Source organism: Pseudoalteromonas sp. D15MCD-2, assembly GCF_038562745.1.
Lineage (GTDB): Bacteria > Pseudomonadota > Gammaproteobacteria > Enterobacterales > Alteromonadaceae > Pseudoalteromonas.
This window is the reverse complement of the sequence record NZ_JBCFQE010000002.1, coordinates 748,378-806,048: the sequence shown is the minus strand read 5'-3', so window position 1 is coordinate 806,048 and position 57,671 is coordinate 748,378. Positions and strand designations below refer to the sequence as shown.

Annotated in this window: 54 protein-coding genes (1 of these 54 running past the window's edge); 45 read left to right on the top strand and 9 right to left on the bottom strand. The window is 41.2% G+C overall.

The window, feature by feature from the left end; genetic code table 11:
- The first annotated feature begins 188 nt into the window (after positions 1–188).
- The 11 genes from AADY36_RS20365 to AADY36_RS20315 all read left to right on the top strand — a co-directional run bounded on the left by AADY36_RS20365 (position 189) and on the right by AADY36_RS20315 (position 11,885).
- Positions 189–671, top strand: coding sequence for a hypothetical protein (locus AADY36_RS20365; RefSeq protein WP_055198792.1), 483 nt, complete (start codon positions 189–191; stop codon positions 669–671).
- Between the two features lie 505 nt (positions 672–1,176).
- Entirely contained in the window at positions 1,177–1,464 is a 288-nt protein-coding gene (locus AADY36_RS20360) for a hypothetical protein (RefSeq protein ID WP_150114719.1), read from the top strand.
- Between the two features lie 447 nt (positions 1,465–1,911).
- Positions 1,912–2,415: a hypothetical protein gene (locus AADY36_RS20355; RefSeq protein ID WP_342409603.1), complete on the top strand. Its 504-nt coding sequence runs from the start codon at positions 1,912–1,914 to the stop codon at positions 2,413–2,415.
- Positions 2,416–2,520: 105 nt separating this feature from the next.
- On the top strand, positions 2,521–2,685 hold the full coding sequence (locus AADY36_RS20350) for a hypothetical protein (RefSeq protein WP_160316767.1): 165 nt from the start codon (positions 2,521–2,523) through the stop codon (positions 2,683–2,685).
- Positions 2,686–2,768: 83 nt separating this feature from the next.
- Complete coding sequence (locus AADY36_RS20345) at positions 2,769–3,689, top strand: hypothetical protein (protein ID WP_342409602.1); 921 nt, start codon at positions 2,769–2,771, stop codon at positions 3,687–3,689.
- A 357-nt stretch (positions 3,690–4,046) separates the two neighbouring features.
- Positions 4,047–4,550, top strand: coding sequence for a hypothetical protein (locus tag AADY36_RS20340; protein WP_342409601.1), 504 nt, complete (start codon positions 4,047–4,049; stop codon positions 4,548–4,550).
- 873 nt (positions 4,551–5,423) lie between these two features.
- On the top strand, positions 5,424–5,618 hold the full coding sequence (locus AADY36_RS20335; RefSeq protein ID WP_105181791.1) for a (2Fe-2S)-binding protein: 195 nt from the start codon (positions 5,424–5,426) through the stop codon (positions 5,616–5,618).
- Between the two features lie 158 nt (positions 5,619–5,776).
- Positions 5,777–7,309, top strand: a complete 1,533-nt coding sequence (locus AADY36_RS20330; protein ID WP_342409600.1) for a phospholipase D family protein — start codon at positions 5,777–5,779, stop codon at positions 7,307–7,309.
- A gap of 253 nt (positions 7,310–7,562) precedes the next feature.
- Entirely contained in the window at positions 7,563–9,818 is a 2,256-nt protein-coding gene (locus AADY36_RS20325; protein WP_286260664.1) for an acyl-CoA dehydrogenase, read from the top strand.
- A gap of 145 nt (positions 9,819–9,963) precedes the next feature.
- The gene (locus AADY36_RS20320; RefSeq protein WP_342409599.1) at positions 9,964–10,911 is read left to right on the top strand and encodes a phosphotransferase; all 948 of its coding nucleotides are present in this window, start codon (positions 9,964–9,966) and stop codon (positions 10,909–10,911) included.
- Positions 10,912–10,913: 2 nt separating this feature from the next.
- Positions 10,914–11,885 carry a Gfo/Idh/MocA family protein gene (locus AADY36_RS20315; RefSeq protein ID WP_342409598.1) on the top strand — a complete coding sequence of 324 codons (972 nt, stop codon included), beginning with the start codon at positions 10,914–10,916 and terminating at the stop codon, positions 11,883–11,885.
- Here AADY36_RS20315 and AADY36_RS20310 read toward each other — a convergent pair.
- Positions 11,882–12,700, bottom strand: coding sequence for a hypothetical protein (locus tag AADY36_RS20310; protein ID WP_342409597.1), 819 nt, complete (start codon positions 12,698–12,700; stop codon positions 11,882–11,884). The two genes, AADY36_RS20315 and AADY36_RS20310, sit on opposite strands and share 4 nt — an antisense overlap.
- Positions 12,701–12,892: 192 nt before the next feature.
- On the opposite strand from AADY36_RS20310, the gene upp reads away from it, so the two are divergent.
- From upp to AADY36_RS20270, 8 genes are all read left to right on the top strand, one after another.
- Positions 12,893–13,522: a uracil phosphoribosyltransferase gene (gene upp / locus AADY36_RS20305; protein WP_054562437.1), complete on the top strand. Its 630-nt coding sequence runs from the start codon at positions 12,893–12,895 to the stop codon at positions 13,520–13,522.
- Positions 13,523–13,531: 9 nt separating this feature from the next.
- Positions 13,532–14,770: a uracil-xanthine permease family protein gene (locus tag AADY36_RS20300; RefSeq protein WP_285220961.1), complete on the top strand. Its 1,239-nt coding sequence runs from the start codon at positions 13,532–13,534 to the stop codon at positions 14,768–14,770.
- Between the two features lie 138 nt (positions 14,771–14,908).
- The gene (locus AADY36_RS20295) at positions 14,909–16,651 is read left to right on the top strand and encodes an HAD-IIB family hydrolase (RefSeq protein WP_342409596.1); all 1,743 of its coding nucleotides are present in this window, start codon (positions 14,909–14,911) and stop codon (positions 16,649–16,651) included.
- Positions 16,644–17,864 (top strand): hypothetical protein, encoded by a 1,221-nt coding sequence (locus AADY36_RS20290; protein WP_054562434.1) that lies wholly within the window; start codon positions 16,644–16,646, stop codon positions 17,862–17,864. Before AADY36_RS20295 ends, AADY36_RS20290 begins: the two co-directional genes overlap by 8 nt.
- A gap of 12 nt (positions 17,865–17,876) precedes the next feature.
- On the top strand, positions 17,877–19,646 hold the full coding sequence (locus AADY36_RS20285) for a sugar phosphorylase (RefSeq protein ID WP_054562433.1): 1,770 nt from the start codon (positions 17,877–17,879) through the stop codon (positions 19,644–19,646).
- A 269-nt stretch (positions 19,647–19,915) separates the two neighbouring features.
- Complete coding sequence (locus tag AADY36_RS20280; protein WP_342409595.1) at positions 19,916–21,319, top strand: hypothetical protein; 1,404 nt, start codon at positions 19,916–19,918, stop codon at positions 21,317–21,319.
- Positions 21,320–21,331: 12 nt separating this feature from the next.
- Complete coding sequence (locus AADY36_RS20275; RefSeq protein WP_054562431.1) at positions 21,332–22,483, top strand: imelysin family protein; 1,152 nt, start codon at positions 21,332–21,334, stop codon at positions 22,481–22,483.
- Positions 22,484–22,526: 43 nt separating this feature from the next.
- On the top strand, positions 22,527–24,149 hold the full coding sequence (locus AADY36_RS20270; RefSeq protein WP_239963754.1) for a di-heme oxidoredictase family protein: 1,623 nt from the start codon (positions 22,527–22,529) through the stop codon (positions 24,147–24,149).
- 36 nt (positions 24,150–24,185) lie between these two features.
- Here the strand turns inward: AADY36_RS20270 and AADY36_RS20265 are convergent, their stop codons facing one another.
- Both AADY36_RS20265 and AADY36_RS20260 read right to left on the bottom strand, forming a co-directional pair.
- A complete protein-coding gene (locus AADY36_RS20265) occupies positions 24,186–25,229 on the bottom strand; it encodes an ABC transporter substrate-binding protein (protein WP_239963753.1) in 1,044 nt (347 codons plus the stop codon).
- Between the two features lie 146 nt (positions 25,230–25,375).
- Positions 25,376–28,222, bottom strand: a complete 2,847-nt coding sequence (locus AADY36_RS20260; RefSeq protein WP_342409594.1) for a TonB-dependent receptor domain-containing protein — start codon at positions 28,220–28,222, stop codon at positions 25,376–25,378.
- 345 nt (positions 28,223–28,567) lie between these two features.
- Here AADY36_RS20260 and AADY36_RS20255 point away from each other — a divergent pair, with 345 nt between their 5' ends.
- Positions 28,568–28,954, top strand: coding sequence for a cytochrome b562 (locus AADY36_RS20255; RefSeq protein ID WP_054562427.1), 387 nt, complete (start codon positions 28,568–28,570; stop codon positions 28,952–28,954).
- 51 nt (positions 28,955–29,005) lie between these two features.
- Here AADY36_RS20255 and ykgO read toward each other — a convergent pair whose 3' ends face one another.
- Together ykgO and AADY36_RS20245 are read right to left on the bottom strand one after the other, a co-directional pair.
- Entirely contained in the window at positions 29,006–29,143 is a 138-nt protein-coding gene (ykgO, locus tag AADY36_RS20250; RefSeq protein WP_054554561.1) for a type B 50S ribosomal protein L36, read from the bottom strand.
- Positions 29,144–29,161: 18 nt separating this feature from the next.
- Positions 29,162–29,413, bottom strand: coding sequence for a type B 50S ribosomal protein L31 (locus tag AADY36_RS20245; RefSeq protein ID WP_054562425.1), 252 nt, complete (start codon positions 29,411–29,413; stop codon positions 29,162–29,164).
- A 249-nt stretch (positions 29,414–29,662) separates the two neighbouring features.
- On the opposite strand from AADY36_RS20245, the gene AADY36_RS20240 reads away from it, so the two are divergent.
- Positions 29,663–29,890 carry a hypothetical protein gene (locus AADY36_RS20240; RefSeq protein WP_408002938.1) on the top strand — a complete coding sequence of 76 codons (228 nt, stop codon included), beginning with the start codon at positions 29,663–29,665 and terminating at the stop codon, positions 29,888–29,890.
- Between the two features lie 69 nt (positions 29,891–29,959).
- Here the strand turns inward: AADY36_RS20240 and AADY36_RS20235 are convergent, their stop codons facing one another.
- Both AADY36_RS20235 and AADY36_RS20230 read right to left on the bottom strand, forming a co-directional pair.
- The gene (locus tag AADY36_RS20235; protein ID WP_342409593.1) at positions 29,960–33,736 is read right to left on the bottom strand and encodes a S8 family serine peptidase; all 3,777 of its coding nucleotides are present in this window, start codon (positions 33,734–33,736) and stop codon (positions 29,960–29,962) included.
- A 236-nt stretch (positions 33,737–33,972) separates the two neighbouring features.
- On the bottom strand, positions 33,973–34,626 hold the full coding sequence (locus AADY36_RS20230) for a DUF6058 family natural product biosynthesis protein (protein WP_054562423.1): 654 nt from the start codon (positions 34,624–34,626) through the stop codon (positions 33,973–33,975).
- Between the two features lie 160 nt (positions 34,627–34,786).
- Here AADY36_RS20230 and dapA point away from each other — a divergent pair, with 160 nt between their 5' ends.
- The 24 genes from dapA (at position 34,787) to AADY36_RS20110 (ending at position 56,906) form a co-directional block, all read left to right on the top strand.
- Positions 34,787–35,701: a 4-hydroxy-tetrahydrodipicolinate synthase gene (gene dapA, locus AADY36_RS20225; RefSeq protein WP_342409592.1), complete on the top strand. Its 915-nt coding sequence runs from the start codon at positions 34,787–34,789 to the stop codon at positions 35,699–35,701.
- 106 nt (positions 35,702–35,807) lie between these two features.
- Positions 35,808–36,518, top strand: a complete 711-nt coding sequence (locus AADY36_RS20220; RefSeq protein WP_342409591.1) for a beta-ketoacyl synthase chain length factor — start codon at positions 35,808–35,810, stop codon at positions 36,516–36,518.
- Positions 36,508–37,293 (top strand): lysophospholipid acyltransferase family protein, encoded by a 786-nt coding sequence (locus AADY36_RS20215; protein WP_054562421.1) that lies wholly within the window; start codon positions 36,508–36,510, stop codon positions 37,291–37,293. Before AADY36_RS20220 ends, AADY36_RS20215 begins: the two co-directional genes overlap by 11 nt.
- Positions 37,290–37,547, top strand: a complete 258-nt coding sequence (locus AADY36_RS20210; RefSeq protein ID WP_054554555.1) for a phosphopantetheine-binding protein — start codon at positions 37,290–37,292, stop codon at positions 37,545–37,547. The genes AADY36_RS20215 and AADY36_RS20210 overlap by 4 nt, the downstream gene beginning before the upstream one ends.
- Before the next feature lie 25 nt (positions 37,548–37,572).
- Complete coding sequence (locus AADY36_RS20205) at positions 37,573–37,818, top strand: acyl carrier protein (RefSeq protein ID WP_054554554.1); 246 nt, start codon at positions 37,573–37,575, stop codon at positions 37,816–37,818.
- An 8-nt stretch (positions 37,819–37,826) separates the two neighbouring features.
- Positions 37,827–38,393, top strand: coding sequence for a COG4648 family protein (locus AADY36_RS20200; RefSeq protein WP_054562420.1), 567 nt, complete (start codon positions 37,827–37,829; stop codon positions 38,391–38,393).
- Positions 38,380–39,738: an AMP-binding protein gene (locus tag AADY36_RS20195; protein WP_054562419.1), complete on the top strand. Its 1,359-nt coding sequence runs from the start codon at positions 38,380–38,382 to the stop codon at positions 39,736–39,738. Before AADY36_RS20200 ends, AADY36_RS20195 begins: the two co-directional genes overlap by 14 nt.
- A complete protein-coding gene (locus AADY36_RS20190) occupies positions 39,722–40,075 on the top strand; it encodes an ApeI family dehydratase (protein WP_054562418.1) in 354 nt (117 codons plus the stop codon). The genes AADY36_RS20195 and AADY36_RS20190 overlap by 17 nt, the downstream gene beginning before the upstream one ends.
- A 3-nt stretch (positions 40,076–40,078) precedes the next feature.
- Positions 40,079–40,816: a glycosyltransferase family 2 protein gene (locus AADY36_RS20185; RefSeq protein WP_285220954.1), complete on the top strand. Its 738-nt coding sequence runs from the start codon at positions 40,079–40,081 to the stop codon at positions 40,814–40,816.
- On the top strand, positions 40,816–41,784 hold the full coding sequence (locus tag AADY36_RS20180) for an LpxL/LpxP family acyltransferase (RefSeq protein ID WP_285220953.1): 969 nt from the start codon (positions 40,816–40,818) through the stop codon (positions 41,782–41,784). Before AADY36_RS20185 ends, AADY36_RS20180 begins: the two co-directional genes overlap by 1 nt.
- Position 41,785: 1 nt before the next feature.
- On the top strand, positions 41,786–43,330 hold the full coding sequence (locus AADY36_RS20175) for an HAL/PAL/TAL family ammonia-lyase (protein WP_285220952.1): 1,545 nt from the start codon (positions 41,786–41,788) through the stop codon (positions 43,328–43,330).
- Positions 43,323–43,748 carry an acyl-CoA thioesterase gene (locus AADY36_RS20170; protein ID WP_054554548.1) on the top strand — a complete coding sequence of 142 codons (426 nt, stop codon included), beginning with the start codon at positions 43,323–43,325 and terminating at the stop codon, positions 43,746–43,748. The genes AADY36_RS20175 and AADY36_RS20170 overlap by 8 nt, the downstream gene beginning before the upstream one ends.
- Positions 43,748–44,266, top strand: coding sequence for an outer membrane lipoprotein carrier protein LolA (locus AADY36_RS20165; RefSeq protein ID WP_342409590.1), 519 nt, complete (start codon positions 43,748–43,750; stop codon positions 44,264–44,266). Before AADY36_RS20170 ends, AADY36_RS20165 begins: the two co-directional genes overlap by 1 nt.
- A complete protein-coding gene (locus AADY36_RS20160; RefSeq protein ID WP_342409589.1) occupies positions 44,263–46,482 on the top strand; it encodes a transporter in 2,220 nt (739 codons plus the stop codon). The genes AADY36_RS20165 and AADY36_RS20160 overlap by 4 nt, the downstream gene beginning before the upstream one ends.
- Positions 46,483–46,485: 3 nt before the next feature.
- Complete coding sequence (locus AADY36_RS20155; protein ID WP_342409588.1) at positions 46,486–47,727, top strand: NAD(P)/FAD-dependent oxidoreductase; 1,242 nt, start codon at positions 46,486–46,488, stop codon at positions 47,725–47,727.
- Positions 47,715–48,266, top strand: a complete 552-nt coding sequence (locus AADY36_RS20150) for a DUF3261 domain-containing protein (RefSeq protein WP_285220947.1) — start codon at positions 47,715–47,717, stop codon at positions 48,264–48,266. The genes AADY36_RS20155 and AADY36_RS20150 overlap by 13 nt, the downstream gene beginning before the upstream one ends.
- A gap of 2 nt (positions 48,267–48,268) precedes the next feature.
- Positions 48,269–49,432 carry a beta-ketoacyl-ACP synthase gene (locus AADY36_RS20145; protein ID WP_342409587.1) on the top strand — a complete coding sequence of 388 codons (1,164 nt, stop codon included), beginning with the start codon at positions 48,269–48,271 and terminating at the stop codon, positions 49,430–49,432.
- On the top strand, positions 49,419–49,874 hold the full coding sequence (locus AADY36_RS20140; protein ID WP_054554542.1) for an ApeP family dehydratase: 456 nt from the start codon (positions 49,419–49,421) through the stop codon (positions 49,872–49,874). Before AADY36_RS20145 ends, AADY36_RS20140 begins: the two co-directional genes overlap by 14 nt.
- Positions 49,871–50,596, top strand: a complete 726-nt coding sequence (gene fabG, locus AADY36_RS20135) for a 3-oxoacyl-ACP reductase FabG (protein WP_054562409.1) — start codon at positions 49,871–49,873, stop codon at positions 50,594–50,596. The genes AADY36_RS20140 and fabG overlap by 4 nt, the downstream gene beginning before the upstream one ends.
- Positions 50,596–51,822, top strand: a complete 1,227-nt coding sequence (locus AADY36_RS20130) for a beta-ketoacyl-ACP synthase (protein ID WP_054562408.1) — start codon at positions 50,596–50,598, stop codon at positions 51,820–51,822. The genes fabG and AADY36_RS20130 overlap by 1 nt, the downstream gene beginning before the upstream one ends.
- On the top strand, positions 51,810–52,649 hold the full coding sequence (locus AADY36_RS20125) for a MipA/OmpV family protein (protein ID WP_342409586.1): 840 nt from the start codon (positions 51,810–51,812) through the stop codon (positions 52,647–52,649). The genes AADY36_RS20130 and AADY36_RS20125 overlap by 13 nt, the downstream gene beginning before the upstream one ends.
- Complete coding sequence (locus AADY36_RS20120; RefSeq protein ID WP_054562406.1) at positions 52,650–53,081, top strand: hypothetical protein; 432 nt, start codon at positions 52,650–52,652, stop codon at positions 53,079–53,081.
- 67 nt (positions 53,082–53,148) lie between these two features.
- Positions 53,149–54,450, top strand: a complete 1,302-nt coding sequence (locus AADY36_RS20115) for a DEAD/DEAH box helicase (protein WP_054562405.1) — start codon at positions 53,149–53,151, stop codon at positions 54,448–54,450.
- Positions 54,451–54,659: 209 nt separating this feature from the next.
- Positions 54,660–56,906 carry a carbohydrate binding family 9 domain-containing protein gene (locus AADY36_RS20110; RefSeq protein ID WP_054562404.1) on the top strand — a complete coding sequence of 749 codons (2,247 nt, stop codon included), beginning with the start codon at positions 54,660–54,662 and terminating at the stop codon, positions 56,904–56,906.
- A gap of 31 nt (positions 56,907–56,937) precedes the next feature.
- Here the strand turns inward: AADY36_RS20110 and AADY36_RS20105 are convergent, their stop codons facing one another.
- Together AADY36_RS20105 and AADY36_RS20100 are read right to left on the bottom strand one after the other, a co-directional pair.
- Complete coding sequence (locus AADY36_RS20105; RefSeq protein WP_054562402.1) at positions 56,938–57,456, bottom strand: protein tyrosine phosphatase family protein; 519 nt, start codon at positions 57,454–57,456, stop codon at positions 56,938–56,940.
- A 19-nt stretch (positions 57,457–57,475) separates the two neighbouring features.
- Positions 57,476–57,671 carry the 3' end of an amidohydrolase gene (locus tag AADY36_RS20100; protein ID WP_054562401.1) on the bottom strand. It continues 1,541 nt past the right edge of the window, so 196 of the gene's 1,737 nt are visible here — the last part of the coding sequence; its start codon lies beyond the right edge, outside the window — the gene reads right to left on this strand; it ends in the stop codon at positions 57,476–57,478.

Sequence of the window (57,671 nt, the reverse complement as noted above, 5' to 3'; positions counted from 1 at the left end):
ATCAAAAGAGGTCGAGCTACATTTTCCTTCTAAATTATAATACCCACTTCAGTTCAGTCTTTAATTTAGGTAAAAAAAGAAAGACCTGAACCCATTTTGTGTTCGTTCGATATCGGCTCGGGGAAAAGAAACGAGCATGGTTCATACGGCAATTTCGGCCCATAGATTAGCCATAGGAGATTTAGTTAATGTATGAACTTTATTTTCAGTCCGATTTTATGGGAACCAAAATTGGTTTTTACTTAACACTTGTTTGTTCTGTTCTACTAATATTGTGCTGCCCGAAGATAAAATACTGGTACGAAAATAAACTACAGTTTGAAAAGAAAGTTAACTTCTGGTTTGGCTTCTTATTTGTATTTGGCTTTTTTGTAATGCAGTCACTGTCATTTTATGGCCTAGTATTAAAATCTAATGGCATAGATTCTGGAAATTATTCTACAGTTGAAGGAGCTATTGAAGATATTCAAATTGTTGAAAGAAATAGTAGAGAAGAGGCTTTTACTGTTGATGGAGTACGCTTTAAGTACAATGATTACGGAACAGAAAACACCTTTTTTGCGAATAGAAAGCATGATTCAGATACAATCCAAGAGGGGCGAGTTGTAAAAATTGCTTACCTTAGAGAAGGAAATGAAAACCTGATTTTTGAGTTGAGCGTAAGAAAGTAAATGTTAGCAAGGATGTGCTCTTTTTAACTCAAGAAAACAACTGCTGGAGGCGTTCTATCAGATCTCCAAGGGGGCAAATTTGAACATAGTTTTATCACTGCTGCTATTAGAAAGGTATTGTGAAAATTCAAACCAATGCAACGTATGGGCGTGTAATAATCCAAGCAATTGCTGGGGGACTGTGGATGTGACCACAACAAACCAAACTCAATATAGTGAAGATTTGTATTAGTATGAGTTTGAGGTTTTTTAAAGATGGAACCTTAATCAACGATAATTTAATTGATTATTCTACTGAAATTAACTACGAGTCACAAACAGTGATTGGTAGCAAGTCCCACTTTCGGGTATTGAGTGGTTTTGGGAATAAAGGGGTCATATGCGAAGTATAATTTTTTTGGTATCGATAATCCTAAATTTTGTATTAATTTATATAGCTTATGGTTATAACCATGATGAGAATGGGGTTTTTATTCTAGCTAATCCTTATGAAAGAAAGTGTCTAATGGACTGGAAATCTAAAGACCCAAACGTTTCTTATATCAAAGAACATAAAGTGAGCGGTCCTGAGCCTTTTAAGGAAAGTGTCATATTGGAGTTTGGAGGCTACCCTTCAAATGTATCTTTCGAATATGAGTTTTCCTCTTGTTTTAGTGATAGTTTTACTTGGGTAAAATCACTAGAAGAGTTAGATGTTACGGTGGAAATCTTCAAGTCTCAGTCAAAAAGTGTTGGATTCTATAAACCTATGGATTCAGATAGAATACTTGTTTATGGAGATCATGATCACTAAGGGGCCTCAATAGACTTTTAATCTAGAAAAATAGTTGCAATGGGTTAATTTAGCACTTTCTGATTTTGTGTAACTTCCTTTGCTGAAATGAACAGTCTAAACAAATTTGAAGGTTATTTTAAAACCAATAGGGTCAGGTCTTTCTTTTTGCCTTTTAGCTAGTCGAATGTCATATATAAGCAATGTTTAATAGAAGTTCTCAACGTGTAGGGCATTTTGTGATGGGAAAGCACAAACTCCAAAATGGATTTAAATCGACAAAATGTTACTCCAATTTGGCAAATCTAAAGCAACATCAAGGCGTAAGTTAGCGGTAATTGTCGAGCAAAGAAAAGAGTTGGGTGATTATTTTCAATTACGCTATTCGCGTGTAAGTAAGATGGTGGCAAAAAGCAAGACCTGTCCCCATGGTTGAGCGAAATACTTACACTGGACGAGGGAAGACATATGAAATTCCATTACGCTAAAAAAACGTTAACATTATGCCTAGTGTTGCTATCGTTTGCTTCCTTTGCAAATCCTTTAACGACGAACCTCACATGTACTCCAAAAGAAAGCAAGGTTCCATTGATTGTTAAGTTGGATAAATCATTAACAGCAAAATCAAAAGAGTATGTTTTCCACTATCAGAATAACTTTTCTGGTTGGGTATTTGAATCATATCTGTTCATTGGAGAGGTTAATGGTGACTACGTTATTGTCAGTGCAGGAAGTGAACTAGCGGAAAAGGCGACCTCTATTGCAAAGGCTGAATACGCTCGGTTACGGAATAATGTGATAAAAAGTACAAGCCATAAAATTAGTAGTCCGATTACAGAGAACCAAGAATTCTGCCAGTATTTCGATATCGATGGTAAAAAAAGAGTTGTCTTAGATGAAGAGAATTCAGACCCTATGTTGAGGAAGCTAAGAAAAGAGCTTGATGCACTTATCATTTATCGTAAAGAATGAGAAAAAATAGGGCCGCGTCTTGCCTTTTTCCTATTTATTGCGGAACAAAAAGCTTTTAGTTCGCAGCCAATCCCAGTAGAACTGCGCACTTGCTAGCAGCAGGTCGTGCAATTTATGTCGGTGCTGCTAATGGGGAAAGCACAAGCTCAAGAATGGCTTTATATCGATAAAATGTTACTCCTATTTGGAAAATCTAAAGCAACATCAAACCTTAAGTTTGCGCTATTTGTCGAGCAAGGAAAAGAGTTAGGTGAAGCTATTCGCGTGTAAGTAAGATAGTGGTAAAAAGCAAGACCTGACCCCTAGATGCTTGCTGACACTGCTACAATCTCAATGACTCCAGCAGGTAAATAATGGACAAAATATTAGAAAAATTTTTACGAAAGCGTAAGCTGGCGATAAAAAATCCTGAAAAGTATAGAAAGGTTTATATAAATAATACAAAAGAGCTTAATTTTTATATTGAGCAAGGAGAAACGAAAAGAGGTATACCTAGCAATGATAAATTGCCTTTCTTTAACTGGGAGATATTAAATACAGAGTTGTCAATTCCATGTGATTATTATGAGATGGATGCACAAGCTAGTTTTGTAGATGATAACTTACTTGATTTAGGTAAGTTAAGCATATGCTTAACTTATGGATATCACCTGCTTATGATAGAAAACTATAACCTAAAACACTTCACACATCGCTTTAGTCGTGAACCTTTAAGTTTGGTATCACCAACATCTGTATTTCAGCTAAGTATTGCAGTGATATTGCATAATAATGAATATGCTCGCCAAATTTATACGTTATTTCAAGCAGGTTACATGAAGCACTGGGTGAATAGATCAAAAAGTCACATTGGTGATTTTATTATCTTGCTGTTTGATAAGGTAAAAGATGGCAATACCCTAAAACCGATCGTAGATGACTTTGCTTACCAAGCTATTTTAGATAACTGGGATAGCACTGACTTAACAAAAGTAACCGCTTATCTAAATCAGTTATGTGATGATCAAGTCGCTCAGGTTGCATCACCACCGAGTAAGATGTTTTTTGAGTTCGATAATATGAACTGGCAATTTACACCTTATGCTGCACTTATGCTGCTAACGCTAAGAGCACAACATGGCCTTGAGAATCCTGATTTTGAGCACCCTGGTTTTGGGAATGTGACTTCTTTACTACTAACACAGCCTGTAGCCCCTGAAAAAGATGACGTGCTTGAACAGCTTGTAGTCAAATTACATGAGCAGGGCTTTGATGAAAAAGCGTTACTAGCGTAGCATCTAAAAACTGTCACTAAAATGGTCAGGTCTTTCTTTTTGCCTATTAGCTAGTCCAATATTGTATATAAGCATTAGTTTAATAGAAGTTCTCAACGTGTAGGGCATTTTACGATGGGCAAGCACAAGTTCCAAAATGGATTTAAATCGATAAAATGTTACTTCAATTTGACAAATCTAAAGTGCGCGCTATTTGTCGAGCAAGAAAAAAGTTGGGTGATTATTTTCAATTACACTATTCAAAATTGAGTCGGGTAGTGGCAAAAAGCAAGACCTGATCCCTATGGTTCTTATATGAATTTTATAAAGTTAGTATTCTATATCATAATGTCAAAGCGAGCCTTTATAGTTATAGGTATGACTATTGGGACTATTATTTATTTTTTTACAGGAAGTTATGTATATTCAATAAGTGGTGGTCTTTTGTTGTACATATTTTTTTATTGGAATTTTTTTGGTCCTGTAAGCCTTGCTGTTAAAAGAAGTATTGTAAGGTTAAAGAAAAGGGATCTTGCTATTGATACCTATAGTATATTTTTTTCGAATGAAGTGAAAGACTTTGGTATTTTGAAAGAAAATTGGTTTCATGGTTATGGTTATATTGACCATTTTACACGTCTTTATAAGACTCAAGTGGTAGAAAAAGGTATTGCATTTTACCCGATGACTATTCCTTATTTCTATGTATATATTATACCTTGGAGCACTATTAAAACCGTTGGTCAAAACAGGGATTTCTGTGTAGAGAGTAAAGTAAACCCTGAAGAAACTCTTGAAATCAGATTTAAAGGTAATGAAAGAATTTTTTTACCAATAAGTTCAGATATGCTTAAGGTGATAAATGAAAGTTTAAGTAAATAAACAGTATTGGCGCCTCGGCCTTCTTTCTCAATAAAAAGCTATCAAATGCGCTGTTAATCCCAGTAGAACTGCACATTTGCTAACAGCAGACTGTGCAATTTATGTCGGTGCTACTACCTAGTGCCGCTGGCTCAAATAGCTAGCTCTGCTGTTTTTAAGTGACACAGTTTACTTGATTTGTATGAACACGGTACTTGTTTCAGTTGCCCTTAATGAAGTGTATTTACGTGGCGGGTGTTTGTTATTAATTAAATGAATCGAGACAGAATTTGTTGTTTGAGTGTTTTTAAGCTCGTTGGTAGAGTCGGTTGAAATAAAAGGTTTATGAGCTCACGATTTCTGAATGACAAATGAAGTTATAAAAACGATTCATCCCATCAAAAGAATTAGCTACCAGCCCAATTTTAATTGCTTGATCACATAGCTCTTTATACAAACCAAGCGTTGGCTGTAGGGGTAAACAGTTGCCAGATATTAATCTCATAGGGAGGCTAAAGTCCGTTAAAAGACTATAGGATCAGGTCTCTCTTTTTGTCTTTTGCTTAAAAAAGTTAAAACCAGATATGTTCCTGACGATTACGAGTTTTTAAAGTGTTGGCTTCTTTGTTTTTACATCGCCTAATGCTCTGTATTTGAGCCATCCTCTCTTTTTCTTTCAACTGCAACACTAACTACCCCTCAAAAAAGTTAAAAATTTTTTCTTTAGCCGCCTTTAACTAACTGCCCAAATCATAAGGGAAAATTTTTAGCTGTGTGCCATTTAGGAAGTTTTGGTATAAAAGTTATGCAAATATTGCCTATAACACTATTGCGAACTATTACCGTTTAGATTAATATGCTGACCATCAAGAGAAATGAGAGTGGTTTGCATTCATGTATATCTGTTTATGTCATGGTGTGACTGATAAAAAAATCGAACAAACAATTGATGATGGCGCTATGACGATGCGTGAGTTATCAAAAGAACTGCAAGTGGGTAGCCAGTGCGGCAAGTGTTGTGGTTGTTGTAAAAAAATTCTAAATCGCAAGCTGATCGAAATTGCAGATATCACTGAGCAAGTAGCTTAATTACTTGCTCTTAAGCATGTTTGCTTAACTATTTTTCATTCGTTTAATTCTTCTAATTAATCCCCATACTTACGAGTTTTTATTTGCTTTTAACCCCTTCATTTATTAGGGTTATAACAAAGCAGATACGTGTATCACACGGTCATTGGTAGGAAGCCATGATAATAGACTCTTTAAAATCACCTTTTTGTGCAGTACTCATTTTAATCACCGCGGGTTGTGCGCAGTTACCTTCACGAGAGTCAATTCAACCAAGCTATGCCATTGCAGCGGATACACCCAGTACCATAGGAGATGCAGTGGGTAATAATCATCCTGGGTTATCAGGGTTTTATCCTTTAGCAGATGGGGTCGATGCCTTTGTAGCTAGGTTAGCACTCATTGATTCTGCAGAGCACACCATTGATGTGCAGTACTATTTATACCATAGACAGCAAACCACCATTTTATTTACGGCCTTTTTATTAAAAGCCGCAGATAGGGGAGTAAGAGTTCGCTTGTTGCTTGATGACTTATCGCAAGCCGACAGTGAACTTGATTTAGCCTCTCTGTCTGTTCACCCTAATATTGAAGTCCGATTATTTAATCCATTTCCTAACCGTCGTTTTAGAGCGCTTGGTTTTGTTACCAACTTTAGCCAGCTTTCAAGACGTATGCATAACAAGAGTTTTATTGTTGATAATCGGATTTTTATCACCGGTGGGCGCAACATAGGTAATGCGTATTTCTCGGCTGAAGATCATTCTGAATTTATTGATTTAGATGTTATGAGTGTTGGTGAAATTGTTCCAAATGCATCAAAAGCATTTGATTTATATTGGAATCATCAGCTGTCTTACCCTGTTGAAGACTTGCACGGTGAACGTGATGAGCAATCACTTATTGATATCACTAACACCTTATCGACCTATGTTGAGCAAAATCAGCAGAGTAATTACGTTGAGCAGTTACGCGAAAGCGCCTTTGTAAAACGCTTGTTGCACGATGAAATAGAATTCGATTGGCAAAAGTCTGTGTTGTTTTATGATCACCCCGATAAGGTGATGAACGACGTCAGTGAAAAATCGGCCAATATGTCGCCAATGTTGTTTAAAGAAATGGGCGAGCCGAAACAAAAAGCAATTATTGTGTCGCCGTATTTTATTCCTCGTGAGCAGGGCGTTAAATTACTAACCAATTGGGCAAAGCAGGGCGTTGATGTCACTGTACTGACTAATTCTTTAGCTGCTACCGATGTATCTGCGGTGCATGCTGGTTATAAAAAGTACCGAGAAGATCTTATAAAGGGTGGGGTTAAGCTATGGGAGTTAAAACCCAGTGACTTAATGGCCATTAAGCGCAAAGCAGGGCGTAAAGTAACCGGGTCATCACAAGCAAGTTTACACGCAAAAACCATGACCTTTGATGATGAAAAGATTTTTGTGGGCACCATGAACCTCGACCCTCGCTCGCTTGATTTAAATACCGAGATGGGCGTATTAATCGAAAGCGAAAAGCTTAGCCGCTTTTTGGCCCATTGGGTTGATACGCAAATGCCTGAATATGCCTGGAAAGTTGAGCTCAAAGATAATGACTTAGTTTGGCTCGATACCGTGAGTAATGAGCAGTTTGATGAAGAACCACAAACGTCTTCGTGGCGACGCTTTCAAGTGTGGTTTATTTCGTTATTCCCTATCGAAGATGAGCTATAAGCCATTCCTTCAGTATTTATACCTAAGCCCAACTTTTTAGTTGGGCTTTTTGTTTTCAGCCTTTAGTTGTTAACCATTTCGGGATAAAAAATGGCGTTTGAGCGTACACGTGTAAACCCATTGTATTCAAGTGCTTAGCGTGCAAAGAAAAAATAAATATAAAAAAATGTTAAAAAAACTGGTTGGACCAATTGATCTATTGCTCGTTTTATGACGTAATGTAGGTATCACTATCTGGTCGGATGAGTTTATTATGAGCTTACGTACAAAATTAAAAAAAGTATTACCTAGTATTTCAATTACAGAACAAGAAGCGTTAGATGCGGGTGATGTTTGGTTAGAAGGTTCAATCTACCAAGGTAAACCTGATTTCGATGCACTTCGTGACGTGCCAGCAGCTAAGCTGAGCGCTGAAGAGCAAGCATTCTTAGATGGCCCAGTGAAAGAATTATTATCAATGATTGATGATTCTGAAATTCAAAACGGTGTTCATCTTCCTGACTACATTCTTGATTTCTTGAAAAAAGAGCGTTTTTTCTCGCTTATCATTCCTAAATCATTCGGCGGTTTAGAATTCAGCCCTTATGCAAACTCAACAATTGTTGCAACTATCGCGACTAAGAGTTCTGCGGTTGCGGTAACCGTGATGGTTCCTAACTCATTAGGCCCAGGTGAGCTATTACTTCACTTTGGTACTAAAGAGCAACAAGATCACTACTTACCACGCCTTGCAAATGGTCGTGATATTCCATGTTTCGCACTAACTAGCCCAGAAGCGGGTTCAGATGCGGGTGGTATTCCAGATATTGGTGTTGTTAAACGTGGTCAGTTCAATGGCGAAGAAGTGTTAGGTTTAGAAATTACCTGGGACAAACGCTACATTACACTTGCGCCAATTGCGACAGTATTAGGTTTAGCATTTAAAGTAGTTGACCCTGACGGTTTACTAGGTGGCAAAGAAAACCTAGGTATTACCTGTGCGCTTATTCCTAAAGATCACCCAGGTGTTGAACTTGGTAATCGTCATGATCCTATGGGCATCCGTTTTTACAACGGTACGACTCGCGGCGAAAAAGTATTTGTACCAATGGACTTCATCATTGGTGGTCAAAAGAACATCGGCCGTGGCTGGCAAATGCTGGTTAGCTGTTTAGGTGCAGGCCGTGGTATTTCGTTACCGGCACTAGGTGTTAGCTCATCACAAGTGGCATTCAAAGGTGCTTCTGAGTACGCAGCAGTACGTGAGCAGTTTGGTCTGGCGATTGGTCAATTCGAAGGTATCCAAGAGAAGCTTGCTGATATCGCAGGTAAAACTTACCTTCAAGAAGCAATGCGTGTATTAACAACAGAAGGTTTAGGCATGGGCTTAAAACCATCTGTAGTTACTGCGATTGCTAAATACCACATGACAGAAATTGGTCGTAACGTGCTTGATTCAGCAATGGATATTCAAGCAGGTAAAGCAATTCAAAATGGTCCGCAAAATACATTAGCAAGTGGTTATGTTGCACAACCAATCGCAATCACGGTTGAAGGTGCAAACATTCTTACTCGTAACCTAATGATTTTTGGTCAAGGTGTAATGCGTTGTCACCCTTACCTGCAATCTATGGTTGAGTCTATCCACAGCGAAGACAAAAATGCAGATAAAGAATTCAACAGCATCTTACGTAAAACAGTGGGTTACAGCGTAGCTAATAGCTTACGAGCTTTCCGTTTAGGCGTATTACCGTTTACTGCGGGTGCTAAATCGTCACTACCAGAAGTACGTGAATACGAAAAAGCAGCACACAAACTATCTGCAAAACTTGCAGTTTACGCTGACTTCTCGTTATTGGTACTGGGCGGCAAACTTAAACAAGCAGAAATGTTATCTGCACGTTTAGGTGACGTAATGAGCTTCTTATACGCTGCTATGGCATCAATTAAATACTACGAGCAAAAAGTAGCAAGCAGTGAACGTGAGCAAGCTGCGCCTTACTTCCACTATGCGACTCGCTTTGCACTACAAAGCGCTGAAGAAGCATTGCATAAGTTCTTAGATAACTTCCCTGCAAGTGGTACTCGTAAGTTTATGCGTTTCATTACGATGAACTATTCAATGAAAATGCCTAAGATTAGCGATGATTTAATCCGTGAACTTGCGACTCAAGCGCAAATGGATACCGCATTTAAAGCACAAATCACTCACTTGGTTAACCCAATTGAAGGTGATGGTCATTACATCAATGAGCAAGCGTACAAAGCGAAAATGGCGTGCCTTGATTTACTTAAGAAAGTTAAAAAAGCACTACGTGCTAAAACTATTAAGCCGGGCGTTCGTTTTGCAGAAACGCTTGATAATGCACTTGTTGCAAGTGTTATCAACGAAGAAGAGTATGCAAAACTGATTGATTACAACAAGAAACGTGAAAAAGCGATTCGTGTTGATGAGTTCGACTTTGATATGAACTTACTGGATGACAATGCAAAGCCAGTAAACCCACTTAAAAGTGTGGTAAACGAGTAATTCAACAATGCAAGTCCTGAGCAGTTTTAGGACTTTATCTTCGAAAACCCGTGCTTAGCACGGGTTTTTTATTGCCTATAGGCCGTTGTGCCAATAGCCAATATCACCTACCATTGCCATCGGTTTAGATAAATTACAGAGCGTTATGGATCTTAGGCAATTTGTTACTTGTCACTTTTCAAATATTACAGAGCTACAGCAAGCAGCATCAGTATGGAGTGGATGCGGTGAGATTATTCGTTGTCAAATGAATGGTGCTGCTGCGGTAATTAAAGCGATTGAAGTGCCTAGTCAGATCAATCATAGTCGTATAAAACAAAGTGATTTTGCGCTTGCCAGAAAGCGGCAATCTTACTTAGTCGAATTTAATTGGTATCGGCACTACGCTAAGCATTTACCCCATGAAGCTGCGGCTATCCACTGTATTGAGGCAATACAAGAGGGCAGTAAGCAAGCGCTGTTATTTAGTGATTTCAGTGCGCTTGGCTACCAGCAAGCAAGTGCTACACACATCGATATACAAGCAATTATAGACTGGCTTGCACACTTTCATGCTTTTCATTTAGCAAGTTCTGCCGATGGCCTTTGGCCGCGAGGTAGTTATTGGCATTTAGCAACGCGGCCTGATGAGCTACAACGCATGAGCGATTTAAGCTTAAAAGCGCAGGCACACGCTATTGATACTGCGCTGAGTGAGTCACCTTACCAAACGTTAATTCATGGTGATGCTAAGCTTGCCAATTTTGCGATTGCGCCACAAAATCAACATGTTCTTGGCTATGACTTTCAATATGTTGGCAAGGGAGTTGGGGTGATTGATGTGATGTATTTTTTAGGTAGTTGCTTAGATGATATGGCATTAAAATCAGTTGCCGATGACTATTTAAATCGCTATTTTGACACCCTCACACAGGCACTAAAACGTTATCAACCGAATGTAAACCCAGCGCATGTTGTTAGCAGTTGGCGAGCGCTTTGGTGTTACGCATGGAGCGATTTTTATCGTTTTTTAGCAGGTTGGTGCCCTGAACATGCAAAAATAAACGGCTACATGCAGCAGCAATTTGTAACGTACTTAAAAATAAAGGATTAGCAATGAATAAGCCAATGCGATTTGCCATTATTGGCTGTGGTGCTGTAACCGAAGTGAAAAGCGGCCCTGCTTATCAGCAAGCAGAAGGTATTGCGCTTATTGGAGTTACACGCCGCGACCTAGAAAAAGCCCATGATTACGCTAAACGTCATAATGTCGCAAAGGTGTTCGCATCACCAAGCGAACTAATTAACGATAACAGTGTTGATGCAGTGTATATTGCCACGCCGCCAGATAGCCATAAAGCGTTTGCTCTTGAAGTTGCTGCGGCAGGTAAACCATGTTGTATTGAAAAGCCGTTGGCGCCAAGTTATCAAGACAGCCTTGACATTGTCGCAGCGTTTAAAGAGGCTAAACAGCCGCTATTTGTGGCTTATTATCGCCGTTCACTACCACGCTTTAATCACGTTAAACAGTTACTAGAACAAGGCGCCATTGGTAAGCCTCGTCATGTTAGTTGGCATTTAAGTAAAGCTCCTAACGCCCTTGATTTATCAGGTGAATACAACTGGCGTACAGATCAAAACGTGGCGCGAGGCGGTTACTTTGACGATTTAGCCAGCCATGGTCTTGATTTACTTGCTTACCTTCTTGGTGATTTTAATAAGGTGCATGGTTTATGTGCTAATCAACAAGGCTTATATTCAGCATTCGATGCTATTACTGGGCACTGGCAGCATCAATCTGGTGTTACAGGCACCGGGAGCTGGAACTTTGCTTCAGCAAACCGTTTTGATGATGTGATGATTTACGGCAGTGAAGGCGAGCTTAGCTTTAGTGTGTTTGACGAAAAGCCGATTGTGCTTAACAACGCACAGGGCAAACAACAGCTCGTAATTGATAACCCTGCGCATATTCAACAATATCATGTTGAAAATATGGCGAACTATTTTCATGCTCAGCAACCACACCCATCAACCGGTGAGAGCGCACTACACACAAGTTGGGTTATGGAGCAGATTTTATCAGCTTAGTGCTCAAACGCTGCATTGAAGGCATTTACAATTTGTGTGTTTTCACCTTCATGAAATAGCGCCATTAGGCGCTCACTAACTAAAGTGCGTACCTTTTCTGTTTTAAGCGCTTTGTCGAACAGCGCGATTGCTTGTTTGCCAACCTCTGTTGGTGAGCAAGCAATATAACCAAACATCGCGGCTTTTTCTGGTTTAAGGCTGATATAACGAATACTTCTCAGTCCCGGAGCTCGTTTATAACGGTTGCTAAATATCGTTTGGTATTCTAAAACGGCATCAATTTTATTTTGGAATAGCATTTGCCCGAGTCTTGGTGCATTTGTAGCTCCATCGAGTATAAAAAAGTGCTCATCATTTAAACGTATAAACTTATCAATCTCTTCTGAGTATGAGCGACCTTTAGTGACGCCTATTGTTAAGTCGTAGTAATAGATAGCTTGTAGTAGGGTAATAGCGTCTGGAATGGTGGGCTTATTAAATACCACCAGTTTATTTGAAGGAAATGCCATCAGAGGGTACTGGCTAAACACAGCATGAGCTTCACGCTCTGGGGTTTTTAATTTATTGTACAAGCAAACATTGTTCATTTTTCTTAATTGCTGCCACTCTCTTAAGCGGCTTGCAGGTATAAAATGTAGGCTGATTTCATCACCTAATTCAGCTGCTGCAGCCAGTAAAAACGTGGTGGCCTCATTTTCAGGGTTACCGCCATCTTGGGGGACAAAGTCTGCCATAACTTGAATATCGAGAGTTTCACTGTGGGCCGGTTGGCAAATACACAAAAGTAGTATCGAGGTGAAGATAAACGTTTTCATTACTGCAGGCCCAAAATAAATAAAATGTTAAATATTGCCGGTGCGTGTTGTTGCAAAAAAATTAATATTTGCAACTGTTAGTATGATTTTAGACCAATTCAAAGAATTAATGCGGTGAACATGCATTTTTTGCAGTCGAGAAGACTATTTTGCGCTAAAATAGGCGTAATTTATCTCATTTAGGTTCTACTTATGTCTATCCATGTAATTACTCATCCGTTAGTTCAACACAAACTTGGCCTTATGCGCGCAGAAGGTATTAGTACTAAGAGTTTTCGTGAGCTGTCGTCTGAAGTAGGTACTTTGCTTACTTACGAAGCAACAAAAAACCTCCCATTAGAAAGTGTTCAAATCACAGGGTGGGATGGTTCAACATTAGATGTAGAACATATCAAAGGTAAAAAAATTACTGTTGTGCCTATTCTTCGTGCCGGCCTTGGTATGATGGATGGCGTAATGCAGTTATTACCTGCTGCAAAAGTAAGTGTTGTTGGTCTTCAGCGTAACGAAGAAACATTGGAGCCAGTGCCTTATTTTGAAAAACTGGTTGGTAAAATTGATGAGCGCTTAAGCCTTGTTATTGACCCAATGCTTGCAACCGGTGGTTCAATGATTGCAACTATCGACATGCTTAAAAAAGCAGGTTGTAAAGATATTAAAGTGATTGTATTAGTGGCAGCACCAGAGGGCGTAGAAAAAACCCTTGCAGCCCACCCAGATGTTGAAATTTTCACAGCATCTTTAGACAGTCACTTAAACGAAAAAGGATATATCATTCCAGGCTTAGGAGATGCCGGTGACAAGATTTTTGGCACAGTGTAAGGCGCTCACGTGGAAAATCATCAAACATTTTCGTTAAAAACCATTCTAACTGGCGCGCAAATGCTGTTTGTAGCATTTGGTGCACTAGTACTTGTGCCGTTACTAACAGGCCTTGATCCCAATGTGGCTTTATTTACTGCAGGTTTAGGAACTTTACTGTTTCATGTGGTTACTAAAGGCCAAGTTCCTATCTTTTTAGCATCGTCTTTTGCTTTCATCGCACCTATTATCGCCTCAGTGCAAATGTGGGGTATTCCCGCAACTATGGGCGGTTTAATGGTGGCAGGCTTTTGCTATTTTGCGCTTAGCTTGATAGTAAAATTTAAAGGCGTGAATGCGCTGCATAAAGTGTTACCGCCTGTGGTTGTTGGCCCAGTGATTATGGTAATAGGTTTAGCCTTAGCACCTGTCGCTGTGAATATGGCTATGGGTAAAGCAGGGGATGGCAGTGCACAATTAGTTCCTTATGAGCAAGCCATTTGGGTGTCTGGTTTATCATTACTGGTTACGCTGATTTTTGCGGTATGGGGTAAAGGTGTATTTAAACTTATTCCTATTCTTGCTGGTGTGGTAGCAGGTTACCTTGCTTCGTTATTTATAGGTATTGTTGAATTTAATGCGGTCACCGAAGCAAACTGGTTTGCGGTACCTGCATTTACTTATCCTGAGTTTAAATGGCAGGCTATTTTATTTATGGTGCCTGTGGCCATTGCGCCAGCAATTGAACATATTGGCGACATGATGGCTATTAGCCAAGTAACAGGTAAAGACTATTTAAAGAAACCGGGTTTACACCGCACTTTACTGGGAGATGGCTTAGCAACCTCTGCGGCATCGGTTTTTGGTGGTCCACCTAATACAACGTACTCTGAAGTAACGGGGGCGGTAATGCTTACGCGTAACTTCAACCCTCGCGTGATGCTTTGGACCGCTATCATCGCTATTGTGCTGGCGTTTGTGGCAAAAATGGGCGCGGGTTTACAAACGATTCCGGTTCCTGTGATGGGCGGCATCATGATTTTACTGTTTGGTTCTATCGCCGTTGTTGGTTTAAATACCTTAGTTAAATCAGGTGAAGATCTTACCGCGCCTCGCAACTTGGCTATCATCGCACTGATTTTAGTGTTTGGTATTGGTGGCATGCATATCGGTGGTGATGAGTTTAGTTTGCAAGGTGTGAGCTTATGCGCAATTTTGGGGATTATCTTAAATGCTGTTCTCCCCAAAGCAGTGCAACAAGCTGATTAGAACTTAAAAACTGCTTGAATATTGCACCAAAAAAGCGCATTAAATATGCGCTTTTTTTGTAACCATTTAAAAAATAAGGAATTATAAAACTGGTCTACTAACTGCATTTATCTCTATGTCATACTGGTAGGAGCGATTATGCAAGAGGCAAATGTTGTGGATATTACCCCGTTTTTAGCGAAGCATCAGTTACCACTCAAGTATCAATACTTAAGTGAGCAGTTTTTTATACCCCTCGCGCACGATATCTTAAGCGCAAAAATGACCGGCCAACCTATGCTGGTGGCGATTAACGGCTGCCAAGGCTCAGGTAAAACGACCCTCGCTGATTTCTTAGTGACCTGGGTTAATAGCAATACCGAATTTAATAGCGTGTCATTATCAATCGATGACTTTTATTTAAGTCGTGATGCACGCAATGAGCTTGCTAAAGATGTTCATCCTTTGTTTGCGAGTCGTGGTGTACCGGGTACGCATGATACGCAATTAATGGAACAAACCTTATCAGCTTTGTTGGCAGGTAAAGTAGATGTGCCATTACCTCAATTTGATAAACTAACTGATGATCCGGTGCCAAAAGACCAGTGGTCTAGTAATCAAAAGCCGATTGATATCGTGTTTTTTGAAGGCTGGTGTGTAGCCAGTACTCCTCAGCAGCCTTATCAACTGCAAACTCCGGTAAATGAATTAGAGCAACTAGAAGATGCCGACGGCATTTGGCGTCGCTGCGTAAATAGTTGCTTAGCGAATGAATATCAAAATGTATTCGCAATGGCCGATTACACCATTATGTTAAAAGCGCCTTCATTTGAAGATGTGTATACGTGGCGCTTAGAGCAAGAGCGTAAACTAATTGCCAAAAAAGGCCAGGGGCAGGGCACGTTTGATGAAGTGAGTTTAAAGCGTTTTATCTCTCATTTTGAACGTATTACGCGGGAAAATTTAGCCACTCTTGCGCACAGCGTGGATGCGTTATTATTGCTCGATACTGAGCGTGATATCACCAAGATGGAACTTCTCGCTGACCAGATTGCTCAGCCACTTATTTTTACTGACTTAGACGGCACATTGCTCGATCACGATAGTTACGAATGTGAGGTGATCAAACCATTTTTGGCAAAGTTGAATGATACCGGTGTCAATGTGATTTTTAACACCAGCAAAACCTTTGCTGAAGTCACTGATATTCAAAAAGGTTTGGATCATCACCAGCCCTTTATTGTGGAAAATGGTGCTGCTGTTTATATCCCGAAAGACTATTTCAAAGTAAAGCCGATTGGCTGTGATGAATATAAAGGTTATTGGCGCTTTGCCATGACGCAAAGTACCGATAAATTGCATGAAGATCTTAAACAATATGCGAGCCAATTTAGTCATTGTGTACGCTTATTTAGCCAATTTAGTGCACAAGAAATAGCCGAGTTAACAGGACTCCCCGTCGATAAAAGTGAATTGGCGCTACAAAGACAGTACTCAGATCCGGTTTGTTTTTCGGGCAGTGATGAAGAAAAGCAGGGCTTGATAGATGCAATGAGCCAAGCAGGCTACGAAGTGCTTGTTGGCGGGCGTTTTATCCATTTAACCAAAGGTAACAATAAAGGACTTGCACAAAAGTGGCTGTTAAATCAGTTCAAAAAAGCCTATCGCAATCCATTTACTGTGATAGCGCTTGGCGACAGTCAAAACGATGTCGCCATGCTAAAAGCGGCCGACACCGCTATTTTAATCAATAACCCTGGCAGCCAAGTACAATCACAAATATTACAAAAAGCATGGCAGCTCAGCGAAAAACCAGCCCCAGCAGGTTGGGTTCAAGAAGTTTCTGCGTTAACTATCATCAAAGCGCGTTTTGCAGCAAAACAGGAGCAATCTCATGGCTGATTTTTATCAAAATGGCATTATCACGACCTTACACAATATTGCTGACCGCCCAGTAGAAGAACTAGAAAAAGAGTTGTTGGGCTTTTCAAAACAACGCCCAATGGGCCTGATTTTGCCTTCGCTTTACAGTGAGTTAGAAGGACCCGCTCTGCAAAATATTATTGCTGAGCTGAAACATGTGCCTTATTTATCGCAAATTACCATAGGCCTTGATCGCGCTGATGAAAGCCAATATCGCCATGCACTGCAGTTTTTTGCGGAGCTTGATCAGCCTCATAAGGTACTTTGGAATGATGGCCCGCGTTTACAAGCTCTTGATAAAGAACTACAAAAATTGGGCGTTGCGCCACGAGAGCTAGGTAAAGGTCGCAATGTTTGGTATTGCATGGGCTATAAGTTGGCAACCTCAAAAGTAGAGTCAATTGCACTGCATGACTGTGATATTTTGACTTACGACAGAGCGCTATTAGCACGTTTAATTTACCCTGTTGCTCATCCTCGTTTTAACTATGAATTTTGTAAAGGGTTTTACCCGCGAACCGCTGAGGGCAAAATTAATGGTCGCGTGTCACGTTTGCTAGTAACGCCGTTATTGCGTTCATTCAAAACAATATTAGGCAGCAACGATTATTTAGAATATATGGATTCGTTTCGTTACCCGCTAGCGGGTGAGTTTTCATTCCGTCGCGATGTACTTAATGATATTCGTATTCCAAGTGACTGGGGCTTAGAAATTGGCGTGCTATCAGAGATGTATCGTAATTACTCGCATAACCGTTTATGTCAGGTAGATATTGCTGATAACTATGATCACAAACACCAAGACTTATCGCTAGAAAACCAAGCGGCGGGCTTGTCGAAAATGTCGATTGATATCACCAAAGCTTTATTTAGGAAGCTGGCTACCCAAGGGGTGACTTTTACGACAGAAACGATTCGCTCATTAAAGGCAACCTATTACCGTATTGCACTCGATTTTATTGAAACTTATCACAACGATGCGTTAATGAATGGCTTAACACTTGATATTCATCATGAAGAAAAAGCCGTTGAAATGTTTGCTCAAAATATTATGAATGCAGGTCAGCACTTTTTAGAAAATCCAATGGAAGCACCCTTTGTGCCGAGTTGGAACCGAGTAGCTTCGGCAATGCCAGAGGTGTTTGCTCGCTTAGAAGAAGCCGTAGAGCTTGATAACAAAGAATATATTTAACGGGGAAGGCACGTGACTTTAGAGCTTTTGCAACAAAGGGTTATTCAGCATTTAAGCTGCATCTACGGCGAGGTTGAGCTATCAACAACGCTTGAACAACTCGCAGATAGATTAATCGATACCATGTTAGGTGATGATCCTGTTCGAGACCCAACGCCGCATAAAAACCGTTGGGATGAGCAAGACATGATTTTAATTGCCTATGGTGATTCGATTATTCGTCATGCTAATACGGATGAAGCCGTTGCTAAGCCTGAAGAGCCGCCTTTGCAAACGTTACATCGCTTTGTAAAAAACCAATGCTTACCTGAACTTAATGCACTGCACATCTTGCCGTTTTACCCATATAGCTCAGATGAAGGCTTCGCGGTAATGAATTATGTGCAAGTGAATGAAGCGTTAGGTAGTTGGCAACATATCCGTGATATTTCAGCGGATGTTAGGTTGATGGCAGATTTGGTGATCAACCATTGCTCTAGCCGCAGCGTTTGGTTTGAAAACTTTATTCAGGGCAAAGAGCCGGGAAAAGGGTATTTTAAAACGGCAAGCCAAAGTGATGACCTTGTGCAAGTTGTTCGCCCGAGAACATCACCCCTTTTACAGGCGGTTGAAACTAAAGACGGTTTGCAACATGTGTGGTGTACCTTTAGTCATGACCAAGTCGACTTTGATTTTGCTAACCCAGATGTACTCAATGAATTTGTCAGCATTATTCGTCATTATTTAGATAACGGTGTGCGTATATTTCGCCTTGATGCGGTGGCTTTTTTATGGAAAAAACTCAATACCCGCTGCATTAACCTGCCTGAGACGCACGAAGTGATCAGGCTGCTTCGCACCCTTATTGAGCATTTTGAGCCTAATGTGATTATTATCACAGAAACAAATATCCCGAACCGCGAAAACCTATCGTACTTTGGTAATGCCAACGAAGCGCATTGTATTTACAACTTTTCATTACCACCGCTGTTATTACATACCTTACTCAGTGGCGACAGTACCGCATTAAAACATTGGATGATGAGTATGCCACCTCCTCAAGAAGGGACGGCATACTTTAACTTTATAGCTTCACATGATGGTATTGGCTTGCGCCCCGTTGAAGGCTTGTTGGAGCAAAGTGAAATTGCCGAAATGGTCAATACTACGGCTAAATATGGTGGTAAAGTCTCATTACGTACCGCCCCAGATGGCACCAATACACCTTATGAGTTAAACATTGCCTTATTTGATGCGTTGCAAGGTACCCATAAAGGCCCAGATAAATGGGGTGTTGCACGCTTTTTATGTGCGCATGCCATTATGTTTGCGCTTGAAGGTATTCCAGGTTTGTATATTCATAGCTTACTCGGTACCACCAATGATTATGAACGCTTTGAAAACAGCCAACATAACCGAGCGATTAACCGACACCGCTGGCAAGAGTCAGATTTACTAGCAAAGCTGAGTAATGAAAATGCCCATCATCGTACTGTGTTTAAAGCGATGAAAAACCTAATGGCTATTCGTAAGGCGCAAAGTGCATTTCACCCTAATGCGACGCAATATACGTTACATTTAAGCGAAGGGCTCTTTGGTTTTTGGCGACAAAGTATCAACCGTTCGCAAAGTATGTTTTGTGTTTATAATATTAGTGACGAGCCGCAAACGCTTACGCTTGCCGACTTAAATTTGATTGGTACCGAGCAATGGCGAGATTTGATCAGCGGTGAGCAAATTACTGAGCAAACACAAACAATGTCGCTAACCCCATACCAAGCTGTATGGCTCAGTAATAAATAAACCTATTATTTAGATAGTGCAAATCCTGTCGTTAACAAGTAAGCACATCAGTTTGGCTTACTTGTTAACAGGTTATTTTCAATTGTAGTACAATACTACCTTTTTGGGTGCCAATCTATCACTCCATCCTAATTTTTAGTGAAATTATCTTAGTGAATAAGACTTATTTGATCTAAATTACCTTTTTTCTCAAAAAATATAGTTAACAACATTTACAATGTAAAAAGCAACTATTATCATTCTGCTTTTAATTTTAGGTGCGTTTTACAATGAAGAAAGCAGTACTCTCTCTCGCTGTGTCATTGGTTTTGACTCCACTTTACAGTGTTGCAAATGATGACATGCAAGCTCAACTCGAAAAACTTCAACAACAACTCCTTGAACAACAAAAAGCGATTGATTATTTAAAAAGTCAATTAGAAGCAAAAAACACCCAGCAAGTTGTAGTGCAACAAAAAGCCCCAATTGTTACTGAGCAGGCAGCACCCGTTGCTACAGCGGTAAGCAAAAAAGAGTCAAAACTTACTTTCAAAAGCTATGGTACTTTGCTTTACAAAAGTGACGAAGTGTTTGCCAACGTTCAAGATACTTCTCCAGAGCGCCGCGCCACAACAGATTTAGAGCGTGTTGTTACTGAGTTCGAATATGAAATTGATGATAAATGGAAAGTCGAATTTGAACTTGAGTATGAACATGGTGGTACAGGTACCACGCTTGAATACGACGGCTTTGAAGAATTTGGCGAATTTGAATCAGAAGTTGAAGCGGGTGGTGAAGTTATTGTCGAAAAGCTACAGCTAGAATATGAATATAACCCTAACTTTACAGTCAAGTTTGGTCATATATATGTTCCGGTAGGCTTAGGCACAGACTTAAATAAGCCAGATCAATACTTTACCACGACTCGCCATTGGGGTGAGGCAACTATGATCCCGCAAGTTTGGCATGAAACTGGGGTTAACTTAATTTCTCGTTGGTCTGACTTTACACTGCAAACATTGGTGACGACGGGTCTTAACTCTGAATACTTCCGTTCGACTAATTGGATCGCGGGTGGTGCACAGCAACGCTTTGAAGAAAACACCGCAGATGATTTAGCGCTCACATTACGCCTTGATTATGGCAATGTTAAAGCTGGTAAAGGCTTTGGTGTTAGTTACTATACGGCAAATACATCGGATAACCGTCGCAATCAGGGCAAACTTGATGCGGATGGAAACGTGTCTATTCTCGGGTTACATGGTGCATGGACGTTAGATGATCTTGTGTTCCGTGGTCAGTACTTATATGGCGAGTTAGAGGACTCAGTTGCTATCACTGCTGCGAATAAAACAACGCCGGGTCTACGTCCAGGAAGCTTTGCACAGCTTGGTAGTAAAGCTGAATCTGCATTTGTAGAAGCCGCATATAATATGCAGGGGCTGTTTGATTTATCTTCGCCGCTGTATGTATTTACCTCGTTTGATTATGCCAACCCAATGCTTGAAGTGGCCAGTGGTGCGGCTATCCATCGTTACGACATTCGTGAGCTTAACTTTGGTTTAAATTACCTTCCAAACAAAAACTTAATTCTAAAACTTCAGGGTGGTCAACGTTATTACGCACAAGACGATATCGATGACACGACTCACTTTAGCGCCTCTCTTGGCTATAAATTTTCAACAGAACTATAAAGGAACCTTGGGATGAAAACAGTATTAAACAGCATCACAGCTGTCATTTTAGCGTCAACACTTGTTGCATGTGGTTCGTCTTCTTCGGATGATTCTTCAGACACAAGCACACCCGTTACTGAAGTAACAGGCTTTAGCTATGATGCAACTGATTTAATTGAAAACGTAACTGAGCAAGTGATTGTGGATGGTTACGAAATGCTAAACAGCAAGGCGACGGTTCTACATAACGCGACACTCACATTATTAGAAAACAAAAACGAAGCTGCGCTGGCTGCTGCTCAACAAGCTTGGAAAGATGCACGTGTATTCTGGGAGCAAGGTGAGTCGCATATCTTTGGTCCTGTTGATAGTTTATCAATTGATCCACATCTTGATACTTGGCCATTAAATACCGCTGATTTAGAAGCACTACTTGCAAGTAACACAACGTTCTCGGCTGATAATGTGAAGAACTTTGACGATGGTGTACAAGGTTTCCACACCATGGAGTTTTTATTATTCGGTAATGGCGTTGAAGATAACGATAAGTCAATTGACGAAATGACTGTGCGTGAAATGGAATACTTAATTGCATGTGCTGAAGTATTTAATATTCATACACAAAGCCTTGTTGATGCATGGGTTATCTCTGCAAATGCGGATGATGAACCTGCTTATAAAGATTATTTATTAACACCGGGCAATGATAAATACTCATCTGAGTTAGGTGTTATTGAAGAGTTAGTCAATGGTGTTATCGGTATTGTTGATGAGGTAGGTAACGGTAAAATTGCAGAACCATTCGGTACTAGCAAAGACACAGCTGATACATCATTGGTTGAATCACAATATAGCTGGAACTCATTAACTGACTTTAGCAACAACATTGTTGGTGTACAAAATGTGTTTTTAGGCACATTCAGCGATGAAAACGACAGCCCAGGTCTTAAAGCATTTATCAATGCCGGTGACGCTGAACTAGCAGCGAAAGTTGAAACTCAAATTTCAGCAGCGATTGCAGCGATTGATGCCATTGCAGGTGCAGATGATATGCCATTTAGACAAGCGATTAAGGATGATGCTGGTCGCGTTCGAATTCAAACAGCGATTGATGCGCTAGGTGAATTACAAGCGACCCTTGAAGAAGAAGTTGTGCCACTTATCAAAGAGTGGAATTTATAATCGCTGGGGAAGCATCTGCTTCCCCTCTTTACAAGATACCGTCATGAATGTAAAAGCAATTAAACCAATTCTATTTGCTTTCACAGCCATATCTATAGTGGCATGTGGAAGTAAAACCAGCGATAAAAGCGCGACCGAAACGACAACACCACCAACAAGCAGCGAAACTGATCCAAATTATATTGATGTCGTTGCCTTGGCTGGTGAAGCGACAGCCCTCGATACCAATAATTCAGGCCATGGTTTCTCTACACCTATGCCTAATTTAAGTGATTCAGAACTCGATATTCACTTAACTGGCGATGCTAATTTTGAAACATCCTTTACGACAGCCCCGAATGATGCACACCCGGAACTCGATGGTTTAGGACCTGTTTTTAATAATAATAACTGTAATGCTTGTCACCAACGAGATGGTCGCCCAAGCACTATTGTTCCAACCGCTGAACAGCAAACTGTGAAGTTAGCGAATGATGCAGGGATCTTTTTACGCGTTAGCTTAGCTGATGGCGTATGTGAAGTGCCAAGTAGTATCAATGATTTTTGTCAGGTTACAGGCGTTGAAGGGTTTGGGGATCAACTCTTTCACCGGGGGATTTTACAAGCCCGTGAAGACTGGCAAACGCATAATTTTGGTGGCCAAGCTGATGTATATCTAAGCTATGATTACACGGAGTTTAGCTACCCGGATGGAAGTACTGTCACGTTGAAAAAGCCGGTATTTACTATCGACAATGCATGGGACTCACCTGAAAATTTCAGTTTAAGTGCCCTTGCCAATGAAGATGTACGTTTTAGTGCCCGTAATGGCATGCCTGTCTTTGGTCTTGGATTGCTTGAAGCGATTGAAGAGCAAGATATTCTAGCGCTTGAAGATGTTGATGATGCCGACAACGATGGAATTTCAGGTAAAGCAAACTGGGTATTTGATGCTGTTAAGGCTCAAGCGGGTGATGAAAACCCTGTGTCACTTGGACGATTTGGTTGGAAAGCCAGTACACCATCAGTCAGACAGCAATCACTAGGTGCACTGCGTGGTGACATGGGGGTAACCAACTCATTGTTCCCTGAAGAAAGCATTGCTAATACATTAATGCACGAAAGTTATTTATCTCGTACTAACTATCAAGATACCGGTTCTGATGAGCAAGGATTGCCAGAAGCCAGTGATGAGTTTTCTGATACGGTCGTGTTTTACGCAGAAACGCTTGCTGTGCCAGCTCGTCGTAATGTTGCCGACGAAGATGTTAAAGCCGGTGCACGTTTATTCAACGAATTAAACTGTACTGGTTGTCATACGCCCCGTTTTGTAACCGCAAATGGTGCCGCTTTATTGTTGGGCGGTATTGCAGCGCCTGCGGCTGTAAAAGGGCAAGAAATTTGGCCATTTACCGACATGTTGTTACATGACATGGGTGAAGAGCTTGCAGATAACCGTCGTGATTTTATGGCAACAGGCCGTGAGTGGAAAACGCGTCCGCTTTGGGGGATTGGTTTAACGAAAACAGTCAACCCAGCCGCAGGTTTCTTACATGATGGGCGCGCAGCCACACTAGAAGAAGCGATTCTATGGCACGGTGGTGAAGCTGAAAAAAGTAAGCGTGAATTTACAGAGCTTAGCAGTGAAAAAAGAGCTCAGTTAATTAGCTTTTTACAATCACTATAGCCTTAAAACTCTTTAAAAGCGCACTGTCAACGCCCTTTACAGTGCGCTTTTTGTTGCCTCTAAAATAAGTGATTCAACACTGAAGGGAAGGGCATTTTTATTCGCATTACTGAAAACGCGAAAGTTAATTGCTAAGTTATCACTGTGAATTTGTTCAACTAGCTTAAGCGTTTGTTCGCTATGTTGGCTGAAAATGGCCACTTCATGATGCATAGTTCCGGTTGCGTAATTATTGAGTAGATCATGAACATTTACTATAGCTAAAGCTCCTAGTGTGACATGACCGCCGATAGTGACGTCTATTTTTTCTGCCACAACTCTGAGTGGCCAATTTATTGCGCCAACCAATACATCTTTGCGTTTATTTAACTCATCAAGCGCTGCAATCGCCCCTAATGCCATGGCATCATTGGCAGCCCAAACCATATTGATGTTAGATTGATGGCTAAAGTAGCCAAGACTCTGGCGATACGCTTGTGTTGCTGACCAGTTGGCAACTGTTTTAGCGGTGATATTAGCATTATCATGCGTTTGAACACTTTGCTCTAAACCTTGCTCTCTATCAAGTGCTGCATGGGTGGTGTAATCACCATTAATCGCGAGAATATTTGCCGTGTGCTGAGCTTTTTCAATCAGTTTTTCAGCTAATAATTGACCCGCTTGTTTGTTATCGGGCACAACGCTACCTGCGATATTAATACCATGATCAATCAAACGGTTTAGTTCTTGTTCTGATGGGCGGTTAAGTAAAAAATAGATGGGCGTAGAGATGTGCTTTAAGCTTAAAAGTTGTTGGGTTAGCACACTTTTCTCATCAACTAAAATCAGCATATCTGGCTTTGCTTTAATCGCATTAGCCACTAATGACTTCATTTCAATATGATTTCGGTTGGCATAATGAATCGTTAAATCGAGATCAAAGTCTTTGGCAGCATCACGCATCAACTGCGATACTTCAAACCAAAAAGGGCCTGTGACATTGGTATCAGCATGACCTGGATTTATAAAAATAATACTTTGCTTGGCAAAAACACTCGGTAAGCAAAATAGACAGATAATGAAAAATACCGTTTTGAGCATAGTCTTATTAAGTTAAAAGGCCGATAGGGTAGAGTATAGCGTGAATTGTCAGGTTTTAAGTAAATGATTGGAATAGGATAGTTTTTATATCTGATAGAAAAAGGGCTGCACAAAAGTGCAGCCCCAAGAGAATCAAATTTTAACGATTAGAAATCGTAAGATAGTCTTAAGTAGCCGAAACGACCGATGTTGTCGTAACTTGCACTACCTGAACCTGTGCCTCTTGTACCGAATGGAAGCTCTCGGTTAAAGATGTTATCAACACCTACTTTCACACCAAAGCCGCTTTCGAAGTTATAACCAACGGTTGCGTCAGAAATAACATAGCTACCAAACTTCATTAAGCTGTTTGGATTCGGGTTATCTTCTAATTCTTGGTCTGTGTAAAGGCTTACTTCATCTAGGTAACGTGTATCAAAGGTTGCAAAGAAACCATCACGCTTATAAGAGATAGTTAAGTTAGCTTGCCATTTAGCTTCACCCGTTGTACCTGCGTACTCGATGTAATCTTCAGGTTCGTCTTGGAATGGGAACTCTTTACGTTCAATTAGGTAAGTACCAATTAAGCGTGTAGAGAAGTTGCCTTCTAGAGCATCAAAGTCATAACCTAACTCAAAGTCAACACCTGATACTTCTTGTCCAGAAACGTTTAATACCGAGTTTTGGATAAGTGTAATTTCATGTGAGCTGCTATCACGTGTGATTAGATTACAGTATTGGTTATTAATACCGCCTTCAGCGTCAACACAACGGTCAAGAATTTCTTGAGAAGCAATCGTTGTAATTGCGTCTTCTAATTCAATTTTCCAATAGTCGATTGTAACAACTGAGTTTTCTAGGAATGATGGCTGGTAAACTAAACCAATTGTAGTACTGGTTGACTCTTCACCTTTAACATCTTTGTTACCGCTTACTAAACCTTCAAGCGTTTGTGAATCGTAATCTGATTCAAAACCAGCAGGAACACCTAATGCTGCACAGTTTGCACGGCGAACTTCTGAGTTTTGTAAATCATCTAGGTTATCTGCTAAACAAGGGTCATCAACGTTGTAGAATGTTTGGCTCGCTGCACCGAAAATTTCGCCAATGTTTGGCGCACGTAGTGCTTCAGATTGTGTTGCACGAACACGTAATTGATCGTTCACAGTCCAATCTAAACCAACTTTCCAGCTTGTTGCATCACCAATTGTGCTATAGTCAGCATAACGTACCGCTGTATCTAGTACTAAGTCTTGAACAAGTGGCAAGTCAGCTAGTAGCGGGATTGATGCTTCAAAGTAAATCTCGTTTACATCAAAATCACCTTTGTCTTCACCAAGTGCGTTAAAGAACGTTCCTGCTGCGTTATCAGGCTCTTTAGTTTCACTTTCTTCTTTACGGTATTCAACACCGGCAGCAAAACCAACATAGCCTGCTGGTAATTCATAAATTGCTGAGTTTGCAAGTGATGCTGTTACTACTGTTTGAGTAATTTCAGAAGTACCTGTTGATACTGTATTAATGTAATCAATCGCTTCTTGACTTGGTGCGCCAAAGCCCATGATGTTTACTGGTACGCAACCTTCAGCGCGCGCTTCTTCACTACGACAAACAACATTGCCTGAACCATCATCAATAGCATCTAGGGCATTGTAGTAGTTTGCCATAATCATGTTAGCGCCATTAATACGCTCTAAGTCAGTTTGGCCATGAACAACTGATGCATCTAATTCCCAGTCATTGAATACTGTGCCTCTTAAGCCTGCAACAAAGCGGGTTGTTTCACGTGTGTTGTTTTCAATACGACGACCTAAATCTGTCATCATACGGTTAACCATGATTGAGCTAACACCTTCTTGTTCCATTAGATCTTTAACGCTTGAGTCAAGGTATGGGTTGTCAATCTTGATGCTGTTATTAGGGTTAAAGAAGAAAAATGCTGGCTGGCCAATGCTTTCGCCTTCGCTGTTTACATATTTTGCTTCGAAGTACGCATTCATATCGTCTGCAACGTCATAGTTTACTTTAAAGTTTACGTTGTAGCGCTCAAATTCTGGCTGAATTTCATTGAATTGAGCAAGGTTAAATGAATCACAGTCAGCACATGCAAGACCATCTACTCGGTCACCTATATAAATGTCACGAAGGCTGCCATCTGGGTTGAATGAGTTAACATAGCCATTGCTTGATGCAAAAACACCTGCATTATTAATCGCATAATAGCCAGCATTTGGTGTGTAAATTTTATCAGGGAAATTTGGGTCGTCTTTGTTCTCTTCATTTTGAGCTGGGTTACGCAAGCTAAAGAAAGAGCCATCAGTCCACGGGTGATCAAGCGCATTTAATGTATTTTGGCCTGAGTATTCAACAGCAAAGGCAACATTACCGCGGTCATTATCAAAGTTTGTACCGTATGAAAACGTTGCTTTTTCGTTTTTGTAATCACTTAGTTCAGAGGCACCTTTGGTAACACTAACACTTAAGCCTTCGATATTCTTTTTAAGAATAAAGTTAACTACGCCTGTTACAGCATCGGCACCGTATACAGCTGATGCACCACCGGTGATAATTTCAACACGCTCTACCCAAACACTTGGAATTGTATTGGTGTCAACTGATTGAGTACCAGCAGAACTTGAAACATGGCGTTTGCCATCGACAAGAACAAGTGTACGAGCTGTGCCCATATTACGCAAATCAAGAATGTTAAGGCCCGCAGTACCGATAAAACGGCCTGAGTTTGATAGTGAATAAGTATTACCAAGTGCTGGTAATTTATTTAGTGCCTCACCAATATTAACCGCGCCAGTATTAACTAAGTCTTCACCGCTTATCACTGTAACTGGAGCAGGGGCAATAGCACCTTCACGTAAAATGCGTGACCCTGTTACTTCGATACGGTCAATTGATTTTGCGCCTTCTTCTTCAGCAGCTAACGATTGGCTAGAAATGGCAAGTGCCGATGAGCATAGAGCAAGCTTTATGCTAGCACCTAAATAATTATTTTTTATCATTGTTTCACCTGTTACTTTATTGTTTTATCCCTGAGTTGGGTGTTAACTAAGTGTTCTAATTGTTAACGTGATGCACTTTATCATTGTTCCTATTTTATGCAAATAAAAACTTCGTAGCAATTTGTAGTATAAATAAGCTTTTCTATTACAATATCTTATGAATTTATATGGTTTTAAGTTAGTGCTGTCACCATTTATTATTGATGTAATATAAATGATAATTATTGTTCTTTGATGCGCTTTCTAGATAGTACTATTTTAGTGAAAATTAAGAGAAGCTCATGTATTAGGCCAGTGACATTTTTCGGTTTATAATGGCGACAAGGTTTTACACATGAGTATCTTATGAAATTAATTCTTGTCATTTTTTTGCTGTTTTTTTCTAGTTTGAGTGCCGCCTCCGATATTGATCTTGAGGCCAATATGAAAAACATGGGGCTTGCTTATAAAAACTCAGTGCGAGCAACTGATTTAGCTACCTTTAATACCGCTATCGATGAATTTATTGAGTTGTTAGAGACTGCCAAAACAGCTGATTTTAAACAGCATAAAACGGCGTCTTTAGAAGGGCTTGATAAAGTCATAAATCAAGCAAAGCAAGCTAAGCAACTTGCAACGACCCGTGGCCTTGAAGCTGCAAAAGCGCCGCTTAAATCTATTGATGAGCTACGTAAGAAATACCATGAGCTACATGAGCCGCCAGGTTTTTGGGAATTGCTATTTGGTAAGTAAGTTATTGAGTTAAAATTACTTTAATTTAAAAAAGGTGCCTAGGCACCTTTTTTAACGCTTTTTCTTTTTACCTTGAACGGCTTTAAAGCGCGGATTGTCTTTATTAATAACATAGACACGACCTTTACGCTTTACGATTTGGCAGCCCGGGCGGTTCTTCGCGCTTTTTAATGAACTTAATACTTTCATGTTCTTTCCTTATAGCAACTACTTGCTAGCTAAGTTTTTGAAACGACGATTAAACGCAGCAACACGGCCATCGCTTGCAACGGCTTTTTGCTTACCGGTATAAAACGGGTGTGAATCGCTTGATACGTCAATTGGCACATAAGGGTAGGTTCTTCCCTCAAGTTCAATCGTGCGCGAAGTTTTGATTGTCGAACCAATAATAAAATAGCTGTCTGCCGCTGTATCATGAAACGCGACTTGCTGGTAATCAGGGTGGATATTTGGCTTCATAATGTACCTATTTGTTATGTGATAATGTATCAATCATAGGGTGATTGACTGTTTGGGTCAAGATAAAAATGATTCTTATTTATATTGGTTTGTCTTAATTTTGTACAAGCTGAGCAATCAATAAGCAGTTAGATTTAAAAAGCTGGATATTGTCGATAAGGCTGTTATAACTAGGTATGCGTGCTTATTTTAAAGAGGGATATGGAAGTGAATGATAAAACTAGCCGTGAAGAACTAGATCAAAATGTAATGAACACGCTTCGCGATAAAGACCATTCTGTTTTAGCTAGTCATGTAGACACCTTGTCGTGTACTCACAACGATATTATTGAGTTGTTAGCACAGTATTTAGCACTGAGTGAACAAGATGATGATGAGCGTTTCGATACCTGGTTTGATAATCTAAGTAAAGAGCAACACACCGTTGTGAAGACTTTCGAAGTGTATCGTGGTCAGTACGAGCATTTAGATTCTTAATACTTGATCAAGTTGTTTTTACATTAAAAAAGCCACCCGAAGGCGGCTTTGCTGATTAGCGCTAACTAATTAATCTAACATGTAAGCTCGCATGGTAATTTGCTCTGCTTGGCTTGAACCATAATCTGAAACAATCGTTCGAATATGGACAAAGTCACCGACGTTTCCAGTATTAGGGATCGTAGCTACCCATTCACCGTCAATGTGTTCAACTTGTGCATCTAACCAGTTTTCGCTTGAGAACTTCGTTGATACAGGGCAATAGATATAAGCAGGCACGTTAGCAATCGTACATTCTTGGCCGTATGCATATTGGAACTGTACACCTGCCAGCGCCACTTCACCTACACCGTCAAGTAAACCCGTTAACTTAACTTGAGCCGCTTCACCCGCTTTCATGCTGTTGTTAATATCAACCGGTAAATCAACCATAGGCACTAAAATTGGCTGAACACCTTGTTGCTGCTCGTCAGCTGTAAATGTATAGAAGCCTTGGTAAAGAGAACCTAGCTTATCATTGACTGGAGAGCGCTCACCAACACCGCGAGCATAAGAACGCATTTCCAAGGTAATTTGATGAGAGCCCGGCTCAAGGGTTAATGTACCTTGATATGGAGATGCAGCTTCACCATTTACTTTTAAACCAAAGGCTGAGCTACCCATAAAGCCAAAAATACCATCATGGTTTGCGGCATCGCCAAACGAGGCAAGATTAAAGTAAAGAACATTGGTATCGCGGCTAATAATCGCCGAGCCACTGCTGCCTAGGCTACCAGCGCGTGGACCTTTAAACCAAGTGGTGTTTTGTTCAGCACCTTCAGTCATAGCGCGTGGACCATCAAAATAAGCGCCACCACTTTGAATTTTATAGTTTGGCATAACGACATTCGTCCATGCATTTTTTGCACTTGCTGTGTAATATTCATCACGTTGATGAGGCAACATAATTAACTGTGAGCTACCTGTTGAGTAGAACTCCCCGGTACTGTTGGTCATTGCCATAACATCAGTCCATGCAGGGCGCTCATCATTTTGCGAGTGATAAGACGCACTTATTTTATGCATTTTATGTTCAGCAATATTGATTTGCCCAGATTGAATTCGGCCATCAACAATATGGTTTATTGAATAAGCATAAGGTGAGCGTTCAGCCGCAATACCAGACCAGCTAACGATATTGTTGCCAGCCTCGATTTCTGCCATTAAGGCTTCACCTTGTTCGGTACTAATACCAATAACGGGGACTTTTGGTGTGCCTGTGATTGTCCCTTTATATCGACCGCCACGACCAGGACGATAAAAGATCACACCACTGGCGCCATTTTTCATCGCATTACCGACCATGTAAGACGTGAGGTAATTAGGATTAGTAATAAGCGCAATTTTGCCGTCTAACTCAAATTGACTCCAATCAGTGCTGTAGCCAGCATCACCGACAGGCACGACTTCTGCAGAGCCTTCACCATGAAAAGACAGTGCTAAACCTTGTTTGATGTAATCAAGTTCAACTCCGTTTTGCATAGTGACGGTTGTTTCTGGAGCTACCGCGCGGGTGGTGATAAATGAGCGAAAGCGATCGTCATGACCTTGTGACCATGCATACATATCATTTACGTAATCAGGAGCCATTTCGATAGCTGCAAGCTTCGCAACTTCTTGATCGTCAATCGCGTAAGTAAAGCCAAACGAATAACCTTGTGGATCAAGAGGCTGGTCAGCTTTAAAGGTAACAGGCTGAGCGTTACGTGCATCAAAGTTAATCTCTGTTTTGCCATCAATCTTACGATTTAATACAGCCATTTGTGCCGCTGATTCTACTAAACCAGAGCTGGTTTGCGGATTATCGTAAGTCATAATGTTAGCAATCAACGTATAGTAACCAGCAGGTACATCGATATTGGCTTTACCGCCAGTGAGCCTAACAAGACTGCCCCAATCATCTTCTTCATTTATTAAGTAAAGCTTAGATGGAGAGCCTGCTTGATTACCCCAGCGATCAGTCAGGTTAACAGTTAAATTAACGTGAGGTTGGTCAATCCAAAATGACACTGGCACAGTCACTTGTTGGTCGGTATTGCCAACGGTTTTGCCTTTGATACGACCTGTAATTGCACCATAAGCACTGTTATTAAGTGCCACACTAGGGTCAATCCACATAGGGACTTGAGCAACACCTTTGGCTGGGATTGTCACAGATTTAACATCTAACCCTGCCAAGGTCGCCGGTAATTGTGTTTTGCCATCTTCACCGATTAAATCTAATTTCAATTTTAATTTAATATTTTCATCAGAGGTGTTTGTTAACGTGATCTGTGTTTCGGTAAATGCACTATTGGCATTATCAAAGTAGCCAAGTTCACGGTTTGCAGGGGCCACAATAGCTTGGTCAATGGCACGGTCGATATTCATGGCACCGGCACCTTGCTCAAGGACGTGAGAATCACTACTAAATACAGATGATGTAAGCACGTCTTTAATTTCTTTTGGCGTAAGGTCTTGGCGAGCTTGCATTACAATTGCAGCACCACCGGCAACATGCGGGGCAGCCATTGATGTACCTGAATACACGCGGTAGGCCGTATCACCTAAGCCACCAGAAGCCGCGGCAACCACAGAGACACCTTGCGAGGCAATATCTGGTTTTGCTGAGTGGCCATCTGGCGATGGACCGCGTGAAGAGAACGATGCCGTATTGCCATCACGATCAATAGCACCCACGGTTAATGCACTTGGCGCGCAGCCCGGTGAACCAATCGTTTCACGGGTAAAGCTATTGCCCGTAGAGATAACAAATAAAGCCTTATCGCTAAGCGCTTCAACCATCTCAACCAATGGGCCACTACAGGTTGTTGCTGTGCCACCCAATGACATATTTACAATGTCAGCTTGTTCTGAAAGCACCGCCCATTGCATGCCATTTAAAATACCGTAGGTTGATCCTCCTCCTGTATTACCAAGTACTTTACCGATAATTAAATCGGCGGCTGGTGCCACACCGACCCATTTGCCTGCTGACTCATGGCCATTGCCTGCAACGGTTGAGGCTGTATGAGTTCCATGACCATTTAAGTCATCTACACCGTTGCTCGAATACGTAAAATCACGTGATGCAATGACACGACCTAGTAAGTCTGGGTGCTCGGTGTCGTAGCCTGTATCAAGTACGGCAACTTTAATACCTTCGCCATTATAGTTAATCGCTGACTCACCATATGCGCCGGTTAGTGGGACTGTTGGAGTCAGTGTTTCTGACTGGGTAACCTTGTGAGCATGAACGACAGCATCAAGCCAAATACCTTCAACGTCAGCTTGTGCAACCAGGGTTTGCCAAGTTTGCGCTGCTTTGTCTTTGTTGATTGCAAATGCGGCGCTGTCGATTAGCTCAATTTCACCGGTTAATGACATACCAGCAAGCGTTGCTGGGACTGCAGATCCTGCAAGGGTGCCGTCGCGGTATTCAACAATGATGGGGAGCGCGTCGGTTGATGCATCATCGTAACCCGATTCATATAACTTATTAATGTTAAATAACTCTAAATCGATCGCATTTGAATCAACTAAGGCTTGAGCATGGTTTGGAACAACATAGGTGTTGTTACCACGTTTAAAGATACTGGTGAATGTATCTGAACCATCTGCATTCACTAATCGAATGCCGCCTAGTTTGCCGTCTTTATTGACAACAGCCGATACTTTGTCCCCAGTGATCAAAGTGAATGTAAGGGCATCCGCTTTACTTTGTTGTGTAACAAATGATTCTTCTGCGGTTGCTGGTTGGGCAATCGATAAGCCGAGCATGGCTAAGTAGGTCGCCTTTAAGCGACCAAGCCTTGGAAAAGGTTTCATCTTTTCATCCTTTATTTTGATGTAATTAGTTTGGAAGAAAGGAGTTATTGCTAGCTGTTAAAATAACAAATATGACAAGAGCAATAACTCAACCAGACCAATCTATCGATCAAGCAGATGAAAACCTACAAAACAAAGGTAGCAAATTGTATTAACCTATTTATAACAAAATAAACACTGTTGTAACTTTGAGCGATCATTCAGTTTCGCTTCATTTTAAGCGCAAAAATGAGAGGTTATTTTACCGATAGATCGTACTTTGCCACTACGTCATCAATATAACGATGGCGTAAGGTGTTTTTACCTTCGTTGCCCGTACCATGACTTAACGCGCGGTTCATTAATTTGAGCGCCTTATGTAAGCTTTGGCGCTCTTCCACGCTTAAACCTGTTTTAGTGCGTAGTTCAGTAATATCATCAATCAATAACTTAGCCACATCGAGCTGTACGGCTTCTTCAACTAAGCCATTTTGTGTTAGCACACCGTATTTACTGCATAAAAACTGCTGCCAAACTTGCTGTAAGTGCTCGTCAATTTCACTGCCAAATAATTCTTCATCGATAGCAAAGCCTTGCTCAGCAAGCTTACTGAGTTGATTTGAATATTGCTGAGCAAAATAATTAAACGCTTGGCAGGATGAGCTTATGTCATGTTTGATAATTAATTGCCCCCAACTAGTGGCACCACGAGGGTAATAGTCTTGATATTCTTCGCATTGATAAATGCCCGAATACGAACTGCATTCTAATTGACTCTGCAAACAATAACTCGGCTTTGGAAATAAACTACTTTGTTGCCATGCCGATAGCGTTTCCTCATCAATTGAGAGGGTATGGCACAGCTCTTCGGTGGTATAAAAGTAGGTTGCCAAAAATTTTGAAAGTTGCATTATCAAATACTCACAATAAATACTGTTAATTTATACAGTATTTGATTTTGACTTAACTTTGATTTTTTCTCAAGTATTTTTATTTATTGCAGCACACTACTCGGAAAATGCCTGTGTTTGTGATACAACTAGCGCAAATTTTCCAAACATTAAAAAAGTTATGCGCAACCTAGAAACAATTAAACAAGCAAGTTTGATCACCGCTATAAAAACACCTTATTTAACCAATGGTGAAATTGATCTTGCATGTTATGACGACCTTGTTGAACAGCAAATTGCAGCTGGTGTTGATGGCATTATTGTCGGTGGTACCACAGGTGAAGGGCAATTAATGAATTGGGAAGAACACTTAATGCTAATTGCTCACAGTGTTAGCAAATTCTCTGACCGTTTATTAATTGTCGGTAATACAGGTAGCAACAATACGCGAGAAGCGATTAAAGCAACCGAGTATGGTTTTGCCACCGGTATGGATGCAGCGCTACAAATTAACCCTTATTACGGGCGTACGTCGCTGGCGGGTGTGAAAGAGCACTTTAATCGTTTACTTGATATTGGTCCTGCGTTTATCTACAACGTAGCAGGTCGTACAGGCCAAGACTTAACACCCGATATCATTGAGCCACTCGCGAAGCACGAAAACTTTATCGGTGTAAAAGAGTGCGGTGGCAATGAGCGTATTGCTCATTATGAACAGCAAGGTATTGCTTGTTGGTCAGGTAATGACGATGAAGCGCATGATGCAAGACACATTCATAAAGCCCACGGTGTTATCTCGGTTACATCTAATATTATTCCAGGCTTATTCCGTCAGTTAATGGATGAGCAAAATGATGCACTTAATGCAAAACTACAGCCACTTATGGGTTGGTTATTCTGCGAGCCTAATCCAATTGCAATCAATACGGCACTGATGATGACAGGCGCGGTAAATCCTGTGTTCCGTCTTCCTTATGTGCCACTAGCAAGTGCTCAGCAAGAAATCGGTTTAGGTTACATTAACGAACTTGATGTTGCTGATATAGTAGGCGAAAAAGCACAACTTTTAACCGAAGAAGACGTTATTTTACGATAAAAATGAATGAGTGCTTAATTGCGGCTGTAATTAAGCACCATTGTTTTACTTTTTTGTAGCTAATAGGTAAAATTAGCAATCGTTTGGCGTTATAAGAATAATATTTGTGAAATTTGTTGTTGAGAATTTGTGTTTATGGGTTGCACCCGAGCAACAAATAGCAGAATTAAGCCATCTCAATCTTGCTGACCTTGATTTAAGCTGGGTTGCACCGATGCAGCGCCGCCGCTTAAGTCCATTTATGAAAATGGCGCTTCATACTATGCATCAAGCGCAAGGTGAGTATCAGCAGTTAGCTGTTAATTTTTCATCGCGTCATGGCGACTTACCAAAAACAGCGCAATTGTTACATTCACTTGTTGAACAAGAACCTCTTTCTCCGACCGCATTTGGTCTGAGTGTGCATAATGCTGTCACTGGGTTGTTCTCGATTATTGCAAAAAACAAAGCCCCGATGAATGCTATTGCTGGTGACCAAAACAGCATTATTTCTGCCATGATAGATGGTTTTGCGCGTGTTCATAGTGGTATTGAACAGCAGATTTTGATTGCTCATGCCGAAAGTGTATTACCAGATGAGTACTTACCATTTAGCGACGAGCAACAAATTGCTCATAGTGTATCGTTCGTATTATCAACAGCGCAGACCGGTAAGCCGTATTTTGAATTAACAAAACTACCTGAATCAGAACATACTCAAAGTGACTCGTGTTTACCACTGAGTTTGCAATTAGCAGCTGCTTTAACAAGCAAAGGATCACAATCGCTGCTTTCGCATCAACAATCAGCTTGGATGCTACAGTACCATGGCGACTAACGTTTACATTAAGTTGAATAAAATTTGGCGGGTACTGGCAACCGGGTTTTGTTTTTCTGTATTTGGTTTTGGCGGTATTGTACTCACCTTGCTGGTTTTGCCTCTACAACGTTTATTTGAACCTTGCCAAGCGAAACGTAAGCAAAAAGCCCGTTTAACGGTTCACTATAGTTTTAAATTCTTTGTTGCCTTAATGCATTACACCGGTGCTATCCATTTTTCTGTGCAAGATAAACAGAAATTTCATGACCTGAGAGGGCAATTAGTTCTTGCCAATCACCCTTCATTAATTGATGTTGTGGTGCTGATATCTGTGATTAAAAATGCTGACTGCGTGGTCAAAGCACACTTATTTAAAAATCCATTTATGCGCGGTGTAATTAAAGGCACAGGTTATATTAGTAATGAAGACCCGCAAGAGTTACTGAATGATTGTGAAGCATCTCTCGCTGCTGGAAATAATCTGATAATCTTTCCTGAAGGCACCCGCACAACCCCAGGTGAACAGCTAAAATTTAAGCGTGGCGCTGCGAATATTGCTGCGCGTTGTAAAGCTCCAATTACCTCAGTGCTGATTAGTATGAAGCCCAGCACTTTGACCAAAGGCACACCATGGTATTGCGTTGCTGCAACAAAAGCGCATTTTGAGATGCGCTTTGCCACTGACCCATTTACGTTTAACGACACTTTTAATAATGAACAACCCGCCATGCAAGCACGACAATTAACCCGTGATTTGCAACATTACTTTTCAGAGGAACTCAGGCACCTATGACTGAACTAAAGAACAAAATAAAACAATTAATCATTAGCAGCTTAGATCTTGAAGATATTACCGTGGATGATATTGAAAATGACCAACCTTTGTTTGTTGATGGTTTAGGCCTAGATAGTATCGATGCGCTTGAGCTTGGCTTAGCCATTAAAAAAGAGTTTAACGTTAAGATTGACGCAAACTCAGAACAAACAAAAGCCCATTTTGCATCGGTAGATGCATTGGCAGAATTTATTAACCAACACCAATCATAATACAGACTTAGAAGTAGGAATAAGCATGAAAACCGCTGCTGACATTTACAACGTTTTACAGGGCATTTTAGTAGATGAATTTGAGATCGATGCTGATGATATCAGCCTAGATGCGCACCTGTATCAAGACCTAGATCTTGATAGCATTGATGCTGTTGATTTAGTTGTAAAACTACGCGAAATCACTGGTAAGAAAATTGAGCCAGATGCATTTAAGCAAGTGCGTACTGTGCAAGATGTTGTAAACGAAGTAGAAAAACTCGTTTCTTAAACATTACTATGCTCAAAGCGATAACCACAACACTGCTCTTAGTATGCTTATCTTTATACCCATTTATTGTGTATTTTGGATTACAGCATATCTCATTAAGGCAAGTGAGCTTGGTATTGATGGTATTGTTAGGTTTAAGGCTTTTACTTAGCAAGAAGTTACTGACATCTATGCCATGGATAAAGCCAGCCTCTATTTTGGCTATTATCGCTTTAGCAACAACGCAGTTTTTTAACAGTGATCTGGGCTTAAAGCTTTACCCAGTCATTATAAATACAGTAATGGCCATAACCTTTGCTTATTCGCTGAAAAGTGGCCCAACAGTCATTGAAAGTTTTGCTCGAATTAAAGAGCCTGATCTTGATGAAAAAGGGGTTAATTACACGCGCCAAGTTACTAAAGTATGGTGCGCGTTTTTTATTATTAATGGCAGTATTGCGTTATACACTAGCCTATTTACTTCGTTACAGACATGGACTTTGTACAACGGATTAATAGCCTATATTTTGATAGCTCTCTTAGGCCTTGTGGAATGGCTTGTAAGACAAAAGGTTAAAAGTAATGGTAGCGAGTAACCTGAAATTTCACCCAGACGCTGCATTTGTTGTTGCAGGGCAGCCAATAACACAAACACAGTTTTTTGCTGATATTGCGGCTTATCAAAGTAAGCTCACAGCGCTTAAAGCTGGCAGCCATGTGGTGTTATTCCACCCTGATACCTACCAATTTGCAGTGCGCTTATTTGCTTTAGCGTGTAGTGGTTATAATGTTATTTTGCCACCTAATGGTCAGCACGAAACCTTAAGTTTATTGCTAGCACAGTCTGCTTTTTTTGCCGGCGATGCGACCAATATCAATGATGATGTGCTTTTTACTAACCTTGAGCAAAGTCTTGGTCACACGCCTTTGCAAACTAACCGTTTACAATGGCCAACAAACACAGCGGTTATATTTTATACTTCAGGCTCATCAGGACAATCTAAACCGATAGTAAAACCCTGGCGGGTATTAAATCGAGAGCTTGCAGTACTTTCAATGTCATTTGACTTACCCAGCCAATTTACGTTTTTAGCAACTGTTTCGCATCAGCATATTTACGGCTTATTATTTCGTTTACTTTGGCCGTTGGCGAAAGGCCATATAATTGATAGTGAACAAATTCAGTATCCTGAACATATTGCGCAAAGACTAAAAAATATTCGTTATGCAGCGCTCGTTTCAAGCCCTGCGCAACTTGGTCGTTTATGTGCTGATAATGTGTTAATTCCTGAACGCGACAAAATTAAGTGGTTATTTTCCTCTGGCGGACCACTCAACAATGAACATGCCGAAACTTTATTTAACCAGTTAGCTCGCCCGGCTACCCAAGTATTTGGTAGTACCGAAACCGGCGGTATTGCTTATCGACAAGTTACACAGGCGGCGGTTGATGTACCATGGCAGCCGTTTAATGGTAATTTTTTATCGCTGAATCATGAAGGGCGCTTGATGCTAGATTCTGCGATTTTAGAGCAATCGAATTTCCCTTTAGACGATAGAGCACTCGTTCATAAAAATGGTCAATTTAAACTGTTGGGCCGTATAGACAGAACGATAAAAATTGAAGAAAAACGTTTAAACCTAGATGAGCTTGAGAGTTATCTGCAAAGTCACGACTGGATAAAAGAAGCAAAAGTGGTGGTTATTCCAGCTAAGCGCGTGCAAATTGGTGCGGTGGTTGTACTCAGTGAAGAAGCTAATAAAGAGCTTGAACAACAGGGTAAATTGGCAATTAACCGCGCTTTACAAGCACACCTCTCAAACCGCTTTGAACGTATTTGCTTACCACGTAAATGGCGCTACATCGATGCACTTCCTTTTAACAGCCAAGCTAAATTAAGTTTAAAAACATTGGAGCAGTATTTTGCCAAGCCTGAATAACGTGACCCCAGAGGTGGCCGTTTTATCACAAACAGAAACTAGCGTGAGTTTAGCGTTAACCATTGCGGCTGATTTAGACTATTTTCGCGGCCACTTTCCAGATGCGCCAATTTTAGCAGGCGTAGTACAGCTGGATTGGGCAGTAAAATATGCTCAGCAATATTTGGGTTTTGGCAAACTAGTACAAGATTTAGAAGTGTTAAAGTTTCAGGTAGTAACAACCCCTGATATGACGGTAAACCTCACCCTTGAGCGCAATGCAAAAGGCAAATGTTTGTTTAGCTATCAATCAGAAAAAGGCCAGCATGCGTCTGGTCGAATTGTATTTTGTGATTAAGCCATGAACCAGTTTTGTATTGTTATTCCTAATTACAATCACACCCATGCTATTGCTGCTGTACTCGATGAGCTAAAAGAGCTACAGCTGCCGATAATCATGGTTGATGATGGCAGTGACGCTGATGCCAAACAAGTATTTGCAAAGCTTAACGCTAAGTACGATTTTTTAACCTTGATAAGCCATGCTCAAAATCAAGGTAAGGGTGGGGCAGTTCAAACTGGGTTGATGGCTGCCTATCAGCAAGGGTTCAGCCATGCCATTCAGGTTGATGCTGACGGCCAGCATTCGTTAGCAGATATTAGTAAGTTGATTGAACTAAGTAATGCATCACCTAACAAGGTGATCAGTGGTTGTCCTATTTATGATAGCTCAGTGCCTAAGCACCGTTATTTAAGTCGGTACATCACCCATTTTTGGGTTTGGGTAGAAACGCTCAGCTTTGATATTGTTGATTCAATGTGTGGTTTTCGGGTTTACCCCTTAGCAGCCGTTGAACAATTAATGGCTAAGCAAACGCTTGGCAAGCGCATGGACTTTGATATTGAAATTTTAGTCAGGCTTTATTGGCAAGGTGTTAAAGTCACGTTTTTGCCAACCCAAGTTATTTACCCTGAAAATGGCGTATCTCATTTTCGAGCCTTACACGATAACGTGGGAATTTCGTGGCTGCATACGCGTTTATTCGTTGGCATGTTGTTACGCTCACCTAAGCTGCTTTGGCGTAAGGTGGCAGGCTAATGGCTGTAAAACATTGGTCAAAAATGCAAGAACGTGGCAATCGCTTAGGCATGCAAATATTGCTCGTGTGCTATCGCGTATTCGGTCGTAAAGGCTTGTGGTTGGTGTTGTTTCCGGTGGTATTTTATTTGTTTTTAACAGGCAAAACTGCCCGCCAAGCGTCACATGCATTCTTAACCCAAGCGCGCAAGGTGAATGGCAATAGTAAAGCAGTTACTTGGCGCGATAGCTTTCGTCATTTTCGCTGCTTCGCTGACAGCGCCTTTGACAAAATAGATGCCTGGGTTGGACGAATTCAGCAACATAATATTCTTTACACCAACGAAGCGCTGTTTAAACAACTTGATGAGCAACAGCAAGGGGCTATTTTTATCGGCTCACACCTTGGTAACTTAGAGGTATGTAGAGCTCTTAGCCAACACCGAAACAGTAAAAAAATCAATGTATTGGTGTTTACGCATCATGCTGTAGAATTTAATAAATTACTGAAAAGTATTAATCCGGATGTTGCAGTAAACCTCATTCAAGTAACCGATCTTGGCCCAGATATGGCAATTATGCTCAAAGAAAAAGTCGAGCAGGGTGAAATTGTGGTGATTGTCGGTGATAGAACCAGTACCACCACTGCAGGAAGAGTTATCGAAGCTGACTTTTTAGGTAAGCCAGCCCCCTTTTCACAAGGGCCATTTATTTTAGCTGCGCTGTTAGATTGCCCGGTGTTTCATCTGTTTTGTTTAAAAGATAAAAAGCCCAATGGCGAAACATTTTACCGCGTGATTTTTGAAAAATACGCCGACAAACTCGTTTTACCGCGTAAAACGAGGCAACAAACATTACAACAAATTGTTAGCGATTATGCGCAAAGGCTCAGTTTTTATGCTGCGGCCTATCCGTATCAATGGTTTAATTTTTATGATTTTTGGCAAAATGACGAGCAAGTGTCTCGTAGTCAAAACAAGGAGAACTAAGGTGTCAGAGCACTCGACTACCGTTTTTGGCCAACAGCGTTTATCAATCGAAGATATTGTTCATATTGCATTAGAGCAAGGTGCTGTTGCGTTAACATCAGACCGTCAATTTGCTAATAAAATCGACAGCGCCGTGGCGTTTTTAGATAAGTTGCTTGAAGATGATGGCGTGATATATGGCGTTACCACAGGTTATGGCGACTCAGTAACCGTAAAAGTGCCACTTGATTTAGTCAATGAGTTACCACTGCATCTTACTCGTTTTCATGGTTGTGGCCTTGGCGATGTTTTTAATCAAGCCCAAGGGCGCGCTATTTTAGCGACTCGTTTAACTTCGCTTTCACAAGGTTATTCTGGCGTTAGCTGGGAGATGTTGAATTTATTACGTGACTTTTTAAATCACAATATCGTACCGGTGATCCCGCAAGAAGGGTCAGTGGGAGCCAGTGGTGATTTAACGCCGCTTTCGTATGTAGCCGGTGCTATGGTTGGTGAGCGAGATGTGTATTACAAAGGCGAAATTAAAAACAGTCTAGAGGTGATGCAAGAACTTGGCTTAAAGCCATTAAAGCTGCGCCCGAAAGAAGGGCTGGCAGTCATGAATGGCACTGCCGTGATGACAGCTTTGGCATGCCTTGCTTATGATAGAGCAGATTACTTAGCTAAATTGACCAGCCGTATAACAGCCCTTGCAAGCCTTGCATTAAAAGGAAACAGTCATCATTTTGATGATATTTTGTTTTCGGTGAAGCCACATCCAGGGCAACAGCAAGTAGCTGCATGGATCCGTGGTGATCTAAACCATGTAGAACACCCTCGTAATGCTGACCGCTTACAAGATAGGTATTCAATTCGCTGTGCTCCACATGTGATTGGTGTGCTGCAAGATAGTTTGCCGTGGTTTAGGCAAATGATTGAAAATGAACTAAATTCGGCAAATGATAATCCAATCATCGATGGCGAAGGTGAGCACGTATTGCATGGTGGTCACTTCTATGGCGGTCATATTGCAATGGTTATGGATAGCATGAAAACCGCTGTTGCTAATTTAGCCGACTTAGCAGACAGACAAATCGCATCCTTAGTTGATACGCGCTATAACAATGGTTTACCTTCTAATCTATCGGCGAGTAATGATGAGCGTCGCTACATTAACCATGGTTTTAAAGCGGTCCAAATTGGCGCCAGTGCATACACGGCCGAAGCATTAAAACTGACCATGCCAGCAAGTGTGTTTTCTCGTTCAACCGAGTGTCACAACCAAGATAAAGTGAGCATGGGAACCATCGCTGCACGAGATTGTTTGCGTATATTGCAGCTAACTGAGCAAGTGGTTGCAAGTACTTTGCTTGCGAGTATTCAAGGTTTGCGTTTACGTATTAATAGCGGTGAGCTTGAATTCGCTAGTTTAACTAGTGATGTACAAAGTATGTATCAAGACATTAGCGAGTTTTTCCCGCTGCTTGATGAAGACCGTCCTCTAGAGGCTGTTCTTCGCTTTACGGTCGACGCTATTCAAACAAAACGTTGGAGTTTATATGCATAGTCGTGGCTCGTTGTTGAGTACTCATGTTGAGATTGAAATTCCTTTTCATGATTGCGATCCAATGAATGTGGTATGGCATGGTAATTACCCGCGCTATTTAGAAGTCGCGCGCTGCGAATTACTGCGTTTGTTTGATTATGATTATGTGCAAATGCAAGAGTCTGGCTATGCGTGGCCGATTATTGACATGCATATTAAGTACGTCGGCTCAGCATTGTTTACACAAAAAATCCGCGTTGATGCCTACTTAAAAGAATATGAAACACGATTACGTATCGATTACGTAATCACTGATTGCGCTACAGGTAAAAAGTTAACCAAAGCAACGACTATCCAAGTTGCGGTTGATATAGAGAAAAAAGAAATGCAGTTTGTTTCGCCGCCTGTACTCCATGAAAAACTTCAAAAGGTGATTTAATGCGATTAAGCGTGTTGTTACTGAGTATGCTCGTTTTTTTTCCTGTGTTTGCATCAAGCGCAGTAACAGAGCAAGGCACATTTAGCCAAGAAAAGCATTTTAAAGGGTTTAGTAAGCCTTTTATTTCATCAGGTTCGTTTGAACTTGCTGAAGATGGCCTCACTTGGCAAGTTGAATCTCCGGTTAAAAGCACGCTATTAATCAAGCAAGGGCAAGTATATACCCTGGATGACCAAGATAAGCCGCAGCTACAAAAAGGTGCAGAGCCTTACGTTAATTTACTGCAAGCAATTTTAAAGCATGATGAAGTGGCACTTGCTGAGCAATTTACGATGACAGAGCATGCAGAGCCCGGTTGTCAGACTTTATTGCCTAAAGATGACTTGCTAAAGCAGCTATTTAGTCTGTTCGAATTATGTGAAGCAGCAGAGCAAGTGAGCCGTGTGCGTCTTAAAGAAGCAAATGGTAACTTTACTGTGTTACGCTTTGCTTATCCTCATAAAGAGCAAAAACAGTGAAAGCATGGGGCCTAACGCTTGCTTGGCTGAGTCTATTAGTTAGCGCCTTAGTGGTTGTTTTTATTCTAAAACAGCCTACGTTGAATAATGATATTTTGGCTTTGTTGCCAAAGTCAGAACCGCGTTTACAGCAAGTCGAAGCACACTTTTTTGCGGCTAATAAACAGCAGTTGAGCTTTTCTTTCCGTGGTGAGAATGCAGTAAAAGCCTACGATGATTTAGAACAGTGGCTGGCGAGTAAACATATTGAGCCTCGTTTTAAGTTACCCGAAATATCCCAGTTGGCAGCATTTTATGGTCAGTACGCTGGGCATTTAGTTTCAGAGGAATATAAACAAGCGATTGGCGATGCTAATCGCTTTCAACAGTATTACTTTAGTCAGTTGAGTAAAGTCGCTGATCCTTTTGTTTCAAGTACTATCAACCAAGACCCAACACTTGCTACAGCAGGGTTCTTATCTGAGGCAATGACACACATGCAGCAATTTGAGCTGCAAGATGGCCGAATTAGCATTAACTATCAAGGTGATGAGTATTTAATGTTATTTGTGCAAAGTGCTGACAATGCCTTTTCAATAAACCAATCAATAGCTCTAAGCAATGAGATAGTTGCCTATATCGCTGAGCTTGAAGGCCGCTATCCCGATACAGAAATTCGCTATGCTGGTGCTTTATTTCACACCGCAGCAAATGCGCAGCAAGCCAAATTTGAAATGACCTTGTTTGGTTCGGTGAGCTTGCTGGCTCTTATTGTGATGGTGGTGTGGGTGTTTCGATCGATAAACGCATTGTGGTTGGCCTCTGTAACCGTGATAAGCGCCGCTATTGGCGGCACCATTGCGCTGATCAGTATTTTTAGCCAAGTGCATGTATTAACCATGGTGTTTGCCGTGACACTGATTGGTATTGCCATTGATTATGCATTTCATGGCATGCTTGATTTAACCGAGCAGCCGCAAGGTTTTAGTCAAGGGCTCAAACTGGCGCTGGTGTTGTCGTTACTAACTACCACACTCGGTTACGCGAGTTTGTTTTTCTCACCCGTGCAGTTACTCAGTCAAGTTGGCGTGTTTGTTGTTGCAGGGCTAGTTACAGCTTGGCTTTGCACACGTATTTTATTGCCTTATTGGCAAACAGGTTTAACCATTAACACTGCTGCGCATCAGTTAGCAAACATGTTAAGTGGTTATTTAAAACGATTAACGCATTACCGCGTCGCACTCAGTATGCTGATGCTAGTGTTTCTGAGTGCTTTTGCTTTACTAAAACCCCCTGTGATTATTGATGATGTAAAGCTGTTAAATGCAAGTCCTGCTGATTTAATGCAAAACGAAGCGCTGCATATGTCTTTATTAGGTAAAGATAATGGCCAAATCATGATTTTATTTGCCGATAATGCGCAGCAGTTATTAGTACAACAAGAAGCATTAAAAGCAACTATTCTCGGCCTTAATGGCACTGCCTTGATGCTTAGTGACTTAGTGCCTAGTAAACAATTACAACAGCAAAACTACGATCAACTGCATTCGGCCCAGCAAGCTATGAGTGTGGTTAGCCAAATGACAGGGACGCCCGTTGAGCTTTCAACATCAATGCTTGATTTAAACGCGGCACTTAATTCACCGTTAGCGCCGTTAATCGCTAACCAAGTGATCTCAAGCAATACACTAACCGCAAGCTGGTTTATGGTAACCGGTGTAAATAAATCCGAGCTGATGGATTTAGCCAACGCTTATCCAGATTTAATTGTTTACGATAAAGTCGCGATGATAAGCGAAGGTTTAAGTCATTACTCAAATTCGTTACTGATAACATTGGCCATTGCGATGACCTTTGCGTTACTACTCTTTAGCGTTAAGTTTGGTTTTAAAACGGCGTGTAAACAAACGCTAGTGCTTGTACTAACAACCGCGGCTGTACTGCTACTATGCAGTGCGCTGCAATCTCAGCTGTCGATTTTTAATTTATTAGGCTGTTTATTGATATTAGCGTTGGCAATCGATTACTTGGTGTTTTATCAGGTCAATAATTTAAGCTCGAGCAATGTACTCGCAATTAGCTTGTCAGCGGCATCATCGATGTGGGTATTTGGCATGTTGGCCGTTTCGAAAACACCGGCCATTTTCAGTTTCGGATTAACGGTATTAGTGGGGCTAGTTTGTATCTATATCCTGGCGCCGCTCAGTATTGCATTACCTAAAAATAAGGAAAAATAATAGGTGAATAATCAAGTTCAACAGGCTGATGTTGTTATTATTGGTGCTGGCCCTTCAGGTGCCGTGGCTGCCAGTTTACTGGTGAAAAAAGGTTGGCATGTAGTGGTGTTAGAGCAGCAAACCTTTCCGCGTTTTTCGATTGGTGAAAGCTTATTACCCCAGTGCATGAGCTTTTTAGCAGAAGCAGGCCTTGAGCAAGCGGTGCAAGCACAGGCACAATCACTTGGGTTTCAGTTTAAAAATGGTGCGGCGTTTCAGCGTCGTGGCGACCACACAACAATCGATTTTACCGAGAAATTTAGCGAAGGCCCTGGCACGACTTTTCAGGTAAAACGCGCTGACTTTGATAAATGCTTAGCCGATGGTGCCATGCAGCAAGGGGCTGAAATTCGATACCAACATAGCGTGTTAGCGTTTACCGATTGTGAGGATGGCGCTTTACTTGATGTTACGGATGAAAACCAGCAAGGCTATCAAATTAAAGGGCGTTTTGTCCTTGATGCTAGTGGTTTTGGCAGAGTATTACCTCGCTTACTTGATTTAGAGTCAGCATCAAATTTCCCTGTACGTTGGGCTTTTTTCAGCCATTTTAAAGATAATATTAGCGATCCCCAGTTTAACCGTGAAAAAATCTTAATTAATGTTCATCCAGAGCATAAAGATATTTGGTATTGGCTGATCCCATTTAGTGATGGCACGGCAAGCATTGGTGTAGTTGGTAAACCAGAGCAACTTGAGGATAAACAACCACTCGCTGGCTTAAATGAATTTATCGAACAAGATAGCTATTTAAGAGAGTTATTAGTCAATCGAGAAGCTATTGGTGAAGCGCGTGCTATCAAAGGCTATTCGGCTAATGTGTCTAGTTTGTATGGTGAGCATTTTGCACTACTTGGTAATGCTGGTGAGTTTTTAGACCCGGTGTTTTCATCTGGGGTGACGATTGCATTAAAATCAGCTTCATTGGTTGCTCCTTTAGTTGATAGCTACTTACGTGGTGAGCAAGTTGATTTCAAAAACGATTACAGTGAGCCTTTGCAACAAGGGGTTAATTGCTTTAGAACCTACGTCAGTGCTTGGTATGATGGCTCATTTCAGGACGTGATTTTTTACAGTGAGAAAAACCAACAAGTGCGCGAGATGATCAGTGCTATTCTTGCAGGTTATGCATGGGATTTACAAAACCCATTTGTAAAACAAAGCAACAAACGCTTAAATACACTGGTTGAATTATGTCGCGACTAACACGCTCTTTGCTCTTATCTTTGAGCATATTAGTGGCAAGTTGCGCCAGTGAATTTGCAGTAAAAACGGGTGTTGATTTAGCGCCAAATGCAGGGATTTATTTGCTTGATCCACCGCCGTCATTAGTTGCCGATAATTGGCAGCAAGTACTTGAAGTACACCATGGCGATGAGCAGCATACATTACTAGCGCAGCTGAGTTTAAACAGTGAAACGGGTATTAACTTGGCTGTTATGACGGCTCAAGGTATGCCGATATTTCAGTTAGAAAAAGCGCCACTAGGGCCGATTAAAAGCGAAAAAATGCTCCCTATCAACGCGGTTGATCCTCGCTATATTCTTGCTGATATCATGCTAGTACACTGGCCGGTTACTGTGCTGAACTCGCAACTTTATGGTTTGAACTTGGTTGAACAAGGCTCGACACGGCGTTTATATCAAGGTGAACAGTTAATTAGTGAAATTCGCTATTTAGACGGTACAACAGAACTTGTAAACTTTCAGCGAGATTACAAAATTAAATTTCAAAGGGTTAATTGATTATGCCATTTTGGCTTAACGACTTAGGTATTGTTAGTGCATTGGGGGTTGGTCATCAACAAACAATGCAAAGTATCAGCTTACAACCTAAACAAACACTCACAGAGGTGACGTCGCTTGCATTTGAGCAGCGCCCAACTTTTGTGGGGTTGGTTAATGAACTGTCATTAACAGCATCAATGCGATTTTATCAGCTAATCGATTTAGCGCTGGGGCAAATTGCTGACACATTAGCAAACATAGACATTCCGAGCAGCCGTATTGCTGTGGTGATTGGTACCAGTACTGCTGCAATTCAAGAAGGTGAAAGAGGTCGAATTGCCCATGCAGCTAAGGGAAAGTGGCCAGAGGAGTTTGATTATTACGACCAAGCGCTCGTCGCACCCGCCAATTACATTGCCAAGAAACTCGTTGCAAAGGGGCCAAGTTACAGTATTTCAACTGCGTGTAGTTCAAGTGCCAAGGCGCTTATTAGTGCGCGTGCCTTACTCAGTGCCGATTTAGCCGATGTGGTAATTTGTGGTGGGGTAGATAGCTTGTGCCAACTCACTATCAATGGCTTTGATTCGTTATCTTCTATTAGCGATGAAATTTGCAAGCCGTTTAGTGGCGACAGAGCAGGCATTAATATTGGTGAAGCCGCAGCATTATTTGTTATGAGTAAAGAGCAGCATACAAAACAGAGCATTGCCTTTTTAGGTGGTGGTGAAAGCTCCGACGCCCACCATATTTCAGCACCGATTGCAGACGGTTCTGGCGCAATTGCTGCTATGACAACGGCGTTGCAAGACGCGAATTTAACGCCTTCAGATATCGACTACATTAATGCCCATGGAACAGCCACACCGCAAAATGATGCCATGGAATCTCTGGCAATCAGTGAGGTATTTGGCAAAGATACTAAAGTGAGCTCTTCTAAACATTTGACCGGCCACACTCTAGGCGCTGCAGGTGCCTTAGAAGCGGGCTTATGTTGGCTTTATTTGGCTTACCCAGAGTTTAATCAATTAGTATGCAATCAGGTTGCAAAAGACGAATCATTGGCTGAAATTGGCTTAATAACACAACCAGAAACGGCAGAAATTAACACCTGTTTATCAAATTCGTTTGCCTTTGGCGGCAATAATGTCAGTGTAGTACTAGGACATCTAAATGAATCACTATAAAATTGAGCAAGTAGTCCCTCATAGTGAGCCAATGATATTGCTCAATCGCCTATCTAGTTACAGCGAAGAGTCAGGTTGCTGTGAAGTGGATATTAGTTCACAAAGCCCGTTTTATGACGAGAGCTTAAATGGGGTTGCCAGTTATATTGGTTGTGAATATATGGCGCAAACTATCGCAGCTTATGCGGGTGCGCTGGCAAAAGACAAAGGAAATGAAGTACAAATCGGTTTTTTAATTGGTACGCGCAAATATAAAACCTATGCACCGGTATTTAAAAACGAGCAAACGCTTAAAGTCTCGGTGACAAAATTATATCAAGAAGAATCAGGGTTAAGTGTATTTGAGTGTCAAATACATAGCGATGAAACATGCTTAGCAGAAGCAAAAATTAATGTGTTTCAACCACAAGACCCAATGCAGTTTATAAGAGAAAATCAATGACAAAACGTATTTTAGTCACCGGCTCAAGCCGTGGTATTGGCAAAGCAATCGCACTTAGATTAGCTAACGATGGCTTTGATATTGCTGTTCATTGTCGCAGTGGTGTGGCTGAAGCAGAGCAAACCTGTGAAGAAATCAGTGCGCTTGGTCGTCATGCTAGCTTATTGCAATTTGATGTTTGCGATAGAGAGCTTGCAAAACAACAAATTGAAGCTGATATTGCCGAGCACGGTGCGTATTATGGGGTGATCTGTAATGCAGGTATCACGAATGATATGGCGTTCCCAGCGATGCAAGGTGATGATTGGGATAAAGTGATCCGTACTGGCCTTGACGGTTTTTATAATGTGGTTCATCCAACGGTGATGCCAATGGTGCAAGGTCGTAAAGGTGGCCGTATTGTCACTATGGCGTCAGTGTCAGGGATTGCCGGTAATCGCGGGCAAGTTAACTACAGTGCCGCTAAAGCGGGCATTATTGGTGCGACCAAAGCGCTTTCGCTTGAGCTTGCAAAACGTAAGATCACCGTTAACTGCGTAGCTCCAGGGCTAATCGAAACCGAAATGACAGACGATTTACCGGTTGATGAAATGCTAAAAATGATCCCATTAAAACGTATGGGTTCGGTTAGTGAAGTCGCGGGTACTGTGTCGTTTTTATGTTCAGATGACGCCGCGTATATCACCCGCCAAGTTATTTCTGTGAATGGCGGTATGGTGTAATGAAGCGCGTTGTTGTTACAGGCATGTCTGCCATTACTGCATTAGGTGATACATGGGGTGAATTTAAAACCGCTTTGCAAAAAGGTGAAAATGCCGTCCAGTACATGACTGACTGGGATGTGGCGCCAGAACTAAACACTCGACTAGCAGCACCTGTTACTCATTTTAGTAAACCAAGCCACTATAAGCGTAAACAAGTTCGCTCAATGGGGCGTGTTGCTATGATGTCGACCCGTACTACAGAGCTTGCTCTAGAAGAAGCTGGGCTATTAGAGCACTCAAGTCTAACCGACGGCTCTACTGGTATTGCTTTTGGCTCATCAACGGGGTCAACGCCACCATTATTGGCTTTTGCAAAAATGATGGAAACCGGCGAAATGACAGGCGTAACGGCCACCAGTTACATCCAGATGATGGCGCATACAGCGCCTGTGAATGTGGGTGTCTTTTTTGGCTTAAAAGGTCGGGTGATCACTACCAGCTCTGCGTGCACATCAGGCTCGCAAGGTATTGGTTATGCTTATGAAGCGATTAAGTATGGTCGCCAAAAAGCCATGGTGGCTGGTGGCGCAGAAGAGTTATGCATCACAGAAGCTGCGGTATTTGACACCTTATACGCGACGAGCACAAAAAATGATGCTGCGAAAAGCACGCCACGACCATTCGATCAAAATCGTGATGGTCTGGTTATTGGTGAAGGTGCAGGCACGCTCATTTTAGAAGAGTATGAGCATGCCCTAGCCCGTGGCGCGACCATTTATGCGGAGCTGGTCGGTTTTGGTTGTAACTCAGATGGTCAACATGTGACGCAACCTACCGCAGAAACTATGCAAGTGGCTATCGAAATGGCACTTAATGATGCACAGCTTACTGCCGACCAAATTGGCTATGTGAATGCTCATGGTACGTCAACAGATCGGGGTGATATTGCGGAGTCTCTGGCGACTTTCAATGCCCTTGGCAAGAAACCTATTAGCTCATTAAAGAGTTATTTAGGTCATACCTTAGGAGCATGTGGCGCCATTGAGGCATGGGCAAGTATCAATATGATGAATGATGGTTGGTTTGCACCTACTATCAATTTAACGGATGTCGATCCTGAGTGTGCTGATTTAGATTATATCAAGGGCAATGGCCGTGAAATGCAGACAGATTACATTATGAGTAATAACTTTGCGTTTGGTGGCATCAATACCTCGTTAATTTTTAAAAAATGGCAAGCATGATCAACCGTTGCATCATAAGTATTTTATTTATTCTAACTTTTAATGCTTATGCTGCACAAGACAGTGTAGAAAAGAGCACTGCAAAAATGGAGTTTGGTGCAGGCCTTTTTTATGCAGATATCCCGCATTATTTAGGTTCAGATGAAAGTGAGCAATACCTATTGCCTGTGCCTTATTTTCGTTATCAAAGCGATAAAATGGCCATCGACCGTAATAACTTCACTGGCTTTTTGTGGCAACAAGAAAATCTCCATTTAGATTTATCTGCCAGCGTAGGTCTTGCAGTTGACAGTGAAGACAACAAAGCCCGAGAAGGTATGGATGATCTAGATTGGGTGTTTGAATTAGGGCCTTCACTTAATTACTACCTAATAGGTGAACCAAACGCTAAACAGCATTTGTATTTAAGCCTGTTTGCACGCAAAGCCATTGCGACAGATTTCTCAGGTATTGATGATATTGGCTGGCGTTATGGGCCAAGTGTGTATTATCGAGTGCCGATCATTGAAAAAGCGGATTCACAATTTTCATTAGCGTTTCGTGGCAATATCAACTTTGCTAGCGATAAATACCTTGATTACTACTATGGAGTGAGTGACTTACATAGCAATGAAACTCGCCAAGCATACTCAAGTCGTTCAGGTTTTTCTGGCGCTGATGTATCAATTGGGGTACATTTTGACACACCAAAGTATTGGTTAGGTGGTTTTGTTAAATATCATCACCTTGCTAACAGTCAACAAGATGCAAGCCCACTCGTGAAGCAAGATTATAATGTTTCGGTTGGTTTTGGTGTTGCATGGAAATTTTATAGAAGGAATTTTTAAATGAAGTTATTGACCCTTGCATGTGTTTTAGCGGCTTGTTTGTTTTCAACAAACAGTTTTGCACGTGATGATATACAAACGCTACCTGTACAAGCATTACTTGAAACCACCAAAGCGAAACAAGCGCTGTTAGATATTCCGCTGTATTTCGCTGATCAAAGTCATAACAGCATTAAAACTAATTATGGTGAAGTGATCACCAACAAGAAAACCAACGCATTTAATAAAACTGACCGAGAAGCGTGTGAGTGGGTAATGCTTAGTGCTTTAAAAGCATTACAAGAGCGTGCTGTTCGTGAAGGCATGAATGCAGTTGTAAATATTCAGTCGTACTACAAAAAACGTGAGTTCGTTAGCCAAACCGAATATCAATGTGGTGCGGGCACATTTGTTGCTGGCGTGGCATTAAAAGGCACTTTAGTTAAGTTATAACTAACTAAAGTCATTTTTTTTCTGTATAATTTGCGACCCTTGATATGATGGCCGCAGGTTATACAGCATGAATTTTAAATCATTTAGTTTTTCTTCTGAGCTTTTACAGGCATTAGAAGAGCTTAATTTCGAAACGCTTACTCCCGTTCAACGTAGTGCAATTCCTGCGGTAAGAAAAGGCAAAGACGTACTTGTTAGTGCGCAAACAGGCACGGGTAAAACCGCTGCATTTGCTTTACCACTTATCCAAAAATTATCAGAGTCAGCGGTTAGTGAAAATAATGCACCAAGTGCATTAGTGCTTGCACCTACCCGCGAATTAGCTGAGCAAATTGCTAATAATTTTAAAGCGTTTGCAAAATACACCGAACTCAAAACAGTGTGCTTGTTTGGTGGTATCAATCTAGCGGGTCAAGCTAACGATTTGAAAGCAGGTGTCGACATCGTGGTTGCAACGCCAGGGCGCTTACTTGATCATCTGCGTTTAGGTAACATCAGCTTAGCTAATGTTAAGCATTTAGTGCTTGATGAAGCTGACCGTATGCTAGACATGGGCTTTATCAACGATATGCAAATTGTTATTAATGGTTGTGATGAAGCGCGTCAAATCTTATTGTTCTCTGCCACTTTCCCGGCGGCAATTAAACAATTTGCGAGTAAAGTACTAAAGCAGCCTGAAATCATTCGTGTTGATCAAACAAACAGTACTGCAGAAACAGTGCAACATGTTGTTTATCCAGTTGAAGAGCGCCGTAAGCAAGAGCTTTTATCTGAATTGATTGGTAAGAAAAACTGGCAGCAGGTACTTGTTTTCGTAAACATGAAAGAAACCGCTGATGAGCTTGTAAAAGAGCTTAATCTTGACGGGATTCCTGCTGTTGTTTGTCATGGTGATAAAACCCAAGGTAACCGCCGCCGCGCTTTACGCGAGTTTAAAGAAGGTAAAGTTCGCGTGCTGGTCGCAACTGAAGTAGCTGCTCGTGGTATTGATATTGAAGGGTTGCCACGTGTGATCAACATCGATCTACCTTGGCTTGCAGAAGACTACGTGCATCGTATCGGCCGTACAGGTCGTGCTGGTAAGCCGGGTCAAGCAATTTCGTTTGTGAGCCGTGAGGAAGAAAACACTTTATTCGATATCGAAAAGCTAATCGGACAGCGCATCAAGCGTGTTGTTTTACCAGGTTACGAAGTAAGCAGCCGTGAAGTACTGATTGATAAAATTGGTAAAAAGCCGTCGCATTTACGTCGTAGCCGTACAAATAAGGCTTCGGGTCAGGCAACGGGTGAAGCGCGTGCAAAGAACCGTTCACGAATCGCAAATGTTCGCAAATCTTTGAAAGGCAATAAATTAAGCCTTAAAAAGTAATAAATTCCGATAACAAACGTATAAAAAAGCCCCATTGCTGTTTGGCAATGGGGCTTTTTTGGCCCTGCTAGTAGTACAAATGGAGTATTTTGTTAAATTTTATGACATAAAACCGAAAATTAGATTAACAAATGTACCTTACTGAATTACAATCGCTTTGAAATCAGTCAAGTAGCGTTTCTAGCGCGTCAGTGTCTAAATGGATGTTTATGCAGTACATAAAAAGAATAATAAATAAAATAGTCGCCCCTACCTTTTTACTTAGTGTTGCCTGTATGCCTTTTTCTGCCAATGCATTTGATAAAGCAGAGTTCTCCCTTGCCCATATTAAAGAGTCTATTAGCGTTGATGGTGTGATGGATGAGTCGCATTGGCAATACGCCACAAAAGTACCATTAAAATATCAGAATGAGCCAACCGAAAAAGGCACGCCGCTCGTACAAACCGATGCCTACATGTATGAAGATGGTAAATACTTGTATGTTGGTTTTATTGCAAAAGATAATGACCCTTCGCAAATTCGTGCCGCCCTTCGAGATCGTGATACGCTTTGGCAAGACGACAATGTTGCCTTGATGATTGATACCTTCAATGATGAACGAACCGGCTATGAGTTTTATGTAAACCCTCTTGGTGCGCAAGGCGATATGCGCATGACGGATATTGATGATTGGGTGGAAGATCCATCATGGGATGCCATTTGGGACAGTGCAGGGCAAATTACCGACGACGGTTATGTGGTTGAAATGCGTATTCCATTCACTGCACTTCGCTTTCCAAAAGATCAAACAGAGTTAACGTGGAGTTTTGCCGTTTGGCGAAATTATCCGCGTGATGTGTATTATCAAATGTCGAATGTTGGTTTTGACCGAGATGTAAAATGTAGCTTTTGCCAGTTTGATAAACTCACAGGCTTTGCCAACATGACAGAGAGCCAAAACATTCAGCTTACGCCCACTTTAACGGCGCTTCGCCATGATACCAAAGATACAGTGCCGGGTGATTGGCAAAATGGTGATATTGATACTGAAGCGGGCTTGGACTTACGTTGGGGGGTGACGCAAGATGCGGTTATTAATGCCACCATTAATCCTGACTTTTCGCAGGTCGAGGCAGATTCACTTGAACTTGATGTAAATACTACTTACTCAATTTATTATGCTGAAAAGCGTCCATTCTTTTTAGATGGCGCCTCTTATTTTGATACCAGCCAACTAGAGCTTTTATATACGCGAATGATTGCTGAACCTGATGTGGGTTTAAAGTTAACAGGTAAAACAGGCGCGCACAGCTATGGCTTTATGTACGCTGACGATCAGAATACCAGTGTCTTACTTCCGACGAATCAAGGTTCTGGCTTTGCTAATCTAGCAGATAAAACGCAAGCAGTAGCGGGGCGTTATCAGTTTGATATTGGCCAAAAAGGCACAATTGGTGTGATGAGCACTCACCGTGAAAATGATGATTATCATAATACGGTGTTATCTTTAGATGGCAGCTACTGGTTTAATCAATCAGATAGTTTGCAGTATCAAGTAGCAAGCACAGATACCACTAACTCAGAATTTTTAGTTGATTATTATGGCATTGATAAAAATCAATCAGATCAAGCTTATGCCATTGAATTTACAAGAACTAAGCGTGATTATGAAGTCTATGCTAGCTACGAAAATATAGGTAAAGAATACCGCTCAGATTTGGGTTATCAAGCTAAAGTTGATTACGAGCAAGTACAACTAGGCGGTGGACAAACATGGTATCGCGATGCTGATGATGCAATCACAGAGTACAGCTACAATGTTGAGTGGGATAAAACATGGGCGCAAAATGGCGACCTACTCGAAGAAGAATACGATGGCTTTTTTACCTTTAAAGGTAAGATGCAGTCGCAAACAGAAATTGGCTTTATTCATCGTAATGAGTTTTATGCCGGCGAGTTTTTTAATCAAAACATAGGTTATATCTATGGCGGTTTTAGACCCATTCGTGACATTAGCTTTTTATTGTATGCTCAATATGGCAGCAAAATTGATTATAGTAATGCAGCTTTAGGTACTATGGTTCGCATTGAACCTGAGATGACATGGGATATAAACGATCATTGGCAGGTGCAACTAGAGCACAGCTACAGCTATTTAGATAACGAGCAAAATGAACGTGTTTATACTGCAAATTTAACGGATCTGCGTGTTTATTATAAATTTAATATGCGCTCGATGCTGAAACTCGTTTTGCAGTTTGAAGATGTCGATCGAAACAATGAAGCTTATCGATTTGATGTAAGCCAAACTAACCGCGATTATGGCAGTCAGTTAGTGTATTCGTACAAGATTAACTCACAGACACTGTTTTATTTAGGGTATTCTGATAAAGGGTATCAAGATGATTCGTTGAAGAATCTTGAGCGTGATCAACGTACCTTCTTCACAAAGCTAAGCTATGCATGGCAGCTTTAGCTTAAGCAAAAATAATACATAGTTGGTCAGCTTATGGCTGACCAACTTCTTCGTTTACTTTACTTCTTACCACTCCTTCAAGGCTTTTTAAGCCCCATTGCTTACCAATCTCAACAGCTTCATCAACTGGCTTTTTCAAGGTTATGGCATTGTATAGCGCAACAAGAGCGCCAACACGGTTGCTGCTCGCGCAGTGAAGTAAGGTGGTTTGCTGTTGGTGCTCATTGAGCAAAGCCTGAAGTTTCGTAGCATTTTCAATGGTAATATCAGCTTTAGATTGCACAGGGATATGGTAATAGTTCATACCAAGCTCAGTGACTAACTCTTGCTCAGACCAATTCGTTTCGTTATCACCGCGAAGGTTGATGATGTTCTCAACACCAAGTTGTTTTAGCTTGGCAAAATCGGTTTGACTTGGCTGACCTGAAGTTAGCACATGCTCAGATTGGGCCTTAAGATTCAAAATATCCAGTTGCGTAGCAGCTGTTTGTGCTGCTAATGCTGAAAATGACAGCAGCGCAGCACAGGCTAATTGTATAAACTTATTCATGTTACTCCTTGAAAAGTGTTTAATTTTTGCTGTAGACGGTTTCACCACGGCTAATGGTTTCTATCACTTGTAAGTTATGTAGCTCTGCAGGCTTTATTTTCAACGGGTTGTTATCAAGGATAATTAAATCTGCTTGCATCCCTTGTTTTAATTGCCCTTTTGAGCTTTCTTCAAAGTGTTGATACGCAGGCCATGTTGTCATTGCTTGTAGTGCA

Excerpts from the sequence above, each read along its gene's own strand:
- AADY36_RS20365 (WP_055198792.1), top strand. The coding sequence starts at position 189 with ATGTATGAACTTTATTTTCAGTCCGATTTTATGGGAACCAAAATTGGT.
- AADY36_RS20360 (WP_150114719.1), top strand. The coding sequence starts at position 1,177 with ATGGACTGGAAATCTAAAGACCCAAACGTTTCTTATATCAAAGAACAT.
- AADY36_RS20355 (WP_342409603.1), top strand. The coding sequence starts at position 1,912 with ATGAAATTCCATTACGCTAAAAAAACGTTAACATTATGCCTAGTGTTG.
- AADY36_RS20345 (WP_342409602.1), top strand. The coding sequence starts at position 2,769 with ATGGACAAAATATTAGAAAAATTTTTACGAAAGCGTAAGCTGGCGATA.
- AADY36_RS20340 (WP_342409601.1), top strand. The coding sequence starts at position 4,047 with ATGACTATTGGGACTATTATTTATTTTTTTACAGGAAGTTATGTATAT.
- AADY36_RS20335 (WP_105181791.1), top strand. The coding sequence starts at position 5,424 with ATGTATATCTGTTTATGTCATGGTGTGACTGATAAAAAAATCGAACAA.
- AADY36_RS20330 (WP_342409600.1), top strand. The coding sequence starts at position 5,777 with ATGATAATAGACTCTTTAAAATCACCTTTTTGTGCAGTACTCATTTTA.
- AADY36_RS20325 (WP_286260664.1), top strand. The coding sequence starts at position 7,563 with ATGAGCTTACGTACAAAATTAAAAAAAGTATTACCTAGTATTTCAATT.
- AADY36_RS20320 (WP_342409599.1), top strand. The coding sequence starts at position 9,964 with ATGGATCTTAGGCAATTTGTTACTTGTCACTTTTCAAATATTACAGAG.
- AADY36_RS20315 (WP_342409598.1), top strand. The coding sequence starts at position 10,914 with ATGAATAAGCCAATGCGATTTGCCATTATTGGCTGTGGTGCTGTAACC.
- AADY36_RS20310 (WP_342409597.1), bottom strand. The coding sequence starts at position 12,700 with ATGAAAACGTTTATCTTCACCTCGATACTACTTTTGTGTATTTGCCAA.
- upp (WP_054562437.1), top strand. The coding sequence starts at position 12,893 with ATGTCTATCCATGTAATTACTCATCCGTTAGTTCAACACAAACTTGGC.
- AADY36_RS20295 (WP_342409596.1), top strand. The coding sequence starts at position 14,909 with ATGCAAGAGGCAAATGTTGTGGATATTACCCCGTTTTTAGCGAAGCAT.
- AADY36_RS20290 (WP_054562434.1), top strand. The coding sequence starts at position 16,644 with ATGGCTGATTTTTATCAAAATGGCATTATCACGACCTTACACAATATT.
- AADY36_RS20280 (WP_342409595.1), top strand. The coding sequence starts at position 19,916 with ATGAAGAAAGCAGTACTCTCTCTCGCTGTGTCATTGGTTTTGACTCCA.
- AADY36_RS20275 (WP_054562431.1), top strand. The coding sequence starts at position 21,332 with ATGAAAACAGTATTAAACAGCATCACAGCTGTCATTTTAGCGTCAACA.
- AADY36_RS20270 (WP_239963754.1), top strand. The coding sequence starts at position 22,527 with ATGAATGTAAAAGCAATTAAACCAATTCTATTTGCTTTCACAGCCATA.
- AADY36_RS20265 (WP_239963753.1), bottom strand. The coding sequence starts at position 25,229 with ATGCTCAAAACGGTATTTTTCATTATCTGTCTATTTTGCTTACCGAGT.
- AADY36_RS20260 (WP_342409594.1), bottom strand. The coding sequence starts at position 28,222 with ATGATAAAAAATAATTATTTAGGTGCTAGCATAAAGCTTGCTCTATGC.
- AADY36_RS20255 (WP_054562427.1), top strand. The coding sequence starts at position 28,568 with ATGAAATTAATTCTTGTCATTTTTTTGCTGTTTTTTTCTAGTTTGAGT.
- ykgO (WP_054554561.1), bottom strand. The coding sequence starts at position 29,143 with ATGAAAGTATTAAGTTCATTAAAAAGCGCGAAGAACCGCCCGGGCTGC.
- AADY36_RS20245 (WP_054562425.1), bottom strand. The coding sequence starts at position 29,413 with ATGAAGCCAAATATCCACCCTGATTACCAGCAAGTCGCGTTTCATGAT.
- AADY36_RS20240 (WP_408002938.1), top strand. The coding sequence starts at position 29,663 with ATGAACACGCTTCGCGATAAAGACCATTCTGTTTTAGCTAGTCATGTA.
- AADY36_RS20235 (WP_342409593.1), bottom strand. The coding sequence starts at position 33,736 with ATGAAACCTTTTCCAAGGCTTGGTCGCTTAAAGGCGACCTACTTAGCC.
- AADY36_RS20230 (WP_054562423.1), bottom strand. The coding sequence starts at position 34,626 with ATGCAACTTTCAAAATTTTTGGCAACCTACTTTTATACCACCGAAGAG.
- dapA (WP_342409592.1), top strand. The coding sequence starts at position 34,787 with ATGCGCAACCTAGAAACAATTAAACAAGCAAGTTTGATCACCGCTATA.
- AADY36_RS20215 (WP_054562421.1), top strand. The coding sequence starts at position 36,508 with ATGGCGACTAACGTTTACATTAAGTTGAATAAAATTTGGCGGGTACTG.
- AADY36_RS20210 (WP_054554555.1), top strand. The coding sequence starts at position 37,290 with ATGACTGAACTAAAGAACAAAATAAAACAATTAATCATTAGCAGCTTA.
- AADY36_RS20205 (WP_054554554.1), top strand. The coding sequence starts at position 37,573 with ATGAAAACCGCTGCTGACATTTACAACGTTTTACAGGGCATTTTAGTA.
- AADY36_RS20200 (WP_054562420.1), top strand. The coding sequence starts at position 37,827 with ATGCTCAAAGCGATAACCACAACACTGCTCTTAGTATGCTTATCTTTA.
- AADY36_RS20195 (WP_054562419.1), top strand. The coding sequence starts at position 38,380 with ATGGTAGCGAGTAACCTGAAATTTCACCCAGACGCTGCATTTGTTGTT.
- AADY36_RS20185 (WP_285220954.1), top strand. The coding sequence starts at position 40,079 with ATGAACCAGTTTTGTATTGTTATTCCTAATTACAATCACACCCATGCT.
- AADY36_RS20180 (WP_285220953.1), top strand. The coding sequence starts at position 40,816 with ATGGCTGTAAAACATTGGTCAAAAATGCAAGAACGTGGCAATCGCTTA.
- AADY36_RS20170 (WP_054554548.1), top strand. The coding sequence starts at position 43,323 with ATGCATAGTCGTGGCTCGTTGTTGAGTACTCATGTTGAGATTGAAATT.
- AADY36_RS20165 (WP_342409590.1), top strand. The coding sequence starts at position 43,748 with ATGCGATTAAGCGTGTTGTTACTGAGTATGCTCGTTTTTTTTCCTGTG.
- AADY36_RS20150 (WP_285220947.1), top strand. The coding sequence starts at position 47,715 with ATGTCGCGACTAACACGCTCTTTGCTCTTATCTTTGAGCATATTAGTG.
- AADY36_RS20145 (WP_342409587.1), top strand. The coding sequence starts at position 48,269 with ATGCCATTTTGGCTTAACGACTTAGGTATTGTTAGTGCATTGGGGGTT.
- AADY36_RS20140 (WP_054554542.1), top strand. The coding sequence starts at position 49,419 with ATGAATCACTATAAAATTGAGCAAGTAGTCCCTCATAGTGAGCCAATG.
- fabG (WP_054562409.1), top strand. The coding sequence starts at position 49,871 with ATGACAAAACGTATTTTAGTCACCGGCTCAAGCCGTGGTATTGGCAAA.
- AADY36_RS20130 (WP_054562408.1), top strand. The coding sequence starts at position 50,596 with ATGAAGCGCGTTGTTGTTACAGGCATGTCTGCCATTACTGCATTAGGT.
- AADY36_RS20125 (WP_342409586.1), top strand. The coding sequence starts at position 51,810 with ATGGCAAGCATGATCAACCGTTGCATCATAAGTATTTTATTTATTCTA.
- AADY36_RS20120 (WP_054562406.1), top strand. The coding sequence starts at position 52,650 with ATGAAGTTATTGACCCTTGCATGTGTTTTAGCGGCTTGTTTGTTTTCA.
- AADY36_RS20115 (WP_054562405.1), top strand. The coding sequence starts at position 53,149 with ATGAATTTTAAATCATTTAGTTTTTCTTCTGAGCTTTTACAGGCATTA.
- AADY36_RS20110 (WP_054562404.1), top strand. The coding sequence starts at position 54,660 with ATGCAGTACATAAAAAGAATAATAAATAAAATAGTCGCCCCTACCTTT.
- AADY36_RS20105 (WP_054562402.1), bottom strand. The coding sequence starts at position 57,456 with ATGAATAAGTTTATACAATTAGCCTGTGCTGCGCTGCTGTCATTTTCA.